The organism is Paraburkholderia sp. BGA-UO-ETr-F21 (assembly GCF_059567925.1).
In genome coordinates this window covers 512319-569989 of record NZ_JCAQOY010000029.1, presented here as the reverse complement: position 1 = coordinate 569989, position 57671 = coordinate 512319, and the positions used below count along the sequence as shown (strand labels likewise).

Sequence of the window (57671 nt, the reverse complement as noted above, 5' to 3'; positions counted from 1 at the left end):
GGAGCCGGCATGCGCCTGCTATCGCGGTTCGGCGATTTCAGCTTCTCGCTGTATCTGATCCATCTGCCGATCTTCGTGCTGCTGTCGTCGCTGCTGTTCCGCTCGTCGCTGCAAATGTCGATCTGGCCGTCGTTCGCCTATATGCTGGTGGCTGTGCCTGCCGCTTACGTGTTCTACCGGCTGGTCGAGCTGCCGGCCATGAAGTGGTCGGCCAGTTTCAAGCCGAAAGCGGCGCTAAAACAGGCCTGAACGAGAGCAACCAGCCCGCGCGATAAAAAAAACGGAGCGAAGGTCCTTGGACTTTCGCTCCGCTGCGCAAACGGCAGGGACTGGCCGAGCCCCTGCCTACCCCGCGTTGAACCCGCCTAAGCCGTTCTGGAGGCCGCCACGCGCTTCAGGATCTGCTCGACGCCCTCCACATAAGTTGCGGTGCCAAACCGGCCCAGTGCCGTCTGATAGCCGTTCCTGACCAGCCGGTTACGCAGTTCATCATTCGAGCGCAATTCGGCGAGCGCGTCGGCGAGGCCGTGCGCATCCCCCGGCGTGCACAGCACGCCGTTCTCGTAGTCGTCGATGATCTCCAGCACCCCGCCCGCGCGCGCGGCCACCACCGGCCGCTGCGCCAGCATCCCTTCGACGATCACGCGGCCGAACGGCTCCGGCGTGATCGACGTGTGGACCACCGCGTCGACCGCGCACATGCAAGCCGCGATGTCGTGCTGGAAGCCGAGAAAATGCACGCGGTCGCCGAGGTTGTGCGCGGCGACGAACGCGTGCAATTCGATCTCGTACTGATCCTCGCCGAATAGCGGCGCACCCACCAGCACGGCATGCATCTGCGGATTGAGGACCATCGCTTCGAGCAGCACGTGCTGTCCTTTCCAGCGCGCGAGACGGCTGAACGAGCCGACCAGAAACGCGTCCTGCGGCAGGCCGAGGCGCTGGCGCAGCGCCGCTTGCGGCACCGTGCGCAACGCGTCGAACGGCGCGGCGGAAATGCCGTTGAACACCACGTCGATGCGTTTTTCGTCGAACTGCGTGAGCTCGGCGAACGCGCGCGCCGAGGCGGCCGAATTGGCGATCACATGGGTGAGGCCAAGACGCGCGCACCATTTGATGATCGCCAGTTGCTTGCCGCCGAAATGCTCGGGGCTCACGATATCGCGCAGATGCCAGACCACCGGGCGCCGCGCCAGTTTGCCGGCGAGCGCGCCGATCACCATGGCGCGCTGGGTGTTCGCGTAGATCACGTCGGACTTGCGCGCGCGTTTGGCCGTGGCGCGTACGAGCGACATCAGGCCCTTGAGCGCTTGCCCCTTCGGCAATGAACCGCCCTGCTTGCGCACATGGCGCAGCGCGCCCGCATCGAGCACCTCGACCGCTACGCCGGCTTTGGCCAGCGCGGTGCGGAACGGGCCGTCGTCGAACAGGACGACTTCGATGCGCGAGCGCAATGCCTTGACGATCTCCAGCAGCGACAACTCGGCGCCGCCCAGCACGCCGCTTTGATCGACGGCCAGAATGCGCGGCCCGTTAGCTGCGGTCGCAGCCTTATACGGCACGTAGGGCGGCAGTGTCGCCGTGCGCAGCGCGGGCACCGACGCGCGCACATGCGCGAAGAAACGCTCGCGGAAATGCGCGGCCGAAAACTGCTCGGCGTTCGCGCGGCAATCCAGTGGCGAAAAACGCTTCACGTGGTCGTCGAAACGTTCGACCGCGGCGATGATCGACTCGGCATTCTGTTCGTCGAAAAACATGCCGGTGGGCCGTGACTCGGACAGATCGCGCACGGTTTCGAGCGCACCGCCCTTGCCGTAAGCGATCACCGGCGTGCCGCAAGCTTGCGCCTCGACCACCGAAATGCCGAAGTCTTCTTCCGCGGCGAACACGAAAGCCTTCGCGCGGCTCATCCGGTCCTTGAGGACCTTGAACGGCTGGTAGCCCATGATCTCGACGTTGGGCCCCGCTTTCGCGCGGATCTTCTGCATGTCGGGACCGTCGCCGATCACGACGAGCTTGCGCTGCGGCATGCGCGCGAACGCTTCGACGATCAGATCGATCTTCTTGTACGGCACCATCCGCGACGCGGTCAGATAGAAGTCGTCCTTGTCCGCGCACAGCGTGAATGCTTCGACATCGACCGGCGGAAAAATCACTCGCGCGTCACGCTGATAGACCTTCTTGATACGCCGCGCGATGAAGTCGGAATTGGCGACGAAGCCATCCACCGAATTCGAGGTGCGGATATCCCAGTTGCGGATGTAATGCAGAATCAGCCGCGCCATGGCCGACTTCAGGCCGGCGGTGAGCCTCGACTGCTTGAGGTACTGGTGCTGCAAATCCCACGCGTAGCGGATCGGCGAATGCACGTAGCTGATATGCACCTGATCGGGGCCGGTCAGAATGCCCTTGGCGACCGCGTGGCTGCTCGAAATCACCACGTCGTAGGCCGACACGTCGAGTTGCTCGATCGCGAGCGGCATCAGCGGCAGATACGAGCGGTACTTGGTGCGCGCGAGCGGCAGCTTCTGGATGAACGACGTGGTGACGGGTTTGCCGCGCAGAAAGCTGCGGTCGTCGAGGAAATCGACGAGGCTGAACAGGTCCGCGTCCGGAAAGCACGCAACGATCTGTTCGAGCACCTTCTCGGCCCCCGCATACGTGACGAGCCAGTCATGCACGATCGCAACGCGCACCGTTTTATCGCCACGGAATGGGGTGCGGCGCGGTGGCGCCTGAACACCGGGAACGGTGGTGAGTTCGGCCAGTGCGCTGCGCGTTGCGGGTTGCAGCACGGCTTCTTCAAGGACTTCGTGGTTCATGCGCTTTTCCTCGGATTCAGTCGCAACAGCAGTGAACGCGCAAGATCGCGCAAGGCGGGGGTCATCGTGATCGACCAGGCGACATTCGCGCCGACCATCAATACGCCGGCGACAATCGCCGCCGCGAGACCCGGCAGGAAGCTGGCAAGCCACAGGCTCGCCAGCAGGAAAGCAAGGTGGGCGAGCATGTCGAGCGCGATCTGCCGCGCGTGAATCGCCGACAGGCGCAGCAGCACCGCGTAGTCGAACAGCGCCCGGCCGGCCACGGCCACTGCCGCGCCCGTCAGACCGAAATGGGTGATGCCGAACCACAACGCGCCTGCAAACAGGGGCAATTCGAACAGACCGACGCGCGCGGCGGTGGCCGGATTGACCTGCGACTGGATCAGAATCCGCGTCACATTGGCCTGCCCGACGAGCCACACGGCAACGATCATGATGCGGCCCACGGGCGCCGCCACGGTGGCGATTTCATTGCCCACCCACAGATGCAGGAAAGGTTCGAGCACCAGCATCGCGACCAGCGCGACGGGCGTGAACACACCGTTGAGAAACTCCAGCGACTGCCGGGTGATGGTGTCGGCGTCGGCACGTCCGACTGCGGAAAGCCGCGGAAACAGCGTGCGCACCAGCGCCGTCGGCACGATGTTCAGACGCGTGACGAGGTTTTGCGGCACCGTGTAATACGTAACGAAACGCGCGCCGAGGCTCGTGCCGAGCATCACCCGGTCGAGCGAGTCGGCGATCATGGTCGTGACGCTTGCAATCAGCATCCAGCCGCCGAAATTGAACAGCCCTTTCGCCACGCCGAATTGCGGCGGCAGAACGCGGCGAATCTCCAGCACTTTCAGCGCGGAACGGCCCAGCAGAAGCGCGGCCAGGATCCGCGCGAACACCGCGGCCGCGAGCACGTTCTGCAAGGTCGCGCCCATCCACAGTGCGGCGCCGAGCGGCAGCAACTGGAACAGGAACGTGCCGATGGTCTGATTGGTGTTGTAGACGCCGAAGCGTTCCGCGCCGTTGATCGCACCCGCGAACACCCACGACACGTTGGCAATCGGAATCGCCACCGCGAGCCACGGCAGCGCCATATACACCTCGTGCTGCAACTCGGGCGATACCTTGGTGAAATACGCGGTGTAGAGAAACGCGCCGAAGTAGATGATCAATCCACCTATCACGCCGGTCGCGAGATTGAGCCATGTCGCGCTCCAGAACACGCGTGCGCTCTCTTCCTTGTCGCCAGATGCGCGTGCCTTCGAGATGTGATTCTGCGCGGCCATGCTCATGCCGAGATCGAGAATCCCGAAGTAGCCGATCAGCGTCCACACGAGACTGATCACGCCGTAGCGCTCGACACCGAGCAGCTTGATATACGACGGCACGGTCACGAGCGAGACGAAAGTCGGCAGCACCAATCCGAAGAAATTGATCGCTACGTTCTTGAGAATGCCTTTGTCCATCGGATGCCTTGGGGTTGACTACGTTTGCCTGCGTGCTGCCTGGGTCTTTCCTGGGTCTTTCCTGGGTGTTGCCTCGCTATGCGAATGAAGCGTTCACGCCTCGCTCATCAAGGTTTCCAGCGGTACATCATCACTTTGCCGCGCGCGTCTTCCTCGACGAACACGAGGTATTCGCCATTGGCGCGCCTGGAAGCGCTGATGCCGTTCGGCACATCGACCCAGCCCGACGCGCGGCCCACTTCCGGGCCCGGCCGGATCACGCCGAGCTCCTTGCCGCTGTCCTTGTCCCACACGTGCACCGCGCCGACCGGCTCGACGCCGAAGATGTATTGCCCCTCGACCGTCAGGCCGATGATGGTGGCGATGGGTTTGCTCTGCGTCTGCCACGGCAGCGTGATTGCATAGCGCTGCACCGGATTGCCGCTCGACCATTTGTCGTAGCGCACCAGCACGCGGCCCACTTCTTTCCAGAAGCCGCGATCGATCGGCGTGTCGGCCGTGTAGCCCGTCACATACATCGCGTCGGTGTCCGGGTCGTAGATCGCGCGGTGCAATTCCGTGAACGGTTGCGGCACCGGGTACTGCGTCATGTTCGAGTACGCGTAGACCGGATTGCCCTTCGCATCCAGCCCGCCGAAACGGAAGCGATAAATGCCCTTGGTATCGCGCGTGCGCCAGATGTCGCCGGCGGTATCGACCCACCAGCCCCAGCCGCCCGCGAGCTTCGTACCGGACGTATTGAGCGTGAATTCGTCGGTGTTGAACTTGCCGTCGCCATTCGCATCGCGCCAGATCCAGTCGCCGCCGGGCGGCGCATTCGGCACCTTGGCCACGGCGCGCTCACGTCCCGCGATGAAGCCCGAGGGAATCGCCGTCTCGCCGTCATGCTGCGGATCGAAGCGATAGATCTTCAGATGGTCGGCATACATGTCCGTGAGATACAGAAACGTGCGGCCCTTCAATTTGCGGGCGATCGGCAGGCCCGGGTACTGATCGGTGTGAAACACCGGGTCGTCCGGATACTTGAAGCGGTTCGACAGAAAACCCGCGTATTTCCAGTCCTGTCCGGCCGGCTTCGACAGATCGAGTTCGAAGCGTTTGTTGCCGGTATAGACGCTGTCCGGACGCGACGGATCGATCCATGCGCCGTCGACGAACAGCAGCCCCTGCACCTGCCAGTTCTGCTTTCCGTCCGGCGCATAGCTTTCGAGCGTGGCGCCGAGTCCCGCGCCGATCGGGGCATAGCGCGGACCGATGCCGTTGGTCGACACATACACGTTGCCGCGCGCGTCCACGCCCACGCCGGTCAGTCCGTTGAAACGCTGCGGGCCCGGCTTGCCGGCGACGCCGCTAAAAATGCCGCCGCGCTCGCCGAGCGAGCCCGACTCCGCGTAGCGGCCGTTATTCCTGCTGAAATACAGCACCTGTTGACGCGGACCGTTGTCCGCGATCAGGACGCGGCCTTGCGCATCGACCGCGATATCCACCGCAATCGTGCCGGCAGGCAGCGTGAAATTTTCGTCGATGCGTTTGCCCGCCGCCGTGTAGTGCTCGACGTGCGGTGCAGCGTCGTTGCGCGTGCCGCTCAAGAGCCACAGCGTGCCGTCCGGCGCCAGCGCGAGTCGGCCCGGCTCGTGCACGCTCCAGGTGGTTTTCTGCTGCATCGATTCCGCGTCATACACCTCGATACGATCGCGCGCCGTGTTGGCCGCGTACAGCGTGGTGTCGCTCGCCGCGAGGCCGCCGATTTCGGCGCTCGTGTCGGTCGGCACTTCGTTCATCATCAGGAAACCCGCCGCCAGTTGCGCATGCGGGTCGGCGCTTTTCGCTGCGGGCTGGAACGGCGCGGCGCGTTTCGGATCGGCGATCTGCCGGCGCGAAATGCCGAACCATTGCTTGCCCTTCTCCGGCCACACGCCCTGCTCGACCAGCCGGCCCTTCTCGTTGCCGACCGCGATCGCGACGAACGCATATTTGCGATTCACCGCAACCGCACTGCCGCCGCTGTTGCCCCAGCCATGCGTGCCCCCTGCGAAGCCGAGCATCTTGCCGTTCTGATAGACGCTCGCCTCGGCGCCGCTTTCGTCCCACGGCGCGTTCGTATAGACCTTACCGTCCGGCGACACCGCAATGGCGGTGATGTTGATCTGCGCCCAGGTGCCGTCGCCGAAACCAAATGTGTTGCCAATCCATGACGTCTTCGCGTTCAACGCGGTTTCCGCATGAACCGCGAAACTGACCGATTGCGCAGTCAGTCCGGCGGCGCATGCGAACACGGCGAGCCAGCTTTTGAACGTGAAACGGGGCAAGGTATTTCCTCCAATCAACGCTGCGCCGCGCGCGCCGCAACTTGGCTCGCGCGCAGATCGCGGGTGCACATCCCAGTGAAATGACGGTACGAATCGCGGTCGATCTCGTGATGCAAGTCGCCAGAAGCCATGCAAGGACATGAGACAGATTCGTGCGCGGACAGGACTCAGGCAGGCGATGACAAGAACAGTTGCCGCGAGTCCGGTGTTCCGGCAGCGAGGCGCGAAGCCCACGCGCCGTCCTTGGCCGCCCAATCCGCACGGCTCACATTACGCGGAAAAAACACCGCGACGAAAATCGAAAATAATTCAAAAATATTCTGCGCTTTAAGCGTTGTGAAAGAATTCAATTTAAAAATCGATTAAAAACAAATCGACTGCGGCGCGTATCGCCGTACGCGCCTTTGCGCCATCCTTACCGATCTTCCGCGCGGCGATCCGCATTTATTACACGGTTGCTCATCCATTCGATACAAGCATAAAAATCCATTGCGAGTGGACAACGAAACACCCTGTTGCAATCTGATTCATTTATCCAATTCATTCCCGTTTTTTCACGATTTTCTTTTCCCTAGAATCAATTGCACTTCCGTTGCGACGCGAAGCGAGCGCGCCTGTTCTCCGCAACCCTCGCGCGATCCTTCGCCCGGCCCATCTGCTTCACACCATGGACGGTTCATGACTGCCAGCGCACTGCCCTTAGCGCCCTCCCACTCCCGCCGCATCGTGCAGCTCGACGGCTTGCGCGCCATCGCCGTGCTCGCCGTGTTCGCGCAGCACGCGTTGAAGGCGCCGCTGTGGATGGGTGTCGATCTGTTCTTTGTTCTGAGCGGGTTTCTGATTACCGGCATCCTGCTCGAACGCAAGGCGCGTGGGCAGTCGTATTTCGGCTATTTCTACGCGCGCCGGGCGCGCCGCATCCTGCCGCCCTACGTGCTGCTGATGGTGGTGTCGTCGATTCTGTTCGGCTTCGGCTGGGCGCAGCACTGGCAGTGGTACGCATTCTTCGCGACCAATATAGGCGACGCGCTCAACCAGAGCGGTCACGACAGCCTGAATGTGCTGTGGTCGCTCGCTGTCGAAGAGCAGTTCTATATTGTCTGGCCGTTCGTGATCCTGCTCGTGCCCGAGCGCGTGCTCGGCTACGTGGCGGCCGCGTTGATCGTGCTGGTGCCCGTGCTGCGCGCGGTGGCCACGCCCTGGTTCGATTCGTTCTGGCCGATCTATTACCTCACGCCGTTCCGCATGGATCTGCTCGCGGCCGGCGCGTTGCTGGCGGTCGCCGTACGGCGTGACCGCAATGCGCTCGATCCGTTCAAAGGCCTCGCAGTGCTAGGAATGATCGCGGCGCTCGCGGTGCTGGCGTGGCTGCACCTGCACTTTCCGCGTTTTCGCGCGGCGAACACGCCGCTCTCGAATGCAGGGCTCTATAGCGTTTCGTTGGTGCTTTGTACTTCCGTCGTGGTCATCGCCCTGCAAAGCAAGGGCATCGTCAAACGGCTGCTGTGCAATCCCGTGCTCGTCTATATCGGCACCATCAGCTACACGATCTATCTGATACACCTGAGCGTGCTGTACGCGCTGTGGCCGCTGCATCTGAACCGCTATGTGACCGCCGCGCTCGCGCTAGCGATCACGCTCGTCTACGCCACCTTCACCTGGTTCACATTCGAGAAGCGCCTGATTTTCGGCTCGGCGGGCAACGCGCATGCGCCGCTAAAAACGCAGACATCGACGCAAACGCATCCCCAACCGCATACGCAAGCCGCGCCGGGCGGCGGCGTCAGCACGGCGCCGCAAGCGCCGCAAAGCCGCGCATGAAGCGCCGCGCATGGCTCGTTGCAAGCGTATGGGCGAGCGCGACGATGCTCGGGTCGGCCGCGCTCGCCGCGACGCCGGGCCCGCGAACGCAAGTGCTGATCGAGGCCTACGGCGATTCGACCACGCTCGGCATTACCTGCAGCGACGGCCATTGCGGCCCGCAGGCGCAAAACGCGGTGACGTATCTACAGGACGAATTGCAGGCGCATCACGGCGGCCAGGTGCGCGTCACGAACTACGGCGTGGGCAACACGATGGCGATGCAACTGCGCGACGGCACGGGTAATCGCCGGGCCGGGCCGACGGCCGGTCTGCCGTGGCAGGAGCGGCTCGCCGCTTCGCCCGCGCAGATCGTGCTGATCAACTACGGCATCAACGAAGTCATGCAGAACCAGACGCCCGAGCAGTTCTACACGGCCGAGACGGCGCTGGTAACGACCGCTCGCGCGCTCGGCAAACAGCCGGTTCTGCAGACCGCGAACCCGATGCCGGACAACCGGCTCAATGCGCGGCTCGCCACGATGGTCGCGATGACGCGCCGCGTGGCCGCCGAGCAGCAGGTGCCGCTCGTCGATCAGTTCGCCTACATCAGCAGTTTGCCGGACTGGAAGACGTTGATGTCCGACGGCGCGCATCCCAAGCCGGGGTTGTACCGGCTGAAGGCCGAACAGGATTTTCAGGTCGTCGAACCGTTGGTGCGGCGGCTGCTGGACGGCACGCCGTGAAGCGCTTTTTCAAGTGCGGTTCCTCTCTTCGGCATCTTTGCCGCGGGCGAAAACGTGCTTCTGAGATGCGCTTTCCGAGTGCCGATGAAATGCGTCTTAACCGGCGCGACTGCTTTTTCTTTTTTTTTTAACAATTCCGAAGGCAAGCTATGAGCCAACCACGCAAAGCGATCATCACCGGCGTATCCGGACAGGACGGCGCCTATCTGACCAAACTGCTGCTCGACAAGGGCTACCACGTGACCGGCACCTACCGGCGCACGAGCTCCGTCAATTTCTGGCGCATGCGTGAGCTTGGCGTGCTCGATCATCCGAATCTGCGTCTCGTCGAACACGACCTCACCGATCTCGGTTCGACGCTGCGTCTACTCGAAGGCGCGCAGGCCGACGAGTTATACAACCTCGCCGCGCAGAGCTTCGTGGGCGTTTCGTTCGACCAGCCGGTGACGACCGCTGAAGTGACCGGTATCGGCGCACTGAATCTGCTCGAAGGCATCCGCATTCTCAACCCGAAGACCCGCTACTATCAGGCGTCGACGTCGGAAATGTTCGGCCTCGTGCAGGCCGTCCCGCAACGCGAGGACACGCCCTTCTATCCGCGCAGCCCTTATGGCGTGGCCAAGCTGTTCGCGCACTGGTCGACGATCAACTATCGCGAGTCGTACGGTCTTTTCGCGAGCAGCGGGATTCTGTTCAATCACGAATCGCCGCTGCGTGGCCGCGAATTCGTCACCCGCAAGATCACCGACACCGTCGCCAAGATCAAGCTCGGCAAGCAGGACGTGCTCGAACTCGGCAACATGAGCGCACGCCGCGACTGGGGCTTCGCGCTCGAATACGTGGAAGGCATGTGGCGCATGCTGCAAGCCGATGAACCGGACACCTTCGTGCTCGCCACCGGCCGCACCGAAACGGTCCGCGATTTCGTGCGCATGGCGTTCGCTGCCGCGGGCTACCAGCTTGAATGGTCGGGCAAGGAAGAACGCGAAACCGGTATCGATGTCGCCACCGGCAAGACCCTGGTGCGCGTCAATCCGAAGTTCTATCGCCCCGCCGAAGTGGACCTGCTGATCGGCTGCGCCGACAAGGCTCACGAAAAACTCGGCTGGAAGCCGGAAACCACGCTGGAACAGTTGTGCCACATGATGGTTCATGCGGATCTCGGACGTAACCAGCATCACGAGACGTTCTGATTCGCGGTGACGATGCGCGGTCGTGCCGGCGGTTACGCATCGTCAATGCAAAAAAAGACGCGGCGCCCGATCGCAATGATCGAGGCCCCGCGTCTTTTTCATTTCACCGCGCCGCAGGCTTGATTCAGTGCACCCCACCCGCCGCAATCGCTTCGCTATACACCGAGGCCACCCGTTTCGCGATCACCGTATTATCGAAGTTCTCGCGCGCATAACGGCGGCATGCCTGGGCGTCCGGCAATTTCAGCGTACCGTTGAGCGCGCCCGCCAGTCCGTCCGCGATCGCCTTCGCACCCGTCTCCGGCAGCACCAGATCCGGCGACAAACCCGCCACCGCTTCCGGCAAGCCGCCCACCGGCGTGACCAGCACCGGCGTGCCCGAGGCCAGCGATTCGACCGTGATCAGGCCGAACCCTTCCAGCGCGACCGTCGGCACGACACTGATATTCGCCGCGCGATAGAGCGCCGCCAGATGCTGATCGGGCACGAAACCCAGCAGCTTGACGTTATCTTCCAGACCCGCTTCATTGATGCGCGCCTGCAGTTCGCCCTCGAGCCGCCCCTTGCCCGCGATCAGCAGCAGCACGTCCGGCGCACTGCGCTTGAGCAGCTTGATCGCATCGATCAGATCTTCGAGGCCCATGCGGCGCACCAGACGCCGCACCGCCAGCACGATCGGCCGGTCTTGCGGCAATTGCAATTTGAGTCGCGCCTCGGCTGGAGAGATCGGCAGATTGAACTGCTCGACATCCACGCAACCGGGCACGACGCGCACGCGGTCCGGCGCGATGCGATAGCGCGAGGTCAGAATCTTGCCGAACGCCTCGGACAACACGATCAGCCGCGACGAGCGCGCATAGACCGATTGCTCCAGATAGCGCTTGGCGCGCTGGCCAAGCGAATCGGCGCCTTCCACGTGACTCTCGTCGGCCCACGGCCCCTGAAAATGCGAGACCTGCGGAATGCCGCGCGTCACGTCGAGGCCCGGAAACGTGTAGAGCGCAAAGTGCGACGAAATCACGTCCGGGCGCGACGTGCTGAGTTCCTGGCGCAGCGCGCAGCGCGCGGCCATCAGCCGCAACGGCAGCGATTGCGCGGCGGAGCCGAAGCCGTTGATCGCGCCACCGGTGTCGGCGGCTACCTTCGGCGAGCCGGCCACCACGCCGCGCACCGCGACGCCCGCGCCCGGCAGCGCGCCGACCAGCGAGTAGTACATGCGGTCGAGGCCGCCCGCGCGCTCGGGGAACCAATGCATCCCGATCTGCAGCGATTTGATAGAGCTCGTCGTCATGGTTGTGACCCCTGTGCGTTTTGAGAGTTGTGATGGTTAAGCGATGAAACCGCCGGCGGGTCGATACGAACCCGCCACGTCATTCCGCGCTCTTCTGGCCGGCCAGCGTGTTCAGCGTCAGCGCGTCGGTCTTGGCGACCGCCGCCGCTTCCGCCTCGCTGCGCCGGCGATCCTTCTGCTGCCCCGCCAACTGGCGATACAGCGCGATGTATTGCGCGGCCATGCGCGCCCAGCCGAAGCCGGTTGCGAGTTCGTTGGCGGCCACGCCCATCGCACGGCGCGCCACGTGGTTCTCGGCGAGGCGTGCGACCGCGTGGGCCAGCGCCTTGGGATCGTCCGGATCGTCGAGCACGATGCCGCATTCCGGCGTGATGATTTCAGCGCCGCCTGCCGTGCGCGCCGTGACCACGGGCAAGCCCGCCGCCATCGCTTCGAGCAGCGACAGGCTCATCGCCTCATAGCGCGACGGGAACACGAAGGCGTCGACCGAATGCATCAGCACCGGCATCTCTTTAACGAGACCGAGAAAATGCACGCGATGCGCGATGCCGAGCGCCTTCGCCTCTTCCGGGTAAGGACTGCCCGGCAGGAAGCCGGCCACCGCGATCTGCACGTGCTCGGGCAAAAACTTGAGCGCGGCGAGTACGGTGCCGAGATTCTTGCGCGGCGTGCGCAGGTCGCCGACGAACAACAGCAGGAACGCGTCCTTCGGCAAACCGAATTTCTCGCGGTCGCCGGAGGCCGCGGCAAAGCCTTGCGTATCGACGCCGTTGTAGATCACATCGACACGGTTGCCGGGCGTGAGGCCGATCGCGCGGATCTCATCGGCGACCTTTTGCGACACTGCGGTGATGACCTTCGAGCGCCGGTAAGCCCAGCGCTCCAGCAGCGCATTGCAGCGCGTATAGACCGACTGATACGCGGACCACACACCCTTGGTGAGCCCGAACGGGTAGTACTTGCTGCCGAACCAGCCGCTATGCACGAAGTGCGAGGTGTTGACGTCGGCGGGCATCCACGTAATGAAGCCGTTCACGTGCAGCACGTCGTACTCGCGGCGATGCGCGCGCAGCCACAGCGCGCTCTTGAATGCGAACACCTGCTGGCGCAGCAGATTGGTCGGCCACCAGCGGCCGATTTTTACCGGCACCCAGCGGACATTCGGATGCGCGAGCAGATCCGGCGCGACGTGCGAGGCGACCAGCGTGACGCCGATGTTCTCGTCGAGCGCCGCGCGGGCGATCTCGTGGTTGACGCGCCCCTGGCCGTCGTTATGGCGCACAACGTGCGTGACAATGGCGACTCTCAATCAGTGCCTCCGTGGATAGATAGCGTGCGGTATGACGCATTGGCGCGGTTGATTTTTTCGTAATGCACCGCGGAAAGAATCGAGAAAACACCCATGAAAAGCAGCAGGCCGCCGGTGCCGACCAGCGAATTGGTGAACACCAGCATCGCGAAGGTGGCGAGACTCAGGCTCATGCAGGCGGACACGAATTTATCGTTGCGCAGCTTGAACGACGCGAGCACCGCGCGCGTCACCAGCCAGATGATTCCGGACATGTAGAGCAGCGTGCCGGGCCAGCCGAGCACGAACGGAATGTTCATCACGCCGCTGTCGAAGTTGCCGTACTGGCCGAGCTGGCCGCCGTCGTTCGAGAGCTTGGTGGAGGTGCCGGTGGCGCCCATGCCTTCGCCGGATACATCGGTAAAGGCCGTTTTGGCGAAGGTCGCGTAGAACTCGTTACGCGCGGCGTAGCTCTGGTCGTCGTTCAGGTTGACGATGGTGGTCAGGCGCGCCTGCATCCGCTCGGCCACCGGGCCGACCGCCAGCAGCGGCACGCATAGCCCCGCCAGCAACACCGCGCTGGCCACGATACGCACGCGCACCTTGTTGTTCGACTTGACGAGCTGGATCAGCAACGCGATGACCCACCCGCCCCACGTCGAGCGCACGAGGCTCAGGGCGAACGAGAAAAAGCCAAGCGCCGCGGCAACCCAGCGCACCCGGTGCGTGGCCGCCATCACGAAGACCATCGCGCCCATCATCGCGAACGCGAACGGTCCCGACGAATTCATCGTGCTGAACACGCGCACGCCCATCGGCACCGGATCGCCTTGCGAGTTCATCTGCGAGCCGAGCATCCACAGCGCGTCCCACTGCGGCATGATGAAAAACTGCACGAGGCCGTAGCCGCCCATCACCAGCATGCCCCAGATGAACGTGTTGACGATGGTGTCGCGGTACTGCGGATACTGGCGCGTATTCGCCATGATGTGAAAGCCGATCAGGATCGGATAGAGCCAGTTGGCGAGGTCGTAGGTGGCCGCGAGCGGCCCGCTCGACATCACGCCCACGAGGAACGCATAGATGAGCCCGAGCAGGACCAGCAGCACCGGCAGGCCGCGCCGTTGCGCGAGCAGCTTGTAGTAGCGCAGCAGCGAGAGCGCGCTGATCATCGTCACCGCGAGCGGTGCGACCTGAATCAGGCTGGTCGGTGTGAACGATCCCTTGGACCAGTCGGCCAGACGCCGCACCTCCGGACTCAGGAACCACAGCCACCACATGAAGCCGATATAGCGCGCCGGGCTCTTGAAGTAGAGCCACAGGCCAGTCAGGATCGCGAGCACCGGAAACGCGAGCGTGAGCACCGTGCCCTGATGCGCGCCGATCAGCAGCGTCGTGACGAACCACAGCAAAGCCTCCGGCAGCCATTCCTTGCGGGCGCGGGACTTGGCCCGCCCCGTGCCGTTCGCGCCTGCGGCGCTTCGCGCAATCGTCGACATCGTTCAGAGACCCCCACGCGACTGGCGCGCCGGCCGCTCGGACTCGGAGACGCCCGCAGCCGCCGTCGTCATGCCGGCAGCCGAGCGCGCGCGCGCCGCGGCGCGCGAGCGCAGCATCTCCTGCGTGATCCGCACATGCTGCATGGCGTAGTGCTGTGTGGTTAGATCGCGCGCGAGCAGGCCGGCCGCGGCCGCCTGCGCCTGGCGCAATGCGTGCATGGGCTCGGCGGCGAGCTGGTCCACGGCCTCGCGCAACGCCTGCGGGTTGAACGGCGGGATATAAGACGCCTCGCCTGCCGGAAAATAATCCTGCAACGCGCCGACATTCGTGACCACCATCGGCTTGCCGACCGCGGCGGCCTCGAGCATGACCGTGATCCCGGAGGCGTGTGAATTCGGCCGCAAGGGCACGACGATCACATCGGCCCAGTCGTACAGTTCGTGTTGTTTCTTGATGCCGGAGAACAGCGCGATCTCGACGTTGGGCGCCCGCAGCGAAGCGGGAATGCGCCGCCGCGTCGCGAGCTTCACCGTGTAGCGCGCGTCGTTGCCGAATGCCTTGATGAGCGTTTCCCAATCGCGGTCACGGTCGTTGCCGATGGCGGCGATGCGGATCGGCGTATGCGGCGCCCATTCGGTGGGCGTCTTGACCGGGAAATCGCGCGTATTCAGACCGTACAGCAACGCCTTGGCGTCGCGATCGAAGTAACGTTGGCACAGCCCGGCGTTTTCGCTCGCGAGCGTGGTGAGCTGATCGGCGCGCGTCATCAGCTTGCGATACAGCCAACTGCGCAAAATGCCGTAAGAAGGCCATTTATCGAGCAGCCACACGCTTTGCGCGAGCAGCAAGGGGCCGTGATCGGCGCCGGCCTTGCGCCCGCTCAGCAGCAGCATGAGCGCCGCCGAGAGCCATTCCTGTTCGGTGTGCGTCCAGATCACGTCCGAGCGCAGCATCTCGGCGCGGTTGCGCCACGTATGAATGAAGTCGAAGCCGAGCGCCGCCTTCAGCGCACGGCGCAACAGGCGCACCGGTTTGCCTTCGCGGGCGTCCTGCGAATAGGTGAGCTTGAACGCGTCGGATTCCGCGTGGTGATAGCCGTACAGACAACCAATGTCGTCGCCCTGTCGATAAAAGCGCGGGTCGGCGCCGTAAAACAGATGAACGTGAACTTTCGTACTCATGCAGACACTCCGCTCTGCCGGTGGAAAGGGGCATCGGCGGCCCTGATGCGGGCCGTGCGCCGATGCGCGAACGTGCGGGACGTGCGGCGCGGTGTCGTGCTCACGCGGCGCGGGACAGCGCGCGGCGCGCTTCGTGCGCGCCGGTGCGCACGGCTCGCCAGCGCGTGAGCTTCAGGCCCGCCTGCTTCGAGAGCAGCGCGAGCGCCGCGTGCGTGAGCCCTGGATAAACTCGCGTGCCGACCAGCGTCCACCACCACCACGCGGTCTCGCGGTGCAGCGGCGGCAACTGGTCGCGCAGGATCAGATGGAAGTTGAACGCGGCGTTGCGCAAGGCCGCCATGGTTTGCGCGTCACGCCGGTCGTCGTCGAAACGCTCGGCGGGAAAGTGATCGACCGCCACGCGCGGGTCGTACATCAGCTTCCAGCCGGCGTTCCTCACTGCCAGGCTGAACGCCATGTCGTTGTGAACCTGTGCGCCCGCGCCGCGCAGGCGCGCGTCGAAGCGGATGGTGCGCACCGCCTCGCGGCGGTAGCTCATGTTCGCGCCCTTCAGAATGTCGACTTCGCGCGCACCGCCCACGCCGAGATGATGATTGCCGATAATCTTGCCGTGCGCCGTGACCTTGCCCACCAGCGGCCGCTCGCCGTCGAGCACGCGGCCTTTCTCGTGCACCCAGTCGCGCCCGCCGAGTGCGCCGAGGCGCGCATCGCTCGCGAACGCGGCCGCAATGCGTTCGACCCAGTCGGCGTGCGGCGCGGCGTCGTCGTCGGTGATCGCGATCACGTCGCCTTTGGCCGCGTCCAGCCCGCGATTCAGCGCCGCGACCTGGCCGGGCACCTCGACCAGCGCCACCGAGAGCGGCAACGCGCCCGGCACGGCCGGGTCGCGCAGGCAGGCGTGGGTCGCTTCGTCGTCGGCGCGCGCCACCACCACCACTTCGTCCGGCAGACGCGACTGCCGTTGCAGCGCGGCGAGGCAGCGCGCCAGATCGGCCGGGCGTCGATAAGTCGGAACCAGTACCGTCACTTTCATCGTGATGTCCTTTTTTAACGTCGTTGCGCGAGGTTCGAGTTGCATCCCGAAACGCATCCAGCTCAAGTGCTCAGGTATTCCTGAACCGCCGCGTAGCCCCGGTCGTAGCCGCCGCGCGAGCGGGCGGGCATGCCGTTGAAAATGCCGCCCTGCACATGCACTCCGGCCGCGCGCAAACGCTTCAACGCATCGGCGATCTCGCCTTCGCTGTGCACGCCCGAGCGCATCACGAAGAAGGTCGAACCGGCATACGCGCCGATAATCGATGCATCGGTCACGGCCAGCACCGGCGGCGTGTCGATCATGATCACGTCGTAGCGTTTGGCGAGACCGTCGAGGTACTGCGGCAGGCGCGGCGACATGAGCAGTTCCGACGGATTGGGCGGACGGCGGCCGCACGAGATGAAGCTCAGGCCGTCGACGTTCGAGCTTCGGATCGCTTCTTCCAGCGAGATCTGGCCGCTCAGCAATTCGGACAGGCCGTTATCCGGCACGCCGCCCAGATAGCGTTCCAGCACGCCACGGCGCATGTCGCCGTCGATCATCAGCACGCGCTTGCCCGAATTCGCGAGCAGCACGGCGAGGTTGACCGTCAGGAAGCTCTTGCCGACCCCGGCCATCGGGCCCGTCAGCATGACGATGCGGTTCTTCGCGTCCATCATGGTGAACTGCATGGAGGTGCGCAGGCTGCGCAGGCTTTCCACCGTAACGTCCTTCGGTCGCGCATTTGCGAGCACCGAGCGCAGGCGTTCGCCGCCGCGCTGGAAGCTGGTCTCGAGCACGGCCTGTTCGGCGCTCTGCGGCACGAGGCCGAACACCGGCAGATGGAACGCACGCTCGATGTGATCCGGGTCGTCGATGCCCTTGAACATATTGCGGCGCAGGAACACGAAACCCGTGCCCGCGATCAGCCCGAGAATCACCGCCGCCGACAGGATCAGCGCCTTTTTCGGCTTGACCGGCACGCCCGGACGCAGCGCGACGTCGACGATATGCACGTTGCCGCCGGTGCCGGCCTTCTGCACCGACAGTTCCTGCACGCGGTTGAGGAGCAGCACGTAGATGTCTTCGGCCACCTTCGCGTCGCGCTGCAACTGCACGGCCTTCACTTCGGTGGCCGGCAGATCGCGGAAGCGGTCGGCGTATTTGGTGCGTTGCGCCTGCAATTCGGCCATCTGCGCACGCGCGGCGACGAGCATCGGGTGATCGTCCCCGTAACGCTCGGTGAGCTGCGCCATCTGCAGGCGCAAGCCGGCGATCTGCTGCTCGTACTGCACGCTGCCTTCGAGATAGACCTTGGCCTCGTCGCTCGCGTTGATCGAGCCGGACTGACGCTGATACGCGGTCAAGGCGGCCTCGGCGCGTTCGAGATCGGACTTCAGGCGCGGCTCTTCACTCTTCAGGAAGTCGAGCATCTTGCTCGCGTCGGCCTGCTTGTTCAGCACGTGCTGGCGCACATACGACTCGGCCAGCGCATTGGCCACCAGCGCCGCATGTTCAGGGCTCTTGTCTTCCAGCGAGATCTGGATCACGCCGGTCTGCTTGCCCTGCTCCTGCACAGTGATGGCCGACTGGAATGCGGAGATCGCGTCGAGGTCGTTGGCGCGCATCACCGTGAATTCCTCGCCCGGGCGCGCCACCAGTTTGTTGACCATCATGGTCACGCCGCCGCCCTGCTCCTGCTGGCCGACCAGGCCGCGCAGCAACAGCGCGCCGTTTGCCGCATACAGTTCGTAGTGCTGGTCGTCGATCACCTTCATGGTGAGCTTCTGGCCTTCCAGCGCGGGCACCACGTCGATCGAATCGACGTCGGCCTCTTCACCGCCCCATGCGTACGACGACAGACCCAGCCACGGACGCGCCGGCTGACCCGGCGTCGCCATGCGCGCGGCGATGCTGCCGAGGAGCGGCAGCGTTTTCGGCGTGACGCTGAAGTTCAGCTTCAGTTGCTGCACGACCGGGCCGACCACGCCGCGGCTCTTGATGATTTCGATCTCGGCGTCGGTGGGCAGCGAGGTCGAGCCGGTGGTGATCGCGGCACCTGTCTGCGTCTGCGTGAGCGCCTGCGACGTGTTGTCGGACTGCTCGACCCGCACATGCGCATCGGCGGAATAGATCGGCTTGGCGAGAAAACAGTACGCGCCCGCGATCGCGACGATCACGGCGGCAATGGCGATGAGCCACCAGATGTCGTCGAGGATCACCTGGACCAGTTGTCCGAGGACGACGTCCTCTTCTTCGGTCTTGATCGGACCGGCCATGTGTGGAGAGATTTGGTTGCTCACAGTTCGCTTCCCGTATCGGTTACATCGGCATTTGCTTCGGTCCCGCGCCGCGTCCCTGAAGGACGGCGCGGCGCGGGCCTGACGACGGCTCAGACGATTAGCGCGTCAGCTGTTTCAGGTAGAACAACGTCTGCACACTCGGCAACACCTGCTGCAACACACGGTTGAAGGTGGTCGACGCAGCGGTGCCCACGTACACGACATCCAGCGGCTGCAACTGGAACTGCGAGGACAGCATGATGGCGTCCGGTTGCGTCATGTCGAGGCGGTAGACATCCGGCGTGGTCGGATGGTCTTTCATGCCGCGCATCACGAAGATCTGGCGCGGGTTGGCGTCCGTGTCGAGAATGCCGCCGCCTTGCGTGAGCGCATCGGCGATCGTCATGCGGCCTTTGATGATCGGCAACTGGATCGGCGTCTTCACCTCACCCATCACGAACACGCGGCTGTCGGTGCGGTCCGGCACGTTGATCACGTCGCCGTTCTGGAGCATCACGTTCTGCGTGGTGTCGCCGCGATCGAGCATGCGGTCGGCGTCGAGCACATACAGTTTGTTGTTGCGCGTGAGACGCACGCGCTGAATGTCGGCGTCCGCATTCGTGCCGCCCGAACGGGTGATGGCGTCGACCAGCGTGAGCGGCACGTCGCTCATGGCGAGCGGGCCCGGCGTCTTCACTTCGCCGGTCACCTGCACCTTCTGGCCGCGGTACGACAGCACGCGCACGTCGACCTGCGGATTGCGGATATAGCGCACGAGGCCGGCGCTCAACTGATCGCGCACCTCGCCGACGGTTTTGCCGGCGGCCCGGATGCGGCCGACGAACGGGAAGAAGATCGTGCCGTCGGCGGCGATGGTCTGGCCGTACGGGTCGGCCTGGCCCGGCAGCGCGGCGGTGTACGGTTGCTGCAAGGCGCCGCCGATCGACTGCGTGGTGTTGCCGCCCGCCGACAGCGTGCTGCCCTGCGGGGTGGTCAGTTCAGGGTGGTCCCACACGGTGATGCCGAGAATGTCCTGCGGCGACAGGCGGTACACGTACTGCGACGGGTCGCTCAGCGTCGAGGGCGGCAGCACCTGCGTCTTCGCGGCGGCGGCTTGCGCCTGCGCGGTCACGACGGCGGCGTCGATCACATGGACCGGATAGGTCTCGGCGGGTTGACTGTCGTGCTGGCCATCGTCTTTCAGACGGGAGGTGTCGAGGTAATTGCCAGGTGCCGTGGCGCAGGCCGACAGAAAGGACGTCAGCAAAAGCGTGGCGGCAAGGTTCGACTTGAAATTCGTGTACTTGCCGTTCGCGAACGAGTGTGCAGCGAGTTTTTTCATCAGCATATTTTTTTCAGCCATCCCATGACCAGATGTTCGATGAGCACGAGACTCTCCCTATAAGCGGTTTCCGCACCGCCATGCGGATCGGCGACGTCGGAATCCGCTTCCCACTTGCCGAGCGGATAGACCTTGCCGCGCGAGGCCGGATCGAGCGCTTCGACGTCGCTCACCTGCGCGCGCTCGGTGACCAGCACCAGATCGGCGTTGCGCACGAGTTGCCGGTTCAGACGCCGTGAGTAGTGGATGCCCGAGGCGACGCCCTGCTCGTCGAGCAGGCGCTGCATCACAGGGTCCATGCCGTGGCCGTTCACCGCGCGCAGGCCGGCCGAATGAAACGCGATCGGCGCCGAATGCGAACGCGACGCCGCGCGTTGCCGGGCCTTGAACAGCATTTCCGCGGCAGGCGAACGGCACACGTTGGCGTGGCAAACGATCAGAACGTTGGCAAACATGGCAGGCTCCGTGATGAGGCGCGTGGTGACGGCGTATCCGTGCGTCTGAACCGGATCAGCGGCCGGCTTCGGCCGTATCCGGCGTTTCCGCCGCTTCCGAGCGCGCGAGCGGCAAGCCGTTTGCGCCGACCTTCGCCGGTGCGTTGCGCAGCGCGTGCTGACGGCCGATCGCCTGATACTCGATGCCGAGTTCGAGCAGCGCGTCCGGTTCGTACAGGTTGCGGCCGTCGAAAATCAGCGGCGTCTTGAGAATCCGTTTGAGCGAATCGAAGTCCGGGCTCTTGAACACCTTCCACTCGGTGAGGATCACCAGCGCGTCGGCGCCAACGGCCGCATCCATCTCTTCCTTCACGAATTCGAGGCGCGCGTGCTGCTGCGGCACGTCCTTCAGATCGAGCGCGAACACACGCTTCGATTCGTCGATCGCGACCGGGTCATACGCCTTCACGCGAGCGCCGCGGCGCAGCAGTTCGGCGATCAGCGGACGGCTCGGCGCTTCGCGCATGTCGTCGGTATTCGGCTTGAAGGCTAGGCCCCATACGCCGAAGGTGCGGTCCGACAGGTCCTCGCCCAGACGAGAGACGATCTTGTGCGCGAGCACTTTCTTCTGCGTGTCGTTGACCGCTTCGACCGCTTCGAGAATGCGCAAATTCGCCTTGTGGTCCGCGGCCGTGCGGATCAGCGCCTGCACGTCTTTCGGAAAGCACGAACCGCCGTAGCCGCAACCGGCATACAGGAAGTCGTAACCGATGCGCGGATCGGAACCGATGCCGCGGCGCACCGCCTCGATATCCGCGCCGACGCGGTCGGCCAGATTCGCGAGCTCGTTCATGTACGAAATACGCGTGGCCAGCATGGCGTTGGCCGCGTATTTGGTGAATTCGGCCGAGCGCACGTCCATGTACAGCGTGCGTTCACGATTGCGGTTGAACGGCGCGTAGAGGCGCTTCATCAGTTCGCGCGCTTTCTCGCCGGGCACGTCTTCGTCGCAACCGAGCACGATGCGATCGGGTCGCGTGAAGTCTTCCACCGCCGCGCCCTCTTTCAGGAACTCGGGATTCGACACCACCGAGAACATGTGCGCGGCATTGCGTTCGGCCAGCTCGGCGGCGATCACCTCACGCACGCGCGAGGCGGTGCCGACCGGCACCGTCGATTTGTCGACGATCACCTTGAAGCCCGTCATATATCGGCCGATATTGCGCGCGGCGGCCAGCACGTATTGCAGGTCGGCGGAACCGTCCTCGTCGGAGGGCGTGCCGACCGCGATGAACTGGATATCGCCGTGCGCGACGGCCGCTTCGACATCGGTCGAGAACTTCAGACGGCCGGCCTTGCGATTGCGCGCGATGATCTCCTGCAGACCCGGTTCATGGATCGGCACACCGCCGTTGTTGAGCACGTCGATCTTGCGCTGATCGACGTCGAGACAGAACACATCGTGGCCGATGTCGGCCAGACACGCGCCCGTCACGAGGCCCACGTAGCCACTACCGATGATCGTCAGGTTCATGTATTACACCTCGAAAATGGAGTTGATTCAGGAATGCGCTCGCGCGATGCGTTGCGCGGCTAAGGCTCAATAAGCATGCAATGAGCGGGTAATCAGCGGGTCAATATGCGTTGCTGCCCACGAAGCCCTTCCACAGCGTCAGCACGACGATCTTGATGTCGAGCCAGAAGGTCCAGTGCTGCATGTAGTACAGATCGAGCTTGACGCGGCCCATCATCTTTTCGATGCGGTCGGTTTCGCCGCGATAGCCGTTGATCTGCGCCCAACCGGTAATGCCCGGCTTGATCCGGTAGCGGTGCATGTAGCCCTTCACCAGATCCTTGTAGATGTCGTCGTGTTCGAGCGCATGCGGGCGCGGGCCGACCACCGACATCTCGCCGCGCAGCACGTTGATGAACTGCGGCAGCTCGTCCAGGCTCGTGCGCCGCAAGAACGCACCGACCGCGGTGATGCGCGGATCGCGCCGCGTGGCCTGGGTGATCTTGCCAACCTCTTCCTTGTGCACGCGCATCGAGCGGAACTTGTAGATCTCGAACTGATTGCCGTCGATACCTTTGCGCTTCTGCCGGAAGAACACGGGACCGGGCGAGTTCAGTTTCACCGCGGCGGCGATCACCAGCATGACCGGCGCGAGCGCGGTCAACGCGGCGAGCGCGAACAGACGGTCGAACACGCGCTTGGGCAGCACGCGCAGATCGGTGATAGGCGAGGCGGCCAGGTTGATCGCCGGCACGCCGAGCAGATCGACCATCGGCTGATTGAAGAGCGTGAGGCTGCGCACGTCCGGAATGAAGCGGATGTTCACGAAGTCGTTGCGCAGGTCCATCACGAAGCGATGGATCGCTTTCTCCTTCGAGATCGGCAGCGCGAGCCACAGTTCGCGGATCGCGCGCTGGCGCACGAGGTGCAACATGCGTTGATAGTCGCGCTCGACCGGCACGCCTTCGATCGCCTCGCCCGCATCCGGGTCCTCATACGGATTGATCGTGCCGTCCTCGTCGAACACCACGACCGGGCTGAACCCAGCCTCCGGACGGCTGCGCATCTGCTGGATCAGAAAGCGCCCATACGGCGCGCCACCGACAATCGCCACCGCGCGCTGATTGAAGCCCTCGCGGCGCAGTCCGCGCAGAATCGAATAGACGATCACCTTGGTGACGATCAGGAGCACGATGGTCGCCACGGCCCAATAAACGAGCCACAGCCGCGACAGGCTGTCCGAGCGGTGCAGGCTGAAGCTGATCAGCACGCCGGTGATTTCCACCAGCAGCCAGCCGCCCGCCACGCGGCTCAGCATGTCATACAGCGGCTTGCCTCGCCATGACTGATAGATCCCGAGCGCGGGGAAAAACACCACCACCAGCAGACAGTCGAACGCGAGCGAGACGCTTTGCATATCGTCCAGCCACACCACTTTCCCGCTGTGCACGGCCGCCGCGATGGCGGCGCCGAGCGCGACCATGGCGATGTCGATGATTCTCGATAGAACGCTCAGCATGCGCTGCCCCTCAGTTCGTCAGTCAAGTGCCATCCGTTGGTTGATTGAAATCCGGTCCGGCGACGGGACGCACAACGCCGGTATGCGCGTCATGCAAATTCATGCGCGACGCGAAACTATTTGAAGCCGTGCTAATTGCCCTTCTGTTTCCCGTTCGAAAAACCGTCTACACGGCCGGATTGGGAAACGCGTGTCGGAATGAGTGAATACCCTTGTACAGGTATAGATAAAGCGATATTAAAATTCCCGCCGCAAGACCGCAAAATATCTCAAATTGTATCGGTCAAAATTCCAGCATTTTTTCTCAATTTTGTTCGGCAATTCTTACCGGATTTGGCGTTTGACTGATGCCCGGAAAGCGTTCATACGAGCCAATTTCGCGCTTTCTGAGCGTTTTCCTACGAAGCTTACGCAGCGCCTTCTGTCGTCATTCTGCGGCATGAATGACGATAAAAAAATGGTGCGGGATTTTTTTCGGGTAATTTTTCTTTTTAAAAAAATTAGCCGGACATTTTTTCTTCACGAAATGGATAAATTTATTGGTCGCTTTATATAGTTTCTATTTAACGCGCTTTTATTGATTCCTGAGTTCGTGATAAAACTCGACGCATTCACCCAGCCTCGAGGAGTCCATCATGACAGCTCCGGTTACGGCCACGCCCGCCGACACCCGGTCTACGCAAGTCAAGTCCCTGAACGTCAAGCTCAAGGTTCATCCCGTGATTCTGGCAGGCGGCTCCGGCACGCGGTTGTGGCCGATGTCGCGCGAACAGCACCCAAAGCAGCTCATCGGCCTGCTCGGCGAAGATTCGCTGCTGCAATCCACCACGCGCCGTCTCGACGGACTCGAAGCCGGCTATCCGCTTACCGAGCAACTCGTCGTGGTGGCTAATGAAGACCAGCGCTTCACGACCGCCGAGCAACTGCGCACGAGCGGCAAGCCGACCCGGCTGATTCTCGAGCCCGCCGGACGCGATACGGCGCCGGCGCTCACGGTGGCCGCCCTCTCCGTCGCCGCGCAGGACGAAGACGGCATCATGGTGGTCATGCCCGCCGATCACGCGGTCACGGATATCGACGGATTTCATGCGGCAGTGGCGACCGGCGTGCAGCACGCGGCAGCCGGCCATATCGTCACGATGGGTATCGTGCCGACGCGCGCGGAAACCGGCTATGGCTACATTCGTATCGGCGCGGCGCTTGGCACGACTAATGATGCACAGGAAGCCGGTGTCGAAACCATCGGCAAGATCGGCGCACACAAGCTCGATCGCTTCGTCGAGAAGCCGCATCTGGAGTTGGCGCAGCGTTATATCGAATCGCAGGAGTACTGGTGGAATAGCGGCATCTTCATCATGCGCGCGTCCACCTGGCTGAAGGCGATCCGCCATTTCCAGCCGGCTATTTACGAAGCCTGCGACGCGGCCTTCGCGGGCGGCAAAGCGGACGGCGACTTCTTCCGTCTGCAACGCGACGCGTTCAGCGCGTCACCGTCGAATTCGATCGACTACGCGGTGATGGAACAGCTCGGCAACGATCAGAGCGCGGCCTCGGGCATCGTCGTGCCTTTGCAGGCGGGCTGGTCCGACGTGGGTTCGTGGGACGCGATCTGGGACATCTCGGACAAGGACGCCGATCAGAACGTAGGGCGTGGACGTGTGATGTTCGAAGGCGCCGCCTCGACCTTCGCGCATTCGGAAGGACGCCTGATTGCCTGCGTGGGCACGCAGGATCTCGTGGTGGTTGAAACGGCCGACGCCATTCTGGTAGCCGACAAGTCGCGCGTGCAGGACGTCAAGAAGATCGTGGGACGGATTCGCAACGACGGCGGACTGGAGGCGGCCAATCATCGCAAGGTGCACCGCCCGTGGGGCAACTACGATTCCGTCGACACCGGCGAGCGCTTCCAGGTCAAACGGATCGTGGTGAAACCGGGCGCGCGGCTCTCGCTGCAAATGCATCATCACCGCGCCGAACATTGGATCGTCGTGCGAGGCACCGCACTCGTCACGCGCGGTGAAGAGCGCTTTATCGTCTCCGAAAACGAATCGGCCTATATTCCGCTGGGCGTCACCCACCGCCTGGAAAACCCCGGCAAGATGCCGCTCGAAATGATCGAGGTCCAGTCCGGTTCGTATCTCGGCGAAGACGATATCGTGCGCTTCGACGACACCTACGGACGCCAATAACGCACGTCAACCCAGGGCGTCAGGAATGGCGTCCTGCTGACATCACCAGTGAATCACAACGAATGAAGCGGGAACCTGCGGCGGTTGCTCCTACCGGCCGCGGGGAAATGCCGTGCTAGCCGCCGCGCTCATCCCGCGTGGGAGATGAGTTCTGTGTACGACGGAAAACGGTCTGATGCACTGCTCTCGGTTGCTGCGTTGACAGTCGCCGGTTCGCCGGGATAACGGCGCAACGGGCCACGGAACGCGTTCAGCGGTCCATGCAAAGGCGCGCCGTGATTGACCGCGACCGGCTCCGGCACATGGCGCAAGGCTGGCAACGGACGAGCCGCGGCGTGCGCCGGGTTCGCTGACGCATGCGCCGATGCTGCTGATTCAGCTGCCGCTGCCAGCGTGAGGCATTCACGGTCAATCCACTGGCGCGCCCAGTCCAGCGCGTAGTGCTCCGCCGCTTCCGCATCCTCAAAGCGCGGGCCGACGAGGCCGGAACGCTCGACGCGTTTGCCGTCCTTCATAATTTCCGCCCATGCGCGATACATGGCGTTCGGCACCCGCTCAGCCGAGACATAGATCACATAGCCGCGGTCGGCGATTTCCGTGCCGCGAGGCGCGAGACTTATCGACAGCGGACTGCGCCGATCATCGGGCGCGGGCGTGCCGCGCGCCGACGCGATGGCGGCGTTCAAACCGTGCATGGCCGCATTCACCGCGTGCGCTTCGTCCGCGCGAGGCAGCTCCGCGCGTGCGACATACCGTGCAGGCGCTGCACCGTGCGACGCCGGCGCGCGCGACACTGGAGAGACGTTCGTCATGCCGTTCGCCGCACCGCTTGAAAGCGCGCCTGAAACTCCGTTTGACGTTCCATTAGCAACCCCGGACAACTGCCGCGTCATGTCGGCAATCGGATCGGCCGAACGCCAGCTGGCGAGGCTGCTCGACATACCGGGCGCCTGCCACGACTCGGGACTTCTCCAGGACACGCCACGCAGATTCTCGTCGCGCGTGCGGGGGCTTTCCGCTACCGGTGCGGCGGGTTTAGCCGCGACGGGCGGCGCCGGTTGAGGGACGTACGCAAAAGTGCGACCGGTTTGCGACAACAGCCGAACCATCTCCAGCAGCGTGCCGTTCAGCTGCCATTCTTCAAAACGGCGCCGGCAAGTGGGACCCGACGGGTAACGGCCGGGCAGTTTCGACCAGGGTTCACCGGTTGTGAGAATCCACAGGACGGCATTCGCCACGATGCGCGGTTCGGCGCGAGGCCGGCCACGCCGGTTTAAACGGACGGCCGGCTCGTCTGAGACAAGCGCTGCCAGCAGCGCCCATTCGTCATTGCTTAGCTCATCGAAAAACATTGGGTTTTCTCCACGCAGCCTGGCCGGGCCGCGGCTTTGGGACGCCACGAATTCAACTTTCACGATTCGTGTGCAGCCCGCGGTTGCACAAATATGTTTTGTACGTTCTGTCAGCTGGTCAAACCCGCCCTTTCTTAGTGCGGCTTATCCCTATTGCGAAGCACAAAACGTGGTCTCACTCGTGCATGGGAGAATTTGTGCACGAAGCATACCATCCCCAGGGTTTCCGTGAATATGAGTGAGACAAGTGTTACGGATAGAAACAATCTTGTCCTTTTTGCTGCGTCTTTCCTCGCATTGCCGTCACAGAACTCCTGTCGCTTCGAGGCACGAAACGACGTTATTGCATCGCACAAGATTCAGGCATCTCAGGTGAATAGGCTTTAATGAATCGGCGGCCTCCACGACTCGATATTTCGATGCATTTCGCTTGCGGATTTGTGAGGAACGGGCGCGGGGAAGAAGACTATGCGCGATACATGAGCGCGTGGACATCGGCCCGTTCGACGCGGCGAACGCAGCGTGTCGCTCTCCACCTGGCTGCGCTGCTCAATGCTTCTTCGATACGACCCATTCGACTCGGTTTCAACGCATCGGCTTCGTTGCGCCCTCGCCGACCACTGTCGTCCATTCACGCACGCACCAGCGCGTCACGAGACCGGAGAGCACGTAGGGATCGGCTTGGGCAAAGGCTTCGGCGACTGCCGGAGAATCGCTCTGAAAGAGCAGAACAGCGGTGTCGGTGGGCTCGGTCAACGCCCCGCCCAGCAACAGCTCGCCGCGCCCGGCGGCGGCCCACGCGAGCTTCAGATGCTCATCGCGGTATGCGGCACGCCGCTCGAGGTAGTCGGACACGAGGTCATACATCAACAGATAGTGCATGGAGCGCCTCCTTGGGACGGTGCGTGGAAGTGGACCCGCGACTCAACCGCGGTAAGTATCGTGGCCAATATTACCCATATAACGGGATACGGAATTTCATGCCGATTTACTATTCAATTGCGCCTGCAGCAATGCACAAAGCATGTTTGAATTTCCAGATTGATTCCGCCGAATGATGCCGTGCTAATTCGTTTGAATTCACCTTATGAAATTAATCTGGAATGCATAACATAATTCGACATGACCGCGATTGCCCTTTCATTCTCCAATCGGGCGCGAATCCCCGCCACATAGGGGAAAACCAGCGTGAGCGCGTGTCAACCGGATTGCTGTTCTGGCCGTTCTGGCAGACAGCATTTGCCATAATGGACGTGCCGAGGGTCCTGGATACCGTTGACGCCCGAGCGCATGAACGACCAAAAACGTTTTCACCACCGATGGAGTGTCACATGAAAATCCAATCCGCTATCGCTACGCTGGTGCTGGGCGCTGTCCTCGTTTCGCCGGTGTTCGCGGAGAACAGCCAGCAAACGAAAATGGCCGACTGTAACAAGCAGGCCGGCGACAAGAAGGGCGACGACCGCAAGGCATTCATGAAGACCTGCCTGTCCGCCAAGCCGGCCGCCGCCGCGCCGATGAGCCAGCAGGACAAGATGAAGGCGTGCAACACGCAAGCCGCCGACAAGAAGGGTGATGACCGCAAGGCGTTCATGAAGAGCTGCCTGTCGTCCGCGCCGTCCAAGTGATCGCAGCAAGTCAAACATGGCGAATCGGCGCCGCGCGACGAGCGCGGCGCACGAGCGCTTTCCGTTCGAACACAGCGACGCCGTACTCGGCGCGCTGATTGCCTGCCTCCCGCCCCGCCCTTCACTGTCCACCCGCCCGAACGCGCCATTTTTCTTCTATGATGGCTGCGGAGACGGCCCACCCCCATATACAACATTAGACGGGCCGCCATCTTGTCGTTGGTGCTGCAGAGCATCCATCGGAGGCAAGGATGGTATCGAAGCATAAAAACCGCTGGCTGAGGCGGTGGCTGGTCGTCATCATATTCTGGGCGGTGCCCGTGGCGATCGTGGCGGTGAGCGAGATTCGCGAGGAAATGGCGTACAACGCCGTCGACCTCGACCGCGCGCTCACCAGCTGGAATTTCACCGACGCACAACGCGCCGCCGGCGCTCCTGCGCGCTGCCACGGCAAGCCGGATGAGGCGCAAGCCGCAGGCTGCCCAAGCGAGGTGCTGGCCGCGAACGCGGCGCGTCAACAGGACGCCCGCAATGAATACAGCGTGCGCCGCGCTACGCTGATGGCTTACCTCTGGCATGCATTCGTCGGCTACTGGATCGTGCCGGCCGTCACGCTGTTCCTGCTCGGCATGTTGATCGGCATGGTGCGTCGCGTATTACGGCGTCCACCTGCGGTCAAAAGTCCGGCGAATCACGGATGAAAGTGCCGATCCGATCCGGCATCCGATCTGCGGCGTCGAAGCAACACTTTCAGTTTGATTGCAACGCTGATCCGCACGGCGAAAAATCGGTAAAAATGAACCGCCGATGCGCTCGCGCGCACCCTTCCATTGAGCCCAATCAAATCCGGCACGATTTCCCCGAAACCATTCCAACGCGTGGCGCGCGTGGCTACGCCGCGGGTTCCCGCAGCGGTCAAAATTACAGCACGACGCCTTACGATTTGCCCGAAACCCCCGTCACACAAGGCTTTTGGCCTGCCAAGGAAGCGCGCCATTTGTGCTTGCGTGTGATATAACTCAAAGGCAACCCGGCAATATCAAATGAGGTTGCGCCCCGGAACCATGACGGAGAAAAACGATGCAAAGACGAAACTTCATGTTGAAGACTACCGCTGCGCTCGCTTTCGGAGGCCTTGCACTCGCTGGTTGTACGACGAACAAAGGCAACCCTGACACACCCGCCACCGACGCATCCAAACGCCAGTCGATCGACGCCAGCGTCGACGGCACCATGTCGCGGCTCTTCACGACTGTGAAGGGCTCGCGCGAACTGGTCTCTAAGGCGCGCGGCGTTCTCGTTTTCCCGTCGGTGCTTCAGGTGGGCTTTATCGTCGGCGGTCAGTACGGCGAAGGCTCACTGCGGGTCGGCGGCGGCACGGTCGGGTACTACAGCACGATTTCCGGTTCGTTCGGCTTTCAGGCAGGTGCGCAATCCAAGGCGATCATCTTCCTGTTCATGACCCAGGATGCACTGGATAAATTCCGCAATGCCGACGGCTGGTCGGCGGGCGGCGACGCCTCTGTCGCGCTGGTGAAGATGGGCGCCAACGGCGCGATCGACACCAACACCGCGACGGCGCCGGTCGAGGTGTTCGTGCTCACCAATGCCGGCCTGATGGCCGATGTATCACTGCAAGGCACCAAGGTCTCGCGTCTGAAAATCTAACGCGCGCGGTCCGATTGCCGGTCTGCGGGGTGTGCGTCTGATCCGCCGGGTTCCGTGAGCAGCGGTGGCCGGATCAGACGCAATCCCACGCGGACCGCCTGTGCATTGCAAGCAACGTGGCACGCGCCGCGCCGGTGAGCTTTTGCGGGCCAAGGTTCAGCGCGGGTGTACCGCATGGCCTGACGCAGAAATCGCGGCCGTCCGCTGCGCCTCGCTTTTCCGACTGATGCGGCAATAAAAAGCGGCGGTGCGCACCACGCATCGCCGCTCTTTTTTATCCCGCCGCGTTGGCTGAATCCCTTCGAATCAGCTTCCCGACGTATCGATCACCTTGAAGCGCGAACGCTTCTGCGCGCGAATCACCGACTGATACGCGTTCACATACTGTTGAGCCATGCGGTGCGAGGTAAAGCGCTCCTCGAAGCGCTGCCGCACACCCGCACGCGGCATCTTGTGCAGACGATTGACCGCCGCCACGGCGCCGATCTCGTCCTCCACGATATAGCCCGTCACGCCGTCTTCCAGCACTTCCGGCACCGAGCCGCGGTTGAACGCGATCACCGGCGTGCCGCATGCCATTGCTTCGATCATCACGAGACCGAACGGCTCGGGCCAGTCGATCGGAAACAGCAAAGCGTGCGCACCGGACAGGAACTCGGCCTTCTGATGATCCGCAATCTCGCCGATGAACTCCACATAGGGCAAATCCAGCAACGGACGGATGTCGCGTTCGAAATACTCGCGGTCGGCCGCGTCCACCTTCGCCGCAATGCGAATCGGCATACCGCAACGGCCGGCAATCCGGATCGCCGTGTCGACCCGCTTTTCCGGCGAAATCCGGCCGAGAAACGCCAGGTACTTCTGCTCGACCGGTTGCGGCGTATAGAGCTGCTCAGGCAAGCCGTGATACACGGTGGTCAACCACTTGGCCTGCGGCAGCGGATGGCGCTGCGCGTTCGAAATCGAGATCACGGGCGCCGTGTTGAAGGTGTCGAATACCGGCTGTTGCTCCGGCAAGTCGAGCCGGCCGTGCATGGTCGTCACGAACGGCGTTTCCTGACGCTTGAAAACCGAGAACGAGTAATAGTCGAGGTGAAAATGCAGAACGTCGAAGTCTTCGGCCTGGCGGCGCACCAGTTCCATCAGCAGCATATGGGGCGCGACGCGATCGCGAATGCCCGGGTCGAGCCGCAAGGCGCGCGGCCAGACGGCTTCTAACTTCGCGCTGGTGACGGAATCGCCGCTCGCGAACAGCGTCACGTCATGGCCGAGTTCGACCAGCGCCTCGGTGATGTACGACACGACGCGCTCCGTGCCGCCGTAAAGCTTCGGCGGCACCGATTCGGTCAGAGGGGCGATCTGCGCAATCTTCATATTGTGTCTCCGTAAGCTGACGGCTTGCGCCTTGGGCGGTGCACGTCAGCGGCGCTGCGTATGACAGCGCCGATACCTCCGATCAATGCAATGGTCGCGCTCGGGCGCGATGCAGGACCGGCATCGAAGCATTATTCACTACGGGACAACAAAAAACCGCCAATCTTGCATTTTCTCGGCGCTGTTACATCCAGCTTACATGCGGCGCGCCGCCGAAACGATTGTGCGGTTATCTCGCCGGCCATTTCCACGGCGGCAGATCTCGATCGTCCGGGTCGGCGATACGGGTCGCGCCGAAGTGCTTCTCCAGCACGATCGACTGGCTCGCCTCCTCACGCTCCAGAGACGCGATCAGCCGCGCCGCATGCGACACCACCAGCACCTGCGAATGCGCGGCGGCTTGCGCGATCAGACGGGCGAGCGCCGGCAGCAAATCCGGATGCAGGCTCGTTTCGGGCTCGTTCAGCACGAGGAGTTCGGGCGGACGAGGCGTCAACAGCGCCGCGACCAGCAGCAGATAGCGCAAGGTGCCGTCGGACAGCTCCGCGCCTTTCAGCGCTCGCAGCAAGCCATGCTGCTGCATCACCACTTCGAAGCGGCCGTCCTGGGTCGCGACGTCGAGGCGCGAGCCCGGAAAAGCGTCGTCGATGGCGGCGTCGAGCGCAGCCGGGTCGCCGATCTCGCGGATGGTTTGCAAGGCCGCGGCGAGGTCCGCGCCGTCGTTCGCGAGCACCGGCGTGTGCGTGCCGATCTGCGGCAGACGCGCGGGCGCTTCGGCGTCGGTGCGGAAATGGTCGTAGAAGCGCCACGAGCGGATCTGCTCGCGCACCGTGACCATCTCGGGCGCGGTGCGTGGATCGGAGAACTCCGTCATCATGCTGTCGAAGCTGGCGACGGGTTGCGGAATGGTTTGCCAGTCGCCACGCTCATCGCGCGTGCGCAACGCCGGGCCGTGCCGGTCCACCAGCAAGGCTGAAGGCCGCAGCACCGGGCCGCTCCAGATGCATTCACGCTTGATGACTGGATCAAGCGTGAACTTGCTGGGAATGGGAGGTGACGGCCGCTCTGGCGCCGGCAGACCGAGATCGATCGCATAGCCGAACTGGTCGCCGGCAAAACCTAGCCGCAGACTCACAGGCTCGTTGCGCCGCGTGCCCTCGACCGGAAACTCGCCGGCCAGTACCGCCCGCGAAAAGCGCTCAGGACCGGCCCACAACGTGGACGGCAAGCCGCCTTCGCGCGCCAGCGAAGTAATCACCCCGCCGCGCGCCGTCTCCGCCAGCAACCGCAGCGACCGATACACGCTCGACTTGCCACTACCATTGGCGCCTGTGATCACATTCAGGCGGCCGAGCGGCACGATCAACTCGCGCAGCGACCGGTAACCCGCGACAGCCAATGTGGTCAACATGCGTCCGCCTGACCTTCAGCCGCGCATGCGTGCGCGCTCCGTAGCGCCGCTACGCGCCCGCACGCGGCGAAACGTCCGCTCGACGAGCGGGCCACGCACTGGTCGATACATGCCGTCATTTATGCCCGCCGCCCTTGCCCGGCTTCTGCACCGGCACGCTGCGCAGATCGCGCAGGAAGGTATCGCGCCAGACACCCAGATCGTTCTTGCGCAGCGCCGCCATGTTGATCTCGTGGCGCCGCTGACGCGCGTCGAGCGGCATCTGCAACGCGCGCTGCAACGCTTCGCACATGCCGATTGCGTCGTGTGGATTGACGAGCAGCGCGCCCGTTAGCTCTGCCGCCGCGCCCGCGAAAATCGACAGCACCAGTACGCCGGGGTCGTCGGGATTCTGCGCGGCGACGTATTCCTTCGCGACCAGGTTCATGCCGTCGTGCAGCGGCGTCACGAAACCGATCTGCGACTCGCGAAACAGCGACATCAGCTTCCAGCGGTCGTACTGCTGGTTCAGATAGCGAATGGGCGTGTAATCAAGTCCCGAGTAGCGGCCGTTGATGCGCCCTGCTTCGTACTCCAGATCCTGGCGAATCTTCTGGTAGGTGGCGACGTCCGAGCGCGTGGGCGGCGCGATCTGCACCAGCGTGACGTTGCCGCGCCATTCCGGCGAGCGCTCCAGCAGATGCTCGAAGGCGCGGAACCGCTCGACGAGTCCCTTCGAATAATCCAGCCGGTCGACGCTCATGATCAGCTTGCGGCCTTCCAGGCTCTGCTTGAGGTCGAGCACGTGCTGACGGCTTTCGTAGCGCTTCGCCTGCTCGGCGATTTCGTCGGGGAACACGCCGATCCGGTACACGCCGGTGCGCAGCTTGCGGCCGAATGCTTCGACCACGCCGTCCGCGCCCACCGTACCGCGGGCGTGGCGCGTGACGTAATCCTTGAACGCAAGTTCGTCGGTGGCGGTCTGGAAGCCCAGCAGGTCGTAGCACGACAGCGACTTCACCAGTTCTTCATGCGGCGGAATGTTGAGCAGGATCTGCGGCGCGGGAAACGGAATATGCAGGAAGAAGCCGATGCGGTTCGTCACGCCCTCGTTGCGTAGCGCCTCGGCGAACGGGATCAGATGGTAGTCGTGAATCCAGATCACGTCGTCGGGTTCGAGCAACTTGATCAGCTTGTGCGCGAGCCACGCATTGACGCGCCGGTAGCCCGCGTACTCCTCGCGCTCGTAACGTGCGAGGTCGTTGCGGTAGTGGAATACCGGCCACAGCGTCGCGTTCGAAAAGCCGCGATAGTACTGGTCGTAATCCTTGCGCGTGAGACCCACGGTCGCGAAGGTCACCGCGCCGTCCTGCTCCAGCGTCGGACCCGCATTGGCGACGGTCTCGCTGACCACGTCGCCGCTCCAGCCGAACCACACGCCTCCGGCATCTTTCAGCGCGCCGAATACGCCGACCGCGAGGCCGCCGGCCGATCCTTTGGTTTCCGTCGGCGTTGCGACGCGATTCGACACGACGATGAGTCGGCCCATGTTGCATGTCCTCCTTGGTTCGCGCGGCGCGCTTGCGTATCGATCATCGGGTCTTTCGCGATGTCTCGTCTCGTGCGCCAATCGCGAGGAGAACCCAAAACACAATGAGACACGCGAAGCCGCGCCGGCTTCGTGAGTGAGTGGACGGTTCGACCGCTTTGGTGCCCGATCAGTTGCATTCGTCGGCGTCGGCGTTCCACAGTCTGGCGGTTTGGTGGTCAAAGCCGTGGTTAGAGCAGCGATCGAACCTGCCGCCGGACTGCTGTCAAGCCTCCGTCAAAACGCCCTCTAGCCGCCCTCTAGCCGCCTGTTTGATCGCCTGTTTGACCGCTTGTCTGATCGCTGTCTGATCGCTGCTGTCTGATCGCTGTCAAGCCCGCCGTCAGCCCGCCGTCAAACTTTTTCCTTCACATGCTGCGGCAGTTCGTCCGCCGGTGGCCTCGCGGCGCGGCTCGCCACCGGATCGGCCTCGGTGTGCGCGGCCGTGCTGCCAGCCGGCGTCTGCGTGCTGCGCGGCACCCAGTCGAGCGCTTCGCCCTTGCCGGCTTCGAGTTCCGCCGACACTTCCGCGCGCGCCCGCGGCAGGTACTGCGGGTAGTGCTTCTGAATGTAGTCGAGCAATCCCTCGCGCACCCGGCAGCGCAAATCCCAGTTCAAGCCGGAATCGAGCGAACTGACGAGGGCGCGCAATTGCATCGAGCGCTCGGTGCCGTCCGTCACCTGCAACACCTGCACGCGGCGATCCCACTCGGGCGCGTCCTCGACGATGCGCGCGAGTTCTTCGCGCAACGGCGCGAGCGGCATGCGGTAGTCGACGTAGAGAAACACCGTGCCGATGATCTGCGAACTGCTGCGGGTCCAGTTCGAAAACGGGTTTTCGATAAACCATTGCAGCGGGACGATCAACCGACGTTGATCCCACAGACGCACCGATACATACGTGCCGGTGATTTCCTCGATACGCCCCCACTCGCCCTGAATCACGACGACGTCGTCGAGACGGATCGGCTGCGACAGCGCGATCTGCAAGCCGGCGATCAGATTGCCGAGCACCGGCCGCGCGGCGATACCGGCGACCAGTCCCGCCACACCCGCCGAAGCAAGCAGGCTCGCGCCGATCTGCCGGACATTGGGGAACGTCATCAACGCGCCGCCCACGCCGACGATCACGATCACGAACATCACCGAACGCGCGAGCACGCGCGCCTGGGTATGGATGCGGCGCGCCTGGAGGTTGTCGGCGGTATCGAGCGGATGGGCCTGAATGATCGCCTCGCCGATCGCCGCCGCCGAACGCACCGAGAGCCAGGTAATCGCGCCGATCAGCGCGATTGCGGCGGCGTCGCGCAACGGCGTGATGAAGGTCAGCGTGTCGGGCGCTTCCCAGCCCACTGCCTCCAGTGCGAGGATCACGAGCACGAATAGCGCCGGCTTGTCGATATAGCGCAGCACCACGCTGGTGAGCGGATAAGGTCGCGCGAGCCGCGTCACGATGCGCGCGCCGATCCGATGGATGCCCACGGCCAGCACCACCGCGATCACCGAGACGATCAACGCGCCGAGCCACGTGTGCAGCGGCGCTTCGGCGATACGGCTGAGGTCGTCGAGAGTAGGCATGAAGGGGAATGTCCTCCTGGCATGAATGCTGAGCTGAGCCGGCGCGGAATCGGCCACCGGCATGGCCGCGGTGTGGCTGCGGAGTGGCGAAAGGCGCCCGGCTGCCGGGCGGCGCCGATCGCCAGGCGCCGCTGAAGCGGACGCGAGGCCGCACGACTGCATGGCCTGCCTACTGACATCTTAGATTGTTCTTCCGCGCGATCCGCGAAAGGTGCCGAGGCCAGCCGCCTCTGCAAGCGGACAGCCGGCGTTGAGACCGAATCTCAGGTGGAGCGGTGAGAACCACCCCGAAGTGCCCACGGCTGAAAAGCCGGAACTCCCTCATGGGCCGAAACGCCCAACACGCCGGATGCCGACGCGCAGGGCATCAGCCGTGATTCATTTCAACTGCCGCTCTTGCAGGGAAACGCTTTACCGAGCCCGAGCGAGATCGCCGTGCTGGCGTTATAGCCCGCGACGATCGGATTCTCAGCGATATATTTGCGCACCGCGTCGGTCAGCTGCGCCGAGCGCGCGTCCTGCGGCAGGCAGAAGTACTGGCCGACGCGCGGGCCGGTCGTGCCGCCGATCGCGTCGATGGTGTTGAAGATGCCGTCGGCGGCGCCTTCGATATAAGCGGCGCACGCGCTACGCGACGCCACGTCCGTCTTGGTGCACAGCTTGTTGAGGTCGCCTCCCGTAAACGCGGCTGCCGATAGCGGTACGGCGAGCGCGCTGGCGAAAATCAAAGCCCGCAGCATGGTGTTCCTTTCCAGGGTCGTTTATCAGGCGGTCTTTCGCCGCATCCAAAGGGCGCGCACATGTGGCGCGCCAAAGTCGACATTCTGCACTGTTTTGCGAAGCGCAAGCGTGCGGGCCACCGCTATCTTCAGGCACTTTTTTTGAGCCGGGTAAGTTGGCGGCGCCAAGTGCTCCGGCGCTTGCGTGCTCCAGCGGTACCACGGCAGCGTTTCGCGGGCTACGCCCCTCGCGGCAGGCAGACCGCGCGGGCTTTTGACAGGAGCTCAGATGGCCGTCAGTGCGGGTGGGCCTTCGATTGGCGCTTCAGGCGGCAGGCAGAGCGCGTGGACCTTCGACTCGCGCTCCGGGCCGCCGACAGAGCGCGTAGATCTTCGACTCGCGCTCCAATTGGCCGGCCAGAGCGCATACACCTTCGGCTCGCGCTCCAGACTGCCGACGGAGCGCAGACACATTCGACTCGCGCTCCAGCCGCCGGCAGAGCTCATAGACCCTCTACCCGCGCCCCAAGCCGCCAGCAAACCGGCCGCCGTGAGCCGCGCGCATTATTTCTGCTGCATCTGCTGCAGGCGCGCGGTCAACCCTTCGACCACGTCCGGCTCCTTGTAAGTCTTCGCGAAATCGAGCGCCGTCATGCCGATCTGGTTCTTCACCGTCAGGTCCGCGCCGTTGTCGAGCAACAGCTTCACGGTCGACACGTGGCCGCCGCGCGCGGCCATCATCAGCGGCGTGGTGCCGTTCGGCGAGCCGGCGTCGACGTAGGCCGAATGGTCGAGCAGCACCTTGACGATGTCGTCGTTGCCGTTCGCCGCCGCGTAGTGCAACGGCGCCCAGCCCTTCTTGTTGACCTCGGCGTCTTTCGCGATAAGCTGGTTGACGAAGGCGAGATCGCCGTTCAGCGCGGCCATCATCATCGCGTTCTCGCCGGCCTTGTCCTGAATCTCAATGTTCGTCTTCGGATTGGCGAGCAGCGCGGCGCCGACTTTGTCCGATTTCTCGCGCGCGGCCAGCACCAGCAGCGGAATGCCCTGGTTATCCACGCTGTTCGGGTCCATGCCCTTGGCAAGCAACTTGTTGACGCCGTCCACGTCGTCGAACTTGACCGATTTGATCAGCGAATCGATCGGCGCCGCCTGGGCCGGCGACACCGCCAGCGAAGTCAGCGCGGCACAAACGAGCGCAGCGGCGAACGTGACGCGCGAGACGCCGCGCCGTGCCGAAGCCAGCGCGCCACGCGTTGTCACGCCTGCTGCGAAAGTGTCCTGCCGGGCAGTCACCGACATCGAAATTTCTCTCATATTTAACTTTAGGAAACTTCCCTATCCTATTGATATTTATCGACTTTACGCCTCACGCACCAGCCGGCGCGGGAATCTTGAAAAGGCGGAAGAAGTTTTGCGTGGTCGCCTCGGCCAGCGCCGCTTCCGGCATGTCGCGTTGTTGCGCGATGAACCGTCCGACATAACTTACGTACGCAGGTTCATTAGGCTTGCCGCGATACGGCACGGGCGCGAGATACGGCGAGTCGGTTTCGATCAGCAAACGCTCCAGCGGCACGCGGCGCGCGACGTCCTGCACGTCCGTCGCGCTCTTGAACGTGACGATGCCCGACAACGAGATGTAAAAATTCTGCGCGAGCGCCTGTTCGGCAACATGCCACGGCTCGGTGAAACAATGCATCACGCCGCCCGGCTCGCCTGCGCGCTCCTCGGCCATGATGCGCAGCGTGTCTTCCGACGACGATCGCGTATGAATGATCAGCGGCTTGTTCGTGGCGTGCGCCGCCCGGATATGGGTGCGAAAGCGCTCGCGCTGCCATTCCATGTCGGCGATGGTGCGGCCTTCCAGCCGGTAGTAGTCGAGGCCGGTCTCGCCGATCGCGACCACTTTGGGATGCGCGGCCAGTTCGACCAGTTCGGCGACGCTCGGCTCGCGCATGTGCTCATGATCCGGATGCACGCCGACCGACGCGTATACGTTCTCATACCGGCTGGCGATATCCAGCACGGAAGGCAGCGTTTCGAGATCGACGGACACGCACAGCGCATGCGTGACCGAATGGCCGCGCATGTTCTCGAGCACCTGCGGCAGGCGGTCGGCGAGTCCTTCGAAATTGATATGGCAATGCGAGTCGACAAACATGGGGGTGTCCTGCGTAGGGCTGGCTCGAAGGGAATCAGGCGGCGGCCGGAGCTGTCGCGGCGGCGTCGAGGCGTTTGCCGAGAATCACCAGATCGCGCTCCACGCCGTCCAGCACGGCCACGCGCGGCAACGATCCCCACGTGTCGAAACCGAAGCCGCGGAACAGTCGCAAGCTCGCGTCATTGTGGCCGAAGATGAAGCCAAGCACGGTATCGATGCCGAGCGCCGGCGCCGCCGCTAGCGAAGCCGCCAGCAATTGCTTGCCGAGACCCTTGCCACGCGCGCTTTCGTCGAGATAGATGCTGACTTCGGCGGTGCGCAGATAGGCCGGGCGGCCGTAAAAGTCCGAAAAGCTCAGCCATGCGATCACGCGGCCGGGCTGTTGCGAGTCTTCCACTACCCACAACGGACGCTTGTGCGGGCCATGCGCGTGAAACCAGGTCAGCCGGCTTTCGACGCTGACCGGCTCGAGATCGGCGGTGACTTGCCGCGACGGCACCGTCGAGTTGTAGATGGCGACGATAGCGGGCAGATCGTCGAGCGTGGCATCGCGGTAGGAAAGGCTCATGGTGCGTTGAACGTGAGATGGAAGCGGATAGTTGACGAACGGCGGACGAACGGCGCAGGACGAATGGCGGGCCGGCGCCGGCTGTGAGGCGCGGCGCAGCGCGCCAGCGGCCGAGAACGCGCCCCGCACGCAGCGGCGGCTTACGCGAACAACTCGCGATAGCCGATAAACAGCTCTTCGAACACCAGCCGCGCATTCAGCGGATGGTTCTCGACGGCGCGTTGGCGCGTCACAGTGCGCATGAAGCGCGCGAACGCGCTGGCATCGGCCTGCGACGCGCAGCGCGTCAATGCCGCCGAGGCTTGCGGGAAGTAACGGGGCGCGCCCGCCGTGCGCTGGGCCAGCAAATCGTACATCCAGCGTTGCAGCCAGCCTAGCACCAGCGGCACAGGCAGCTTCTGCAATGCTTCGCCGCAGGCGAAAGCGTCGCACTGCGGGCCGGCGGCCAGTTGCTTGAGCGTCCAGTCGCGCAGCGTGCGGTTCTCGTCGCTGGCGAGCGCGAGCGCCGTGAGCGGCGCGCCGCCGGCTTCGGCGAGCAGCGCGGGCGCCTCGGCCACGCCTTGCGCGGCAAGCCACTTCGTCGCCACGTCCGGCGCGGGCATGGTCATCGGCCATTGGCGGCAGCGGCTGATGATGGTGGGCAACAGGCGATCGATACGCGCCGACACCATCAGGAACACGACTCCCGCCGGCGGTTCTTCGAGCGTCTTCAGCAGCGCATTGGCCGCGGCGATATTCAGCCCTTCCGCCGGATACAGCACGACCACGCGCGCGCCGCCGCGGTGCGAGCCCACGCCGACGAAATCGAGCAAACCGCGAATCTGTTCGATCTTGATTTCCTTGCTGGGCGTGCGCGTCTTCTTGCCTTCGTCGGCATCGGCCTTGTCGGCTTTTTCGTCCGCGGCGTTGTTCAGGCCCGCTTCGGCGGCCAGCGCCTCGGGCACGACGATCCGGTAGTCCGGGTGATTGCCCTGCGCGAACCAGTTGCAGGCCACGCACGCGCCGCACGGCTCCCCGTTGGCCTGCTGAGCCTCGCACAGCAAGCCCTGCGCGAGATGCTGCGCGAAGCGCAGCTTGCCGATGCCCGCCTGCCCATGCAGCAACAGGGCGTGCGGCCAGTGGCCGCGCAGTTGCTGCAGGCGGTTCCAGTCATCGGCTTGCCACGGATAAATCATTGTTTCTCTTTTCAATCAGACGGTTGCATACGTTACATGCAGTACTGCATGAACTCTGAAAAACGATATAAACCAAGGCTATATTCTTTTTAAATCAAAGAACTGCGATCAATTCTGCAAGTCTTCTCTGAATCTGCGTAATGCTCTGCGCGGAGTCAATGATAGCGAACCGGTACGGCGCTTCTTCGGCGCGGCGCAGATATTCGGCGCGGGTGCGATTGAAAAATGCCGCCGATTCGCTCTCGAAGCGATCCGGATCGCGTGCCGCACTGCGCCGCTCGCTGGCGATTTCGGGCGCGAGGTCGAACAGCACTGTCAGGTCCGGCTGGAAACCGCCCTGCACCCAGCGCTCCAGCGTTTCCAGCTTGTCGCGCGGCAGTCCGCGGCCACCGCCCTGATAGGCGAAGGTGGCATCCGTGAAACGGTCCGACAGCACCCAGTCGCCGCGCGCGAGCGCAGGCTCGATCACTTCGGCCAGATGCTGGCGGCGCAACGCGAACATCAGCAGCGCTTCGGTTTCGAGGTCCATTTTCTGATGCAGCACGATTTCGCGGATCTGCTCGCCGAGCGGCGTGCCGCCCGGTTCGCGCGTCATGACGACCGCGCGGCCGGTGCTTGCCACTTTCTGTTCGAGGCGCTCCCGAAACCAGCTGAGGTGGGTGGTCTTGCCCGCCCCGTCGATGCCTTCAAACGTAATGAATTTGCCCCGCGCCATCATTGCCCTCGAATGTATTTGTCCACGGCCTTGTTGTGATCGCCGAGGGTGTCGGAAAAGATACTGCTGCCGTCGCCGCGCGAGACGAAATACAGCGCGGTGCTGGGTGCCGGGTTCAGCGCCGCCTGCAGCGACGCCACGCCGGGCAGCGCGATGGGCGTTGGCGGCAGCCCCATCCGGGTGTAGGTATTGTAGGGAGTGTCGGTCTGCAGGTCTTTCTTTCTGATGCGTCCGCTGTAGCTGTCGCCCATGCCGTAGATCACGGTCGGGTCGGTTTGCAGCGGCATACCCACGCGCAGCCGGTTCGCGAACACCGCGGCCACCATGGGCCGGTCGGACGGCTTGCCGGTTTCCTTTTCGATGATCGACGCCATGGTCAGCGCGTCGTACGGCGTCTTGTACGGCAGATTCGCCGCGCGCGCGGTCCACGCCTCGTCCAGACGCAAGCGCATCAGACGGTAGGCGCGGCGGTACACGTCGAGGTCGCTGGTGTTTTTGTCGAACAGGTAGGTGTCGGGGAAAAACAGTCCCTCGCCATTGCCGATCGACGCCTCCGGCGCGTTGATCGCGTTCATCAGGTCGGCGTCGCTCATCCCGGCCGTGTCGTGCCTGAGCGCCGGATTGGCATCCAGCTCGGCGCGCATGCGCTTGAAGGTCCAGCCTTCGATAATGGTCGCCACGTATTCGTTGACGTCGCCGCGGGCGATTTTCTGCAGCACCTCATACGGCGTCACGCCCGTCTTGAACTCGTAGTTGCCCGACTTCAGCTCGCTTTGCAGTCCGAGCAGCCGCGTCATGATGACGAACAGCTCCGCTTCGACCGGCACGCCGCCGCGATTGAGTTGCAGCGTGACGCTGCGCAAGCTGCTATGCGGCTTGACCGTGACATCGAGTTGCGCAGGGGTCAGATCGAGTGGGCTGGTGGCCCAGTGGTATCCGCCAGCAATTGCGGCTGCGGCCAGCACAACGACGAGTGAGCCGGCAATGAAACATTTCTTGAACAGGGACATGCGAAACGTGGCAGGGTTGGACTGCATATAATACTTGTTTGCCTTAGCCAAAGTCAGAATTGACTGTTCCCGGAATCCATGAACACACCGCTCGCTACCGCTTCAGGCACGCCTCCAACCACAGCTCCTACGGCAGCCGCCGCCACACCGGCAAGTCTTCCCGCGCTGCCGCGCCCCTCCGCCGATGAATTCGACGCGCTCGTTCAGCATGGCGCGTATATGCCGCTCACGCAGTTCGGCGTGATCGACGCCACCGGCGACGACGCGGCAAGCTTCCTGCACGGCCAGTTGACCAACGACACCCAGCACCTCGACGCCGCCAATGCGCGCCTGGCCGGTTACTGCTCGGCCAAAGGGCGTCTGCTGGCGTCGTTCCTCACGTGGCGCAGCGGCGATACGATCCGCCTGCTGGTGTCGAAAGACGTGCAGGCCGCAGTGCAGAAGCGGCTCTCCATGTTCGTGCTGCGCGCCAAAGCCAAACTCACTGACGCGAGCGGCGAACTGGCGGTGATCGGTCTTGCCGGCGACGTGCGCAAGGCGCTCTCGAATGTGTTCGACGCGCTGCCGGACGGCGTGCACGTGAAAGTGGACGGCGCGGCGGGCTCGCTGATTCGCGTACCGGACGCGCTCGGGCGCCTGCGTTATCTGTGGATCGGTCCGAAGGCGCAGATCGAGTCGCACCTGCCCTTGCTGGACGAGAAGCTCAAACGCGTCTCGCCGGCCGTGTGGGACTGGCTCGACATTCGCGCGGGCGAGCCGCGCATCACCCAGCCGGTGGTCGAGCAGTTCGTGCCGCAAATGGTCAATTTCGACGTGCTGGGCGCGGTGAATTTCCGCAAAGGCTGCTATCCCGGCCAGGAAGTGGTGGCGCGCAGCCAGTATCGCGGCACGATCAAACGGCGCACTTCGCTCGCCAACGTGGCGGGCGAACTCGACACGGTGCGCGCGGGCGCGGAACTGTTCCATTCGGACGATCCGGGCCAGCCGTGCGGCATGGTGGTGAACGCGGCATCAGCGCCGGAAGGCGGCGTCGATCTGCTGGTCGAGATCAAGCTCGCGGCGCTGGAAAACGGCTCGGTGCATCTGGGCGCGGCGGACGGTCCGGCGCTGCGCTTCCTTGCGCTGCCCTACGGGCTGCCCACCGAAGTCTGACATTCTCGCGGGGAACGAAGCGGCGCAGTCAGGCGCCGCTTTTTACTGGCCTTTTCAACTGCAACGCCTCCACCGGGAGACGCCCCCGATGTGCCTGATCGTGTTCGACTGGCGACCCGACGCGGTCGACGGCCCGCTCTTCACGCTTGCCGCCAATCGCGACGAGTTCTTTCGCCGCACGGCCGAACCGGTCGGCTGGTGGCACGACGCGCCGACGGTGCTGGCCGGGCGTGATCTGCAAGGCGGTGGCACGTGGCTCGGCTCGTCGCGCGACGGCCGCTTCGCCGCGCTGACCAATTACCGCGCGCCGCACGAAATGCGCGCCGACGCGCCGACCCGCGGCACGCTCGTCAGCGACTGGCTGAGCGGCGCCACGCGCGACTCGAATGGCAACCCGCACGGCACGCCGCTCGCGTACCTGCGGCACGTCGCGCAAACCGGCGACATCTATAACGGGTTCAATCTGCTGGTGGGCGACTGGACGCGCCGCGAACTCGCCTGGTACTGCAACCGTTCCGAGCGCGCGCCGACGCTGCTCGAACCCGGCACGCACGGCATCTCGAACGCGGTGCTCGATACCGCGTGGCCGAAGCTCGTCAAAAAGCGCGCCGAACTGGGCACGCTGCTCGCGCGCAACGCGATGCCGCCGCTCGAACGCCTGATCGACCTGATGCGCGATCCGCGCCTCGCCCGCGACGACGAACTGCCGTCCACCGGCATTCCGCTCGAACGCGAACGGGCGCTGTCGGCTGCATTCATCGAAACGCCGGAGTACGGCACACGCGGGACGACCGCACTGCGCGTGACCCTGCACGGCGAAGTGATCAGCGTGGCCGTCGCCGAGCGCAGCGACGACAACGGCTCGCATCGGATCGCGCGGCCCGGCGACTTCGAGCGCAGCTTCGCCTTCAATATCGAACGCGAGATCGCGTGACGATGGTCCGGCGGCTCGTCAGCCGCCGACAACCCGATGAACGCCCTCAGTCGGAATCGAAGGCCGCGCGCAAGGCCGCGGCGGCATCCGCATGCGCCTGCGCGACGTCCGGCACGAAACCGCCCATCTTGAAGAACTCGTGGATCATGCCCGGATAGCGCTTGAGCGTGACCCGATTACCCAGCGCGTGCAATTTCTCCGCGTAGGCGTCGCCCTCGTCGCTCAAGGGATCGTATTCGGCGGTGGCGATCCATGCAGGCGCGACGCCGCTGAATTCGGGCGCGCCAAGCTGGCCGTCGAGCGGCGCGAAACGCCAGTCGTCACGGTCGCTGCGCGCGCGCACGTAATGGTCGAAGAACCATTGAATCGTATCGCCCGACAGCAGAAAGCCGTTGGCGAAGCGCGAGTGCGAATCGGTTTGCTGATGGCCGGTCGTGCCCGGATAGATCAGCAATTGCAGCGCGAGTTCAATGCCGGCGTCGCGTGCGAGCACCGCGCAGACCGTGGCCAGCGTACCGCCTGCGCTATCGCCGCCCACTGCCAGCCGGCCGGCGTCCAACCCGTATTCCGCTGCGTGCGCGTGCAGCCAGCTCAAGGCGTCGAAAGCGTCCTCGACGGCAGTGGGAAATTTGTATTCGGGTGCAAGGCGATAGTCCACGGACAACACCGCGCAATTGCCGTCGCGCGCGAACATCCGGCACAGCGCATCGTGCGTATCGACGCTGCCCACCGTGAAGCCGCCGCCGTGGTAATACACGAACGCCGGCGCGGGCTCGGCCCAACTCGGCTCGACCGGATGGTACAGACGCGCACGAATCGTCGCGCCGTCGCGTGTCGCGATTTGCAGATCGTCGATCGCGAACATCGGCGCGCTCGCGATCTCCAGAATCGGCGCGCTTTTTTCGTACGAGGCCCGCGCGTCCTGCGCGGTCATTTCATGGAGCTTCGGGCGCCTGGCCCGTTCGATCATGTCGAGCACCTGCTCGATCTTCGGATTCAGCGGCATGGTGCGTCTTATGGCGCATAAGCGCCGAAGGTTTGAAATAAACCGGCGCGGTTCAAAAGGAAACCGGCGCCCTGGATCCCAGCGGGCGCCGGCGATACGGTAAGCGTCCCGGCTAGCCGGCGTTGTTCACTTCCGGCTTCAGCGACATTGGATCAGTGGGATTGCGCAACTGCTCGATATCCTCGTGGCGCAGCTTCACCGTTGCCATGATGCCCGGATGCGTGACGATGTAGAAACGCCGCGCCGCGATCGCTTCGAAGGTGATGTCTGCGACGTCGTCGGCACTCAGCTTGCCCGACTGCACCGCGCGCTGCAGCTGCTTGCCCGCGGCGATCTGCGAGCGGGTCGGGCCGCTGTCGTTGCGCAGATCAGCAGGCCGCGCGCGTTCCGCATTGGCGATGCCGGTCGGCACGAAGGCCGGGCACAACAGAGAACAGCCGACCTGGCCGCCTGCCGTTCCCGCCTGCGCGGCCTGCGCCAGCTGCAGATCGTGATACAGCGTTTCGGTGAGCGACACCACCGCGTGTTTCGACGCGTTGTAGATGCCCATGGCGGGCGGCGACAGCAAGCCCGCGACGGACGCCGTGTTGACGATATGCGCGGGCTCGTTCTGCGCCAGCATGATCGGCGTGAACACCCGCACGCCGTGCGCGACGCCCATCACGTTCACGCCGAACACCCACGACCAGTCGTTCGCCGAGCTTTCCCACAGAAAGCCGCCCGCGCCTACGCCTGCGTTGTTGAACAGCAGATGCACCTTGCCGTAAGCGGCCAGCGCGGCTTGCGCCAGCGCTTCGACCTGCGCCGCGCTCGCGACGTCGGTCGGCACGCCGATCGCTTCGGCGCCGCCGGCGCGCAATGCGTCGACGGTTTGCTCGAGCGCACCGGGATTCACGTCGGCCAGCACGAGCTTCATGCCGAGCGAGGCGCCCTTCTGCGCGAATGCGCGGCCGAAGCCGCTGGCCGCACCGGTGATCACCGCCACCTTGCCTGCGAAATCGAACATCGTGTCACTCCATTGGATTGAGCGGCGCCCTGCGTGGGCTGCCCGACTGCCGCCGCGCTCAGATCAGCTTGACGAGTTGCTTGCCGAAGTTCCTGCCTTTGAGCAGGCCAATGAACGCCTCAGGCGCCGCATCGAGTCCTTGCGCGATGGTCTCGCGATAGTGCAGCTTCTTCTGCGCAACCAGCGTGCCGAGTTGCGTGAGCGCTTCGGGCCATACGTCCATATGCTCGCTCACGATGAAACCCTGCACCAGCAGACGCTGCGTGAGCATCAGCGACGGATGCTTGAGCGGCAACGGCTGGCCGTCATAGCCCGCGATAAACCCGCACAGCGCGATCCGGCCGAATGCGTTCATGCGCGCGAGCGTCGCGTCGAGCACTTCACCGCCGACGTTCTCGAAGCAGCCATCCACCCCGTCCGGCGTCACCGCCTTGAGGTCCTGATAGAGATTGCCGGCCTTGTAGTCGACGCACGCGTCGAAGCCGAGCGTCTCGGTGACATAGCGGCACTTGTCCGCGCCGCCGGCAATGCCGACTGCGCGCGCGCCGGCCAGCTTCGCCAGTTGGCCGACCACGCTGCCCACCGCGCCGCTCGCCGCGCTGACCACCACCGTCTCACCCGCTTTCGGCGCGATGATGCGGTTCAGGCCGTACCACGCCGTGACGCCGGGCATGCCGACCGGGCCGAGATAGGCGGATAGCGGCACATGCGTGTCGTCGACTTTCTGCAGGCCCGTTCCGTTCGACGTGCCGTATTCTTGCCAGCCAAACATCGCGACGACTTTGTCGCCGACTGCGAACTTCGGATTTTTCGACTCGACCACTTCACCCACCGTGCCGCCGATCATCACTTCGTTCAGCGGCTGCGGCGGCGCATACGACTTGCTGTCGTTCATGCGGCCGCGCATGTAGGGGTCGAGGGACAGGTAGTGATTACGCACGCGCAATTCGCCTTCGGCCAGCGGCGCGAGCGGCGTTTCGACGAGGCGGAAATTGTCCGGGGTCACAGCCCCCTGCGGGCGCGACGCCAACACGAGTTGGCGGTTGATCTGGGTCATGGCGATCGTCTCCATAAGTTGCCGATGGGATCGGCGGATGATTCGAACGGCTTACACGAAGGCGGAGCCAGGAGGCGCGGACGCCTCCCTGACACGCACGGTTCAAGGCAGCGCTCAGCCGTCGCTCGGACCGGGTTTCGCCGACGGGTCGCTGCGCAAACGCTGCTGCCTCACCTCGCGGCCGACGGCGAGACGCCGCATGTATTTGAACGTGCCGAGCGCCTTGGCGACGAAGTGGCCCTCGCTGTCGCGAATCTCGCCTTCGCAATAAGCCATGGTGGTCGAGCGGTGCAACACGCGGGCAGTGGCACGTAATTCGCCGCGGCCCGGCTGCATGAAGTTGACCTTCATTTCGACCGTGACCACGCCCACCCCGTCGCCCGCGAGACTGCGCGCGGCCATGGCGAGCGCGATGTCGGCGAGCGTCATCGTGACGCCGCCGTGGGCGACGTCCCACGTATTCATATGATCCGGCTGCAACGGCAGCGCGACTTCGCTAGCGCCGTCCGCAGCCGACACTAACTGCGCGCCTAACCGGTCGACGAACGGGCTCTCGAGCAGGGTTTCGGTACTCGCTTTGGATGAAGGCGAATCGGTCATGGCTGTTTTCAAATTTCGTGGTCAGTGCGTTCATGCGGTTGATGCAGGACGCGAGAATGCCTTCGGCCGAGGCAAACACTAAGCCTATCAAACTTACACCTTCGATGGAGCTTTATCAGGAGGTCGGGCCGGCACGCAAAGGCGCAGGCGACACCGGTAATGGCTAGCTCGCGAGCATTGCGCTTCGCTGTGAATTGCGCCGGCAGGATCGAAATGAAGGACGATTGGAGGGGTGATGACCCGATTGGGCTCCACGCTCCGCGAGTTGCGCCAATCGGGTAAGGACTTTATCGACGATAAATCAGAGAGTGGCTGCCAGACGTTCAGACACGCAATTCTTTCAGCGATCTAGTGGCTGAAGTCAGCCCCCAACCAACCCGCTGCAGTGGTTTTAGCATGAGTGACGGCGCCTTGTGCGTCGGGGAAAATGCCAAGCTCGTCCCACCGTTCTTCCGCCGCGAAAGGCCCCTTGATTCCAAGCGCCTTCTGAATGCTCAACTGCGCCGCATACCTGCCGTCCTCGAGAGGCCGGGCCGTTGCCACCACTTTGTGCGGGAGTCCTTGCCGCACGGGCTGAATCAGTTCCAGAGGACCACCGGCCGCACCCACATCGATCAACTCGTTGCGCGTGTTGCAGTCGGGGCAATAGAAGAAAAACGCGTTGTTATCCCGGTTCGGTTTGACCTGTTTGCGGGCCAGCACAGCTCGACACTCGACGTTTTCGCAAATGAATGGCATATCGGTCTCCGTGATGATTTTCGAATCGTGGCGCGGTGCAGATCGCCATTGGCCTCCGGGAAACGATCTGCCAGAAGCCGCCGGGGAGCAATCAGCAGATGACCGGATTGCTAATGGCGGGGAGATGCCACTAGCCGGGCAATATGCTTTTTCAGGTACTTGTCAATTGTACGTCGGCGCCACGTCCGTGCCGCGCCGGCTCACTCTGCAACGCGGCGTCGTGTCGATCAGCGGAGTGGGTGCGAACACAGCCGCGTTCGTCCAACACGGCCCGGTACAATGCGTGATCCAAGCCGCTTGTTTCGAGGTGCAGGTCATGTCCTTCTTCCGCGCGCTGCTGTTAGGCCGTTCCATTCGTCTGGCCACGGTCCTCACCATCGTCACGCTAACGCTCAACGGCTGCGCGGGCCTGTTCGGCGGCGACCCATTGCGCGTGAACGTAGCCGGTATCGAACCGATCGACGGCCAGGGTCTGGAGATGCGCTTCAACGTAAAACTGCGCGTGCAGAATCCCAACGATTCCACGGTCAGCTTCAACGGCGTGTCGCTCGATCTCGAACTGAACGGCAAGCCGTTCGCAAGCGGCGTGAGCGATCAGGCCGGCACCGTGCCGCGCTTCGGCGAAACGGTCGTCAATGTGCCGTTGACCGTGCCGGCATTCGCCGCGGTTCGCCAGGCGTTCGCCTTCGCAGGCGCGGCGCAGTCGGGGCAAATTCCGTACATTCTGCGCGGCAAGCTCGCGGGTGGACTCACCGGCACGACGCGATTCGTCGATCAAGGCACGTTGAGCCTGCCGTCGACCGGCATGGCGTTGCCGTGATACGGGTAATCGGCGTCTACACCGCGCGCGGATAAAAAAACGAGTGCCGCGGGTTCGTCGCCGTCGCGCCGAACCACACGGTACTCGCCGTTCTTTACCGCTCGAACGGGATCACACCACTTCGAACAAACCCGCCGCGCCCTGCCCGCCGCCAATACACATCGTCACGACGACGAGCTTCGCGCCGCGCCGCTTGCCTTCAATCAACGCATGGCCGGTCAAACGCGCGCCCGATACGCCATACGGATGGCCCACCGCAATCGCGCCGCCGTTCACGTTCAGGCGATCGTGCGGAATACCGAGCTTGTCGGCGCAATACAGCACCTGCACCGCGAACGCTTCGTTCAGCTCCCACAGGTCGATGTCCTCAACCTTCAAACCCGCCTGCCTGAGCAGCTTCGGCACCGCGAACACCGGGCCAATGCCCATCTCGTCCGGCTCGCAACCGGCCACCGCGAAGCCGCGAAAAATCCCGAGCGGCTGCAAGCCTTCGCGCTCCGCCACCTTCGCGTTCATCACCACGCAAGCCGACGCGCCATCCGAGAACTGGCTTGCGTTGCCCGCGGTGATCACGCCGCCCGGCATCGCGGTACGAATCTTCGACACACCCTCGAGCGTCGTGTCGGCGCGAATGCCCTCATCGCCGCTGACGGTCACTTCTTTCGTGAAGAGACGGCCGGTCGCCTTGTCGGCAACACCCGCGAGCACCGTCAACGGCACGATCTCGTCCTTGAACTTGCCGGCTTCGAGCGCGGCGGCCGCGCGCTGTTGCGAACGCACGCCATATTCGTCCTGGCGTTCCTTTGAGATCGAGTAGCGTTTCGCCACATTCTCCGCGGTCTGCAACATCGACCAGTAGATTTCGGGCTTGTTCTGGCTGAGCCAGCCTTCGGTCATCATGTGCCGGTTCATCTCGTTCTGCACGCACGAGATCGACTCCACGCCGCCCGCCACATACACGTCGCCTTCACCGGCGATCACGCGTTGTGCGGCAAGCGCGATAGTTTGCAATCCAGACGAACAGAAACGGTTCACCGTCATACCCGGCACGCTGACCGGCAAACCCGCGCGCAGCGCGATCTGCCGCGCGATGTTCATGCCCGTCGCGCCTTCCGGGTTGGCGCAGCCCATGATCACGTCCTCGACGCGCGCCGGGTCGAGCTTCGCGCGCTCGACGGCAGCGCGAGTGACATGGCCGCCGAGCGTCGCGCCGTGCGTCATGTTGAAACCGCCGCGCCATGATTTGGCGAGGCCCGTGCGGGCGGTCGATACGATTACGGCGTCAGTCATGCGTGTCTCCTGTGTCGACCAGAGTTAGCGCTTTAGCTGTCGCCGGAGTTCGCGCTTTAGCGCGCCGCTCCAGCCCCATGCAAAGCTCGTCACTCCGGTCTCGCGCAGCGCGCTTTGGTCCCATACGAGTTGGTGGATACTTGCAAATTGCAAATGTCGTTAGTGGCGCTGACCGGCGCATCGCCGGCCAGCGCCGCGTCAGTCATTTCACTCGCGCCGTGATTCAGCCGTTGAATCCGCGTCCCTCGGCCGCCAGTGCCGCGATGCGCGGCGCCAGTTGCCAGGCATCGCCGTTCGGCTGCGCGGCATAGCGGCGAATCGCGCGCTCGACGTTGTAGAGGCCGACCGTGTCCGCGTACAGCATCGGGCCGCCGCGATAAAGCGGAAAGCCGTAGCCGGTCAGATAGACCATGTCGATGTCCGACGCCTTCGACGCGATACCCTCTTCGAGAATCTTCGCGCCTTCGTTCACGAGCGCGAACACGAGGCGCTCGACGATTTCCTCGTCGCTGATCTTGCGGCGCTCGGCGTTGGCTTCCTTCGAAAACGCAACGATCATCTCGTCGACCACTTTCGACGGATACGCGGTGCGATCACCCGCCTTGTAGTCGTACCACCCGCCGCCCGTCTTCTGACCGAAGCGCCCCGTCTCGCAGAGCCGGTCGGCGATCTTCGAGTAGTGCATCTCAGGCTGTTCCTGATAGCGGCGTTTGCGGATCGCCCAGCCGATGTCGTTGCCGGCCAGATCGCTCATGCGGAACGGACCCATCGCGAAGCCGAACTTCTCGATCGCGCGATCCACCTGCGCGGGCAGCGCGCCTTCTTCGAGCATGAAGAGCGCCTGGCGGATGTACTGCTCGATCATCCGGTTGCCGATAAAGCCGTCGCACACGCCCGAGACAACCGCGGTCTTCCTGATCTTCTTGGCGAGTTTCATGACGGTGGCGAGCACGTCCTTCGCCGTCTCCTTACCGCGCACCACTTCGAGCAGCTTCATCACGTTGGCCGGGCTGAAGAAGTGCATGCCGACGACGTCCTGCGGACGCTTCGTAAAAGCGGCGATCTTGTCGACGTCGAGCGTCGAGGTGTTCGAGGCGAGGATCGCGCCTTCCTTCGCCACTTCGTCGAGACGCTTGAATACCTGCTCTTTCACGCCGAGCTCTTCGAACACGGCTTCGACGATCAGGTCGGCGTTTTTCAGGTCGTCATAGGAAAGCGTGGGCGTGATCAGCGCCATGCGCTGGTCGAGCGCTTCGGGCTTGAGCTTGCCCTTCTTGACGCTCGCTTCGTAGTTCTTGCGAATGGTCGCGAGACCGCGGTCGAGCGCTTCCTGTTTTGTTTCCAGCAGGGTGACCGGAATGCCCGCATTGATAAAGTTCATGGCGATGCCGCCACCCATCGTGCCCGCGCCGATCACGGCCACCTGCTTGATATCGCGCACCGGCGTATCGGAAGGCACATCGGGAATCTTGCTCGCCGCGCGTTCGCCGAAGAACGCGTGACGCAACGCGCGGCTTTCCGGCGTCTGCACGAGTGCGATGAAGCAGTCGCGTTCGAAAGCGAGGCCCTGATCGAAGCCGTTTTGCACGCCCGCTTCCACGGCGTCGATACATTTCTGCGGCGCGGGGAAATTCTTCGCGACCGCCGCGACGCTGTTGCGCGCGAACTGAATGAAGCCGGCGGCGTTCGGATGCTCGATCTTGCGGTCACGCACCTTCGGATGCGGGCCTTCTTGCGCACCCACCTTGCGGGCGAACGCGAGCGCGGCTTCGGCCAGATCGCCTTGCGCGAGTTCATCGAACAGACCGGAATCGGCGAGTTTCTCCGACATGACGGGCGCACCGGAGACGATCATGTTCAGCGCGGCTTCGAGACCGATGGCGCGCGGCAGCCGCTGCGTGCCGCCCGCGCCCGGCAGAATGCCGAGCTTCACTTCCGGCAGCGCGATCTGCGCACCGGGTGCGGCGACGCGGTAATGCGCGCCGAGCGCGAGTTCCAGACCGCCGCCCATCGCGACGCTGTGAATCGCCGCGACCACCGGCTTCGTGCTGCCTTCCACGGTCTTGATGACGGTGGCGAGCGTCGGCTCCTGCATCGCTTTCGGCGTGTTGAACTCGGTGATATCGGCGCCGCCCGAGAAAGCTTTGCCCGCGCCAGTCAGCACGATCGCCTTGATGGCCGGATCGTTCTGCGCGCGCTCGATCCCGTCGACGATGCCCGCTCGCGTCGACAGGCCAAGGCCGTTGACGGGAGGATTGTTCAGCGTGATGACGGCCACGCCGTCATGGGTTGTGTAGTCCACTGCCATCTGCCTGCCTCCATGCGATCCATGCAATAAGGCGCCGCTCAGGCGCGCCGCCCTCCGGTTCATCGAGTCGGAGTATCGATCCGACTCATTGTCTGATTTTCCGGGGTCAGCAGGCAGGATACACAAAAAAGCACGCTCGTTCAATTTAACGCTAAGCGGGGTTTCCCCTGGCAAGCGGCGTGAGCGGGCAGTCCTTTTCGTCTTCGAGCGCGGACGGCAGAACATGGTCGCGGAAGATGTCGCGCAGCTTGAGTTTTTGCAGCTTGCCGGTCGCCGTGTGCGGCAGTTCGTCGACGAAGGCGACGTCGTCGGGAATCCACCATTTTGCGACCTTGCCGTCGTAGAAGGCGATCAGCTCCTCGCGCGTCACGTCGAAGCCACGCCGCTTGACGACCACCAGCAGCGGCCGCTCGGTCCATTTCGGATGCGCGCACGCAATGCAGGCCGCTTCGGCCACGGCGGGATGCGCGATCGCGACGTTTTCGATGTCGATCGAACTGATCCATTCGCCGCCGGACTTGATTACGTCTTTCGAGCGGTCCGTGATGTGCAGAAAGCTGTCGCGGTCGATGGTGGCGACGTCGCCGGTCGGAAACCAGCCGTCGATGAGCGGCGAGTCGTCCTTGCGGAAATACCGGTCGATCACCCAGGGCCCGCGCACATGCAGATCGCCGAACGCCACGCCGTCCCACGGCAGATCGCGGCCGTCTTCGCCGACGATTTTCATATCGACGCCATAGAGCACGTGTCCCTGCTTCTCCAGCAACTTGCGCTGCTCTTCCAGCGGACGCTGGCTTTGTTCCCACGTCAGCTTCGCGAGCGTGCCGAGCGGCGACATTTCGGTCATGCCCCACGCGTGGATCACCTGCACGCCGTAGTCGTCTTCGAACGTGCGCAGCATGGCCGGCGGACACGCCGAGCCGCCAATCACCGTGCGATTGAGCGACGAAAAGCGCACCTTCGCCTCGCGCAGATAATTGAGCAGGCCGAGCCACACGGTCGGCACGCCGGCTGAATACGTGACGCGTTCGCTTTCCATCAACTCGTACAGTGACTTGCCGTCGAGATCCTTGCCCGGGAACACGAGCTTCGCGCCGGTCAGCGGCGCCGAGTGCGGAATGCCCCACGCGTTCACATGGAACATCGGCACGACGGGCAGCACGCAGTCGCGCGCGGACAGACTCATGGCGTCGGGCAAGGAGGCGCCGAACGCATGCAGCACCGTCGAGCGATGCGAATACAGCGCACCCTTCGGATTGCCGGTGGTGCCGGACGTATAGCACAGGTACGACGCTTGCCGTTCGTCGAGCGGCGGCCATTCGTAATCGCCGTCCTGCGCGGTGACGAGCGTCTCGTAGCTGAGCGCCGGGGTCTGCATGGCGGGCCGATGCGCTTCGTCCGCGAGCGCGATCCAGCCACGCACTCTCGGGCACTGCGGTGCGAGGACATCGACGAGCGGCGCGAACGTGGTGTCGAACAGCACGTAGGCGTCGTCCGCATGATTGATGATGTACGCGATCTGATCGGGAAAGAGACGCGGATTGATCGTGTGACAGACCGCGCCGAAGCCGGTCGTGCCGTAATACGCTTCCAGATGCCGGTAGCCGTTCCATGCGAGCGTGGCGATCCGCTCGCCGGGTTCGACGCCGAGTGCGATCAAAGCCTGCGCGAGCTGCTTCGCGCGCTTTTCGCAATCACGATAGGTATAACGATGCAGGTCGCCTTCGATCCGCCGCGATACGATTTCAGTGCTGCCGAAATGCCGCGCGGCGTGCGCGAGCAACGAAGGCACGGTGAGCGGCACGTCCATCATCTGGCCAAGCAGCGGCGTCGTCATAAAGGGTGGTCTCCTCGGCTTGATTGTTTCAATCGGTTTGCAGCTCGGGGGGCGCGCCTCAGCCTCGACGCGCCGTCAGCAAAATGCAGAGGAAATGCGGCAAACGGCTCCTGCAGGCTCGATGCGGCAGGGATACAGGGCCGGCCAGCAGCTCCGCAGGCGCGGACTTACAATATCGGTTAATCCAGAGGCGCTCAACATGTCGTTTTCCCCAAGCATTGCAGGGTTATCCGGGCCTTTGTCGGCTCTTTCCGACTCGCTCACCAATGTGCCCGAGAGCGCGTTCGCACGGCTCGGCAGCGTCTTTATGACGCGTCTGCCCGCGGCGCCGCTCAGCGCGCCGTACGTGGTCGGGTTCTCCGCTGAAACCGCCGCGCTGCTCGGATTAGAGCCCGGTCTCGAGAACGATCCGGGCTTCGCCGAGCTGTTCTCCGGCAACGCCACGCGTGAATGGCCGGAGCAGGCGCTGCCTTACGCATCGGTGTATTCAGGCCACCAGTTCGGTGTGTGGGCGGGCCAGCTCGGCGACGGCCGCGCGCTTGGTCTCGGCGAGGTCGAACATAACGGCCGGCGCTTCGAGCTGCAGCTCAAAGGCGCGGGGCGTACGCCCTATTCGCGCATGGGCGACGGCCGCGCGGTGTTGCGTTCGTCGATCCGTGAGTATCTATGTTCGGAAGCGATGCACCACCTCGGCATTCCGACCACGCGCGCGCTGTGCGTGATCGGCTCCGATCAGCCGGTGCGGCGCGAGACGGTCGAAACGGCCGCCGTGGTCACGCGCGTGGCGCCGAGCTTCGTGCGCTTCGGCCACTTCGAGCATTTCTATTCGAACGATCGCACCGATGCACTGCGTGCGCTCGCCGATCATGTGATCGAACGCTTCTATCCGCATTGCCGCGAAGCCGACGATCCGTATCTCGCGCTGCTGAACGAAGCGGTGATGTCGAGCGCCGACCTGATGGTCGAGTGGCAGGCGGTCGGCTTCTGCCACGGCGTGATGAACACCGACAACATGTCGATCCTCGGTCTCACGATCGACTACGGCCCATTCGGTTTCATGGACGGTTTCGACGCCGGCTACATCTGCAACCACTCCGATTCACAAGGCCGTTACGCGTACAGAATGCAGCCGCAGATCGCTTACTGGAACCTCTTCTGCCTCGCGCAAGGCCTGTTGCCGCTGCTGGGCGAAAAGCATGAGGAAAGCGTACGCGGCGACAAGGCGATCGAAGACGCACAGCGCGTGCTCGGCGGCTTCAAGGACCGTTTCGCGCCGGCACTGGAGCGGCGCATGCGCGCGAAACTCGGCCTCGAAACCGAACGTCCCGGCGACGACGCCCTCGCCAATCGCCTGTTCGAAGTGATGCACGCCAATCGCGCGGATTTCACGCTGACCTTCCGCAATCTGGCGCGCGTATCGAAGCACGACGCGAGCGGGGACGCCTCGGTGCGCGACCTGTTCCTCGACCGCGCCGCCTTCGACGCGTGGGTGAACGACTATCGCGCGCGGCTGTCCGAGGAAACACGCGACGACGCCGCCCGCGCCATTGCAATGAACCGTGTGAACCCCAAATTCGTACTTCGCAATCATCTGGCGGAAACGGCAATCCGCCGCGCGAAAGAGAAGGATTTTTCCGAAGTGGAACGTCTGGCGGCCGTGCTGCGCCGTCCGTTCGACGAACAGCCCGAGCACGAAGCGTATGCCGGGTTGCCGCCGGACTGGGCGAGTTCACTGGAAGTGAGCTGCTCGTCGTGACGCGCTGCATACCGGCTGATTGCGCCCGATTCCAGCCGATCGCAGCCGATTGTGTATAGACACGCAGCGAGCCGAATCCGCCTGAGCATCTAGCCGCCCCCAAAACAAGCCCGAGACAGGAACCCGACCATGAACAAGCCCGACGAACTCAACACCGACGCCCCCGCCGTGCAGAAAGACGACGCCGAATGGCGCAAGCAGCTCTCCGACATCGAATATCAGGTGACGCGCCACGCGGCCACCGAGCGCCCGTTCACAGGCCGCTATCACGACCACTGGGACCGCGGCATTTATGGCTGCGTCTGTTGCGGCACGCCGCTGTTCGAATCGGACACCAAGTTCGACGCCGGTTGC

General features: G+C 63.8%; 49 protein-coding genes (2 of these 49 cut by a window edge). 14 read left to right on the top strand and 35 right to left on the bottom strand.

Annotated features, from left to right (window positions below; translation table 11 throughout):
* Nucleotides 1–249, top strand: the 3' portion of a protein-coding gene (locus tag AC57B1_RS18985) for an acyltransferase family protein (protein WP_496418282.1). Its footprint begins 963 nt before the window's first position; 249 of the gene's 1212 nt are visible here — the last part of the coding sequence; its start codon lies beyond the left edge, outside the window; the stop codon is at nucleotides 247–249.
* 116 nt (nucleotides 250–365) lie between these two features.
* On the opposite strand, the gene AC57B1_RS18980 is transcribed toward AC57B1_RS18985, so the two are convergent.
* The 3 genes from AC57B1_RS18980 to AC57B1_RS18970 all read right to left on the bottom strand — a co-directional run bounded on the left by AC57B1_RS18980 (nucleotide 366) and on the right by AC57B1_RS18970 (nucleotide 6594).
* Nucleotides 366–2822 carry a glycosyltransferase family 4 protein gene (locus AC57B1_RS18980; RefSeq protein WP_496418281.1) on the bottom strand — a complete coding sequence of 819 codons (2457 nt, stop codon included), beginning with the start codon at nucleotides 2820–2822 and terminating at the stop codon, nucleotides 366–368.
* Nucleotides 2819–4285, bottom strand: a complete 1467-nt coding sequence (locus tag AC57B1_RS18975) for a flippase (protein ID WP_091794267.1) — start codon at nucleotides 4283–4285, stop codon at nucleotides 2819–2821. The genes AC57B1_RS18980 and AC57B1_RS18975 overlap by 4 nt, the downstream gene beginning before the upstream one ends.
* A 107-nt stretch (nucleotides 4286–4392) precedes the next feature.
* Entirely contained in the window at nucleotides 4393–6594 is a 2202-nt protein-coding gene (locus AC57B1_RS18970; RefSeq protein WP_496418280.1) for an NHL repeat-containing protein, read from the bottom strand.
* Nucleotides 6595–7272: 678 nt separating this feature from the next.
* On the opposite strand from AC57B1_RS18970, the gene AC57B1_RS18965 reads away from it, so the two are divergent.
* The 3 genes from AC57B1_RS18965 (at nucleotide 7273) to gmd (ending at nucleotide 10333) form a co-directional block, all read left to right on the top strand.
* Nucleotides 7273–8415 (top strand): acyltransferase family protein, encoded by a 1143-nt coding sequence (locus AC57B1_RS18965; RefSeq protein WP_496418279.1) that lies wholly within the window; start codon nucleotides 7273–7275, stop codon nucleotides 8413–8415.
* Nucleotides 8412–9140 carry an SGNH/GDSL hydrolase family protein gene (locus AC57B1_RS18960; protein WP_408343560.1) on the top strand — a complete coding sequence of 243 codons (729 nt, stop codon included), beginning with the start codon at nucleotides 8412–8414 and terminating at the stop codon, nucleotides 9138–9140. Before AC57B1_RS18965 ends, AC57B1_RS18960 begins: the two co-directional genes overlap by 4 nt.
* 149 nt (nucleotides 9141–9289) lie before the next feature.
* Nucleotides 9290–10333: a GDP-mannose 4,6-dehydratase gene (gene gmd / locus AC57B1_RS18955; RefSeq protein WP_408184702.1), complete on the top strand. Its 1044-nt coding sequence runs from the start codon at nucleotides 9290–9292 to the stop codon at nucleotides 10331–10333.
* Between the two features lie 124 nt (nucleotides 10334–10457).
* On the opposite strand, the gene AC57B1_RS18950 is transcribed toward gmd, so the two are convergent.
* From AC57B1_RS18950 to AC57B1_RS18905, 10 genes are all read right to left on the bottom strand, one after another.
* On the bottom strand, nucleotides 10458–11624 hold the full coding sequence (locus tag AC57B1_RS18950; protein ID WP_496418278.1) for a glycosyltransferase family 4 protein: 1167 nt from the start codon (nucleotides 11622–11624) through the stop codon (nucleotides 10458–10460).
* Nucleotides 11625–11703: 79 nt separating this feature from the next.
* Nucleotides 11704–12933 carry a glycosyltransferase family 4 protein gene (locus AC57B1_RS18945; RefSeq protein ID WP_496418277.1) on the bottom strand — a complete coding sequence of 410 codons (1230 nt, stop codon included), beginning with the start codon at nucleotides 12931–12933 and terminating at the stop codon, nucleotides 11704–11706.
* On the bottom strand, nucleotides 12930–14411 hold the full coding sequence (locus tag AC57B1_RS18940; RefSeq protein ID WP_091794283.1) for a glucose-6-phosphate isomerase: 1482 nt from the start codon (nucleotides 14409–14411) through the stop codon (nucleotides 12930–12932). Before AC57B1_RS18940 ends, AC57B1_RS18945 begins: the two co-directional genes overlap by 4 nt.
* 3 nt (nucleotides 14412–14414) lie before the next feature.
* The gene (locus tag AC57B1_RS18935; RefSeq protein WP_408343554.1) at nucleotides 14415–15593 is read right to left on the bottom strand and encodes a glycosyltransferase; all 1179 of its coding nucleotides are present in this window, start codon (nucleotides 15591–15593) and stop codon (nucleotides 14415–14417) included.
* Between the two features lie 100 nt (nucleotides 15594–15693).
* Nucleotides 15694–16626, bottom strand: a complete 933-nt coding sequence (locus AC57B1_RS18930; protein ID WP_091800524.1) for a glycosyltransferase family 2 protein — start codon at nucleotides 16624–16626, stop codon at nucleotides 15694–15696.
* A gap of 62 nt (nucleotides 16627–16688) precedes the next feature.
* A complete protein-coding gene (locus tag AC57B1_RS18925) occupies nucleotides 16689–18887 on the bottom strand; it encodes a polysaccharide biosynthesis tyrosine autokinase (RefSeq protein ID WP_408343594.1) in 2199 nt (732 codons plus the stop codon).
* 121 nt (nucleotides 18888–19008) lie between these two features.
* On the bottom strand, nucleotides 19009–20238 hold the full coding sequence (locus tag AC57B1_RS18920) for a polysaccharide biosynthesis/export family protein (protein WP_408343592.1): 1230 nt from the start codon (nucleotides 20236–20238) through the stop codon (nucleotides 19009–19011).
* Nucleotides 20232–20687: an arsenate reductase/protein-tyrosine-phosphatase family protein gene (locus AC57B1_RS18915; protein ID WP_408343552.1), complete on the bottom strand. Its 456-nt coding sequence runs from the start codon at nucleotides 20685–20687 to the stop codon at nucleotides 20232–20234. Before AC57B1_RS18915 ends, AC57B1_RS18920 begins: the two co-directional genes overlap by 7 nt.
* 55 nt (nucleotides 20688–20742) lie before the next feature.
* Entirely contained in the window at nucleotides 20743–22200 is a 1458-nt protein-coding gene (locus tag AC57B1_RS18910) for a UDP-glucose dehydrogenase family protein (RefSeq protein WP_091794294.1), read from the bottom strand.
* A gap of 100 nt (nucleotides 22201–22300) precedes the next feature.
* On the bottom strand, nucleotides 22301–23698 hold the full coding sequence (locus AC57B1_RS18905; protein WP_091794297.1) for an undecaprenyl-phosphate glucose phosphotransferase: 1398 nt from the start codon (nucleotides 23696–23698) through the stop codon (nucleotides 22301–22303).
* A gap of 635 nt (nucleotides 23699–24333) precedes the next feature.
* Here AC57B1_RS18905 and AC57B1_RS18900 point away from each other — a divergent pair.
* Nucleotides 24334–25887 (top strand): mannose-1-phosphate guanylyltransferase/mannose-6-phosphate isomerase, encoded by a 1554-nt coding sequence (locus AC57B1_RS18900; protein WP_091794299.1) that lies wholly within the window; start codon nucleotides 24334–24336, stop codon nucleotides 25885–25887.
* Between the two features lie 128 nt (nucleotides 25888–26015).
* Here AC57B1_RS18900 and AC57B1_RS18895 read toward each other — a convergent pair whose 3' ends face one another.
* The gene (locus tag AC57B1_RS18895; RefSeq protein WP_496418276.1) at nucleotides 26016–27239 is read right to left on the bottom strand and encodes a DUF6566 family protein; all 1224 of its coding nucleotides are present in this window, start codon (nucleotides 27237–27239) and stop codon (nucleotides 26016–26018) included.
* Nucleotides 27240–27824: 585 nt separating this feature from the next.
* Complete coding sequence (locus AC57B1_RS18890; protein WP_496418275.1) at nucleotides 27825–28121, bottom strand: YciI-like protein; 297 nt, start codon at nucleotides 28119–28121, stop codon at nucleotides 27825–27827.
* Between the two features lie 449 nt (nucleotides 28122–28570).
* On the opposite strand from AC57B1_RS18890, the gene AC57B1_RS18885 reads away from it, so the two are divergent.
* From AC57B1_RS18885 to AC57B1_RS18870, 4 genes are all read left to right on the top strand, one after another.
* Nucleotides 28571–28867, top strand: coding sequence for a PsiF family protein (locus AC57B1_RS18885; protein WP_408343545.1), 297 nt, complete (start codon nucleotides 28571–28573; stop codon nucleotides 28865–28867).
* A gap of 251 nt (nucleotides 28868–29118) precedes the next feature.
* Entirely contained in the window at nucleotides 29119–29568 is a 450-nt protein-coding gene (locus AC57B1_RS18880) for a hypothetical protein (protein ID WP_408343543.1), read from the top strand.
* Complete coding sequence (locus tag AC57B1_RS18875) at nucleotides 29565–29885, top strand: hypothetical protein (RefSeq protein WP_496418274.1); 321 nt, start codon at nucleotides 29565–29567, stop codon at nucleotides 29883–29885. Before AC57B1_RS18880 ends, AC57B1_RS18875 begins: the two co-directional genes overlap by 4 nt.
* A gap of 62 nt (nucleotides 29886–29947) precedes the next feature.
* Complete coding sequence (locus tag AC57B1_RS18870) at nucleotides 29948–30535, top strand: BPSL1445 family SYLF domain-containing lipoprotein (protein ID WP_408343539.1); 588 nt, start codon at nucleotides 29948–29950, stop codon at nucleotides 30533–30535.
* 306 nt (nucleotides 30536–30841) lie between these two features.
* Here AC57B1_RS18870 and AC57B1_RS18865 read toward each other — a convergent pair whose 3' ends face one another.
* The 12 genes from AC57B1_RS18865 to mltG form a co-directional block, all read right to left on the bottom strand.
* A complete protein-coding gene (locus tag AC57B1_RS18865; RefSeq protein WP_091794311.1) occupies nucleotides 30842–31909 on the bottom strand; it encodes a glycosyltransferase family 4 protein in 1068 nt (355 codons plus the stop codon).
* A 229-nt stretch (nucleotides 31910–32138) separates the two neighbouring features.
* Entirely contained in the window at nucleotides 32139–33320 is a 1182-nt protein-coding gene (locus AC57B1_RS18860; RefSeq protein WP_091794313.1) for an AAA family ATPase, read from the bottom strand.
* Nucleotides 33321–33435: 115 nt separating this feature from the next.
* A complete protein-coding gene (gene otsA, locus AC57B1_RS18855) occupies nucleotides 33436–34848 on the bottom strand; it encodes an alpha,alpha-trehalose-phosphate synthase (UDP-forming) (RefSeq protein WP_408184686.1) in 1413 nt (470 codons plus the stop codon).
* A gap of 393 nt (nucleotides 34849–35241) precedes the next feature.
* A complete protein-coding gene (locus AC57B1_RS18850) occupies nucleotides 35242–36465 on the bottom strand; it encodes a mechanosensitive ion channel family protein (protein ID WP_408343533.1) in 1224 nt (407 codons plus the stop codon).
* Nucleotides 36466–36848: 383 nt separating this feature from the next.
* A complete protein-coding gene (locus AC57B1_RS18845) occupies nucleotides 36849–37205 on the bottom strand; it encodes a Rap1a/Tai family immunity protein (protein ID WP_091794320.1) in 357 nt (118 codons plus the stop codon).
* A gap of 264 nt (nucleotides 37206–37469) precedes the next feature.
* Nucleotides 37470–37658: a hypothetical protein gene (locus AC57B1_RS18840; protein WP_408184684.1), complete on the bottom strand. Its 189-nt coding sequence runs from the start codon at nucleotides 37656–37658 to the stop codon at nucleotides 37470–37472.
* Nucleotides 37659–37748: 90 nt separating this feature from the next.
* Entirely contained in the window at nucleotides 37749–38486 is a 738-nt protein-coding gene (locus tag AC57B1_RS18835) for an ankyrin repeat domain-containing protein (protein WP_496418273.1), read from the bottom strand.
* Between the two features lie 67 nt (nucleotides 38487–38553).
* Nucleotides 38554–39345 (bottom strand): TatD family hydrolase, encoded by a 792-nt coding sequence (locus tag AC57B1_RS18830; protein WP_408343529.1) that lies wholly within the window; start codon nucleotides 39343–39345, stop codon nucleotides 38554–38556.
* Between the two features lie 34 nt (nucleotides 39346–39379).
* On the bottom strand, nucleotides 39380–39913 hold the full coding sequence (locus AC57B1_RS18825) for a GNAT family N-acetyltransferase (protein WP_091794327.1): 534 nt from the start codon (nucleotides 39911–39913) through the stop codon (nucleotides 39380–39382).
* Nucleotides 39914–40053: 140 nt separating this feature from the next.
* Entirely contained in the window at nucleotides 40054–41088 is a 1035-nt protein-coding gene (locus tag AC57B1_RS18820) for a DNA polymerase III subunit delta' (protein ID WP_408292800.1), read from the bottom strand.
* 94 nt (nucleotides 41089–41182) lie between these two features.
* Nucleotides 41183–41803: a dTMP kinase gene (gene tmk, locus AC57B1_RS18815; protein WP_496418272.1), complete on the bottom strand. Its 621-nt coding sequence runs from the start codon at nucleotides 41801–41803 to the stop codon at nucleotides 41183–41185.
* Nucleotides 41803–42813: an endolytic transglycosylase MltG gene (mltG, locus tag AC57B1_RS18810; RefSeq protein WP_408343590.1), complete on the bottom strand. Its 1011-nt coding sequence runs from the start codon at nucleotides 42811–42813 to the stop codon at nucleotides 41803–41805. The genes tmk and mltG overlap by 1 nt, the downstream gene beginning before the upstream one ends.
* A gap of 78 nt (nucleotides 42814–42891) precedes the next feature.
* Here mltG and ygfZ point away from each other — a divergent pair, with 78 nt between their 5' ends.
* Nucleotides 42892–43965 (top strand): CAF17-like 4Fe-4S cluster assembly/insertion protein YgfZ, encoded by a 1074-nt coding sequence (gene ygfZ / locus AC57B1_RS18805; RefSeq protein WP_496418271.1) that lies wholly within the window; start codon nucleotides 42892–42894, stop codon nucleotides 43963–43965.
* Nucleotides 43966–44053: 88 nt separating this feature from the next.
* Complete coding sequence (locus tag AC57B1_RS18800; protein ID WP_408184680.1) at nucleotides 44054–44899, top strand: NRDE family protein; 846 nt, start codon at nucleotides 44054–44056, stop codon at nucleotides 44897–44899.
* A 46-nt stretch (nucleotides 44900–44945) separates the two neighbouring features.
* On the opposite strand, the gene AC57B1_RS18795 is transcribed toward AC57B1_RS18800, so the two are convergent.
* The 5 genes from AC57B1_RS18795 to AC57B1_RS18775 all read right to left on the bottom strand — a co-directional run bounded on the left by AC57B1_RS18795 (nucleotide 44946) and on the right by AC57B1_RS18775 (nucleotide 49306).
* On the bottom strand, nucleotides 44946–45905 hold the full coding sequence (locus tag AC57B1_RS18795) for an alpha/beta hydrolase (protein ID WP_496418270.1): 960 nt from the start codon (nucleotides 45903–45905) through the stop codon (nucleotides 44946–44948).
* Nucleotides 45906–46017: 112 nt separating this feature from the next.
* Complete coding sequence (locus AC57B1_RS18790; protein ID WP_496418269.1) at nucleotides 46018–46911, bottom strand: SDR family oxidoreductase; 894 nt, start codon at nucleotides 46909–46911, stop codon at nucleotides 46018–46020.
* Nucleotides 46912–46969: 58 nt separating this feature from the next.
* Entirely contained in the window at nucleotides 46970–47968 is a 999-nt protein-coding gene (locus AC57B1_RS18785; protein ID WP_496418268.1) for an NADP-dependent oxidoreductase, read from the bottom strand.
* Nucleotides 47969–48082: 114 nt separating this feature from the next.
* Complete coding sequence (locus tag AC57B1_RS18780) at nucleotides 48083–48568, bottom strand: PaaI family thioesterase (RefSeq protein ID WP_091794342.1); 486 nt, start codon at nucleotides 48566–48568, stop codon at nucleotides 48083–48085.
* A gap of 348 nt (nucleotides 48569–48916) precedes the next feature.
* Nucleotides 48917–49306, bottom strand: a complete 390-nt coding sequence (locus AC57B1_RS18775) for a hypothetical protein (RefSeq protein WP_091794346.1) — start codon at nucleotides 49304–49306, stop codon at nucleotides 48917–48919.
* Between the two features lie 316 nt (nucleotides 49307–49622).
* Between AC57B1_RS18775 and AC57B1_RS18770 the strand changes: the two genes are divergently transcribed.
* Nucleotides 49623–50126, top strand: coding sequence for an LEA/WHy family protein (locus tag AC57B1_RS18770; RefSeq protein WP_496418267.1), 504 nt, complete (start codon nucleotides 49623–49625; stop codon nucleotides 50124–50126).
* Between the two features lie 111 nt (nucleotides 50127–50237).
* Here the strand turns inward: AC57B1_RS18770 and AC57B1_RS18765 are convergent, their stop codons facing one another.
* The 3 genes from AC57B1_RS18765 to AC57B1_RS18755 all read right to left on the bottom strand — a co-directional run bounded on the left by AC57B1_RS18765 (nucleotide 50238) and on the right by AC57B1_RS18755 (nucleotide 55561).
* Entirely contained in the window at nucleotides 50238–51416 is a 1179-nt protein-coding gene (locus tag AC57B1_RS18765; RefSeq protein ID WP_408292822.1) for an acetyl-CoA C-acyltransferase, read from the bottom strand.
* 223 nt (nucleotides 51417–51639) lie between these two features.
* Complete coding sequence (locus AC57B1_RS18760) at nucleotides 51640–53724, bottom strand: 3-hydroxyacyl-CoA dehydrogenase NAD-binding domain-containing protein (protein WP_496418266.1); 2085 nt, start codon at nucleotides 53722–53724, stop codon at nucleotides 51640–51642.
* A gap of 151 nt (nucleotides 53725–53875) precedes the next feature.
* Complete coding sequence (locus AC57B1_RS18755; protein ID WP_496418265.1) at nucleotides 53876–55561, bottom strand: 3-(methylthio)propionyl-CoA ligase; 1686 nt, start codon at nucleotides 55559–55561, stop codon at nucleotides 53876–53878.
* 199 nt (nucleotides 55562–55760) lie between these two features.
* Here AC57B1_RS18755 and AC57B1_RS18750 point away from each other — a divergent pair, with 199 nt between their 5' ends.
* Nucleotides 55761–57317 carry a protein adenylyltransferase SelO gene (locus AC57B1_RS18750; protein ID WP_496418264.1) on the top strand — a complete coding sequence of 519 codons (1557 nt, stop codon included), beginning with the start codon at nucleotides 55761–55763 and terminating at the stop codon, nucleotides 57315–57317.
* Nucleotides 57318–57446: 129 nt separating this feature from the next.
* A protein-coding gene (gene msrB, locus AC57B1_RS18745) for a peptide-methionine (R)-S-oxide reductase MsrB (RefSeq protein ID WP_496418263.1) crosses the window boundary here: on the top strand, nucleotides 57447–57671 show its 5' portion. The gene runs 198 nt beyond the window's last position; only the first 225 of its 423 coding nucleotides appear in the window; its start codon is at nucleotides 57447–57449; its stop codon lies off the right edge, out of view.

Coding starts and splice junctions, on each gene's coding strand:
- AC57B1_RS18980 (WP_496418281.1), bottom strand. CDS start 2,822: ATGAACCACGAAGTCCTTGAAGAAGCCGTGCTGCAACCCGCAACGCGC.
- AC57B1_RS18975 (WP_091794267.1), bottom strand. CDS start 4,285: ATGGACAAAGGCATTCTCAAGAACGTAGCGATCAATTTCTTCGGATTG.
- AC57B1_RS18965 (WP_496418279.1), top strand. CDS start 7,273: ATGACTGCCAGCGCACTGCCCTTAGCGCCCTCCCACTCCCGCCGCATC.
- AC57B1_RS18960 (WP_408343560.1), top strand. CDS start 8,412: ATGAAGCGCCGCGCATGGCTCGTTGCAAGCGTATGGGCGAGCGCGACG.
- gmd (WP_408184702.1), top strand. CDS start 9,290: ATGAGCCAACCACGCAAAGCGATCATCACCGGCGTATCCGGACAGGAC.
- AC57B1_RS18950 (WP_496418278.1), bottom strand. CDS start 11,624: ATGACGACGAGCTCTATCAAATCGCTGCAGATCGGGATGCATTGGTTC.
- AC57B1_RS18940 (WP_091794283.1), bottom strand. CDS start 14,411: ATGTCGACGATTGCGCGAAGCGCCGCAGGCGCGAACGGCACGGGGCGG.
- AC57B1_RS18935 (WP_408343554.1), bottom strand. CDS start 15,593: ATGAGTACGAAAGTTCACGTTCATCTGTTTTACGGCGCCGACCCGCGC.
- AC57B1_RS18930 (WP_091800524.1), bottom strand. CDS start 16,626: ATGAAAGTGACGGTACTGGTTCCGACTTATCGACGCCCGGCCGATCTG.
- AC57B1_RS18925 (WP_408343594.1), bottom strand. CDS start 18,887: ATGGCCGGTCCGATCAAGACCGAAGAAGAGGACGTCGTCCTCGGACAA.
- AC57B1_RS18920 (WP_408343592.1), bottom strand. CDS start 20,238: ATGCTGATGAAAAAACTCGCTGCACACTCGTTCGCGAACGGCAAGTAC.
- AC57B1_RS18915 (WP_408343552.1), bottom strand. CDS start 20,687: ATGTTTGCCAACGTTCTGATCGTTTGCCACGCCAACGTGTGCCGTTCG.
- AC57B1_RS18910 (WP_091794294.1), bottom strand. CDS start 22,200: ATGAACCTGACGATCATCGGTAGTGGCTACGTGGGCCTCGTGACGGGC.
- AC57B1_RS18905 (WP_091794297.1), bottom strand. CDS start 23,698: ATGCTGAGCGTTCTATCGAGAATCATCGACATCGCCATGGTCGCGCTC.
- AC57B1_RS18900 (WP_091794299.1), top strand. CDS start 24,334: ATGACAGCTCCGGTTACGGCCACGCCCGCCGACACCCGGTCTACGCAA.
- AC57B1_RS18895 (WP_496418276.1), bottom strand. CDS start 27,239: ATGTTTTTCGATGAGCTAAGCAATGACGAATGGGCGCTGCTGGCAGCG.
- AC57B1_RS18890 (WP_496418275.1), bottom strand. CDS start 28,121: ATGCACTATCTGTTGATGTATGACCTCGTGTCCGACTACCTCGAGCGG.
- AC57B1_RS18885 (WP_408343545.1), top strand. CDS start 28,571: ATGAAAATCCAATCCGCTATCGCTACGCTGGTGCTGGGCGCTGTCCTC.
- AC57B1_RS18880 (WP_408343543.1), top strand. CDS start 29,119: ATGGTATCGAAGCATAAAAACCGCTGGCTGAGGCGGTGGCTGGTCGTC.
- AC57B1_RS18875 (WP_496418274.1), top strand. CDS start 29,565: ATGAAAGTGCCGATCCGATCCGGCATCCGATCTGCGGCGTCGAAGCAA.
- AC57B1_RS18870 (WP_408343539.1), top strand. CDS start 29,948: ATGCAAAGACGAAACTTCATGTTGAAGACTACCGCTGCGCTCGCTTTC.
- AC57B1_RS18865 (WP_091794311.1), bottom strand. CDS start 31,909: ATGAAGATTGCGCAGATCGCCCCTCTGACCGAATCGGTGCCGCCGAAG.
- AC57B1_RS18860 (WP_091794313.1), bottom strand. CDS start 33,320: ATGTTGACCACATTGGCTGTCGCGGGTTACCGGTCGCTGCGCGAGTTG.
- otsA (WP_408184686.1), bottom strand. CDS start 34,848: ATGGGCCGACTCATCGTCGTGTCGAATCGCGTCGCAACGCCGACGGAA.
- AC57B1_RS18850 (WP_408343533.1), bottom strand. CDS start 36,465: ATGCCTACTCTCGACGACCTCAGCCGTATCGCCGAAGCGCCGCTGCAC.
- AC57B1_RS18845 (WP_091794320.1), bottom strand. CDS start 37,205: ATGCTGCGGGCTTTGATTTTCGCCAGCGCGCTCGCCGTACCGCTATCG.
- AC57B1_RS18840 (WP_408184684.1), bottom strand. CDS start 37,658: ATGTGTCTGCGCTCCGTCGGCAGTCTGGAGCGCGAGCCGAAGGTGTAT.
- AC57B1_RS18835 (WP_496418273.1), bottom strand. CDS start 38,486: ATGTCGGTGACTGCCCGGCAGGACACTTTCGCAGCAGGCGTGACAACG.
- AC57B1_RS18830 (WP_408343529.1), bottom strand. CDS start 39,345: ATGTTTGTCGACTCGCATTGCCATATCAATTTCGAAGGACTCGCCGAC.
- AC57B1_RS18825 (WP_091794327.1), bottom strand. CDS start 39,913: ATGAGCCTTTCCTACCGCGATGCCACGCTCGACGATCTGCCCGCTATC.
- AC57B1_RS18820 (WP_408292800.1), bottom strand. CDS start 41,088: ATGATTTATCCGTGGCAAGCCGATGACTGGAACCGCCTGCAGCAACTG.
- tmk (WP_496418272.1), bottom strand. CDS start 41,803: ATGGCGCGGGGCAAATTCATTACGTTTGAAGGCATCGACGGGGCGGGC.
- mltG (WP_408343590.1), bottom strand. CDS start 42,813: ATGTCCCTGTTCAAGAAATGTTTCATTGCCGGCTCACTCGTCGTTGTG.
- ygfZ (WP_496418271.1), top strand. CDS start 42,892: ATGAACACACCGCTCGCTACCGCTTCAGGCACGCCTCCAACCACAGCT.
- AC57B1_RS18800 (WP_408184680.1), top strand. CDS start 44,054: ATGTGCCTGATCGTGTTCGACTGGCGACCCGACGCGGTCGACGGCCCG.
- AC57B1_RS18795 (WP_496418270.1), bottom strand. CDS start 45,905: ATGCCGCTGAATCCGAAGATCGAGCAGGTGCTCGACATGATCGAACGG.
- AC57B1_RS18790 (WP_496418269.1), bottom strand. CDS start 46,911: ATGTTCGATTTCGCAGGCAAGGTGGCGGTGATCACCGGTGCGGCCAGC.
- AC57B1_RS18785 (WP_496418268.1), bottom strand. CDS start 47,968: ATGACCCAGATCAACCGCCAACTCGTGTTGGCGTCGCGCCCGCAGGGG.
- AC57B1_RS18780 (WP_091794342.1), bottom strand. CDS start 48,568: ATGACCGATTCGCCTTCATCCAAAGCGAGTACCGAAACCCTGCTCGAG.
- AC57B1_RS18775 (WP_091794346.1), bottom strand. CDS start 49,306: ATGCCATTCATTTGCGAAAACGTCGAGTGTCGAGCTGTGCTGGCCCGC.
- AC57B1_RS18770 (WP_496418267.1), top strand. CDS start 49,623: ATGTCCTTCTTCCGCGCGCTGCTGTTAGGCCGTTCCATTCGTCTGGCC.
- AC57B1_RS18765 (WP_408292822.1), bottom strand. CDS start 51,416: ATGACTGACGCCGTAATCGTATCGACCGCCCGCACGGGCCTCGCCAAA.
- AC57B1_RS18760 (WP_496418266.1), bottom strand. CDS start 53,724: ATGGCAGTGGACTACACAACCCATGACGGCGTGGCCGTCATCACGCTG.
- AC57B1_RS18755 (WP_496418265.1), bottom strand. CDS start 55,561: ATGACGACGCCGCTGCTTGGCCAGATGATGGACGTGCCGCTCACCGTG.
- AC57B1_RS18750 (WP_496418264.1), top strand. CDS start 55,761: ATGTCGTTTTCCCCAAGCATTGCAGGGTTATCCGGGCCTTTGTCGGCT.